Raw genomic sequence first — 56,540 nt, forward strand, 5'->3', positions numbered from 1 at the left:
CAGGAAGTTCGGGGCCGTGATGCTGACCGCCCGGACCCGGGGATCGGCGGCCACCTCGCGCCAGTCCCGGGTCGTGCCGGCGAACCCGAACTGCGCGGCGGCCTCCTCGGCCCGGCCCGGCACCTCCTCGGCGACCGTGATCAGCTCAGGGCGCAGGGCGAGCTGCGGGTAGTGGTGCGGCACGCGCGCGTACGCCTGGGTGTGCACCCGCCCCATCCAGCCGAATCCGACGACGGCGACACCGAGCGTATCCACCATGCGAGCCCTTCCCCGGACCGTTCCGTCCCCGGACCGTTCCGTCATTCGTTCAACATCCGTCCCCGCTTGTCCGGACAAACCTTGAGCGTGTCCGGGTGGGACTGTCAAGGAGCCGCAGGCCGAACCCGACCAACGGGCGGCTGCCCCACATCGCCTTCGCCGCCGACACCCCTGTCGAGCCCGGACCGCGAACGGGATATCTTGATGTCGAGCAATGTTGCAGACGTGGAGCGGAGCACCCGGTGACTGACTCGACCATCATCTATACGCACACTGACGAGGCCCCGGCCCTGGCGACGTATTCCTTCCTGCCGGTGGTCCGGGCGTACGCCGCGCAGGGCGGTGTCGCCGTGGAGACGCGCGACATCTCGCTGGCCGGACGCATCATCGCCGTGTTCCCGGAGTACCTCACCGAGGACCAGCGCATCCCGGACGCCCTCGCCGAGCTCGGTGAGCTGGCGAAGACGCCCGCGGCCAACATCATCAAGCTGCCGAACATCTCGGCGTCGATCCCGCAGCTCAAGGCCGCGATCGCCGAGCTGCAGGGCCAGGGCTACGCGCTGCCGGACTACCCGGACGACCCGCAGAGCGACGAGGAGCGCGAGGTCCGCGCCCGTTACGACAAGATCAAGGGTTCCGCCGTGAACCCGGTCCTGCGCGAGGGCAACTCCGACCGGCGCGCCCCCGCCTCGGTCAAGAACTACGCCAAGACCCACCCGCACCGCATGGGTGCCTGGACCGCCGAGTCCAAGACCAACGTGGCGACCATGGGCGAGAACGACTTCCGCTCCACCGAGAAGTCCGCGGTGATCGCCGCGGACGGTGCGCTGCGCATCGAGCTGCTCGGCGACGACGGCACCACCACGGTGCTGCGCGAGTCCGTACCCGTCCTGAAGGACGAGGTCGTCGACGCCTCCGTGATGCGGGTCGCCGCGCTGCGCGAGTTCCTCACCGCCCAGGTGGCCCGCGCCAAGCAGGAGGGCGTGCTGTTCTCCGTGCACCTGAAGGCCACGATGATGAAGGTCTCCGACCCGATCGTCTTCGGCCACGTGGTGCGCGCCTTCTTCCCGAAGACGTTCGCGCAGTACGGCGAGCAGCTCGCCGCGGCCGGCCTCAGCCCGAACGACGGCCTGGGCGGCATCTACAAGGGCCTCGAGGGCCTGCCCGAGGGCGCCGAGATCAAGGCGTCCTTCGACGCCGAGCTCGCCGAGGGCCCGGAGCTGGCGATGGTCGACTCCGACAAGGGCATCACCAACCTGCACGTCCCCTCGGACGTCATCGTGGACGCCTCCATGCCGGCCATGATCCGCACCTCCGGCCACATGTGGGGACCCGACGGCCAGGAGGCCGACACCCTGGCCGTCCTGCCGGACTCCAGCTACTCCGGCGTCTACCAGGCCGTGATCGAGGACTGCCGCGCCAACGGCGCCTTCGACCCGTCCACGATGGGCTCGGTCCCGAACGTGGGTCTGATGGCGCAGAAGGCCGAGGAGTACGGCAGCCACGACAAGACCTTCGAGATCCCGGTCACCGGCACCGTCCGCCTGGTCGACCAGGCCGGCGAGGTCGTCCTGGAGCAGACCGTCTCCGCCGGCGACATCTTCCGTGCCTGCCAGACCAAGGACGCGCCGATCCGCGACTGGGTGAAGCTCGCCGTCACCCGCGCCCGCGCCACCGGCGCCCCGGCCGTCTTCTGGCTGGACGAGACCCGCGCCCACGACGCCAACCTGATCGCCAAGGTCGAGCAGTACCTCACGGAGCACGACACCGAGGGCCTGGACATCCGCGTCCTGAACCCGGTGGAGGCCACCAAGCTGTCGGTGGAGCGCATCCGCCGCGGCGAGGACACCATCTCGGTCACCGGCAACGTGCTGCGCGACTACCTGACCGACCTGTTCCCGATCCTGGAGCTGGGCACCAGCGCCAAGATGCTGTCGGTCGTCCCGCTGATGGCGGGCGGCGGCCTGTTCGAGACGGGTGCGGGCGGCTCCGCGCCCAAGCACGTGCAGCAGCTGGTCAAGGAGAACTACCTGCGCTGGGACTCCCTCGGTGAGTTCTTCGCGCTGGTTCCGTCCCTGGAGCAGTTCGCGACGACCACGGGCAACACCAGGGCCAAGGTCCTCGCCGACACCCTCGACCGGGCCACGGCGACCTTCCTCAACGAGGACAAGTCCCCGAGCCGTCGTCTCGGCGGCATCGACAACCGCGGCAGCCACTTCTACCTGTCCCTGTACTGGGCGCAGGAGCTGGCCGGGCAGAGCGACGACGCGGACCTGGCGAAGGCCTTCGCCCCGCTCGCCGAGACGCTCGCCGCGAACGAGCAGAAGATCATCGACGAGCTGATCGCCGTCCAGGGCGAGCCGGCCGAGATCGGCGGCTACTACCAGCCCGACCCGGCCAAGGCCGCCGCCGTCATGCGTCCGTCCGCCACCTGGAACGAGGCCCTGGCCTCCCTCAGCTGACGTAATCCAAGCAATCCGATCAATTCGGGCAAACAGCCCACTGGTTCCGCCCCGGCCGGCACGACGCCCGGCCGGGGCGGAGCCGTGTCCGTCGCCGGCCGGGCGGCCCGGCCGGCGGGCCCGCGACCCGTGCACGGCGCGTTCATGAATACCGTGTGAAGAGATCGACCACCTACTGAGACGCCGTCTCATTCCGTGCTCACCTGGTCGTAGGCTGGCGCCGGTGACACGCTGCCACCGCGACCACGCACGTGTCACCACTACGGCGTGTCGCGCGAGAAACCGACACCCACGTCGGCACGTGGTCCTCTCCGACGCCCTGCTCCCCGGGGACAGGGACATCCGGCACGCCCCCGCACCCCACACGCCCACCGGTCGTCCGCGCCCGCACTGCGCACGAGGAGCACATCATGAGCCAGCCCACCGAACCCGGCACCGCCGACACGCCCGAGGGGACGTCCACCGGTCCCGACACGTCGGCCTGGTCGTTCGAGACCAAACAGGTCCATGCCGGTGCCGAACCCGATCCCACGACCGGGGCCCGGGCCACGCCGATCTACCAGACGACCTCGTTCGTGTTCCGGAACACCCAGCACGCCGCCGACGTCTTCTCGCTGGCGGAGCCGGGGAACATCTACACCCGCATCCACAACCCCACCCAGGACGTCCTCGAGCAGCGCGTCGCCGCCCTGGAGGGCGGAGTGGCGGCGGTGGCCCTGTCCTCGGGGCAGGCCGCACAGACGCTGGCCCTCCTGACGCTCGCCGGGGCCGGCGACCACATCGTCTCGGCCACCTCGCTGTACGGCGGAACGTACAACCTGTTCCGGCACACCCTGCCGAAGTTCGGCATCGAGGTGTCCTTCGTCGACGATCCCGACGACGCCGAGGCCTGGCGCGCGGCCATCCGCCCCAACACCAAGGCGCTCTACGCCGAAACGCTGGGCAACCCGCGGAACAACGTGCTCGACGTGCGGGCGGTCGCGGACGTGGCCCACGGCGCGGGCGTGCCGCTGGTCGTGGACAACACGATCGCCACGCCCTACCTGCTGCGTCCGCTCGAGCACGGCGCGGACATCGTGGTGCACTCGGCGACGAAGTTCCTCGGCGGGCACGGCACCACGATCGGCGGCGTGGTCGTGGACGGCGGAACCTTCGACTTCGGCGCACACGCCGAGCGGTTCCCGGACTTCACCGAGCCCGACGCCAGCTACCACGGCCTGCAGTACTGGCCGGCGCTCGGCCCCGGCGCGTTCGCGATCAAGCTGCGTGTCCAGTTGCTGCGCGACCTCGGACCGGCCATCGCCCCGCACTCCGCGTTCCTGCTGCTGCAGGGCGTGGAGACGCTGAGCCTGCGCATGGAGCGGCAGACGGCCAACGCGCTGGCGCTGGCGGAATGGCTGGAGCAGCGCGACGAGGTCGCGGTGGTGCACCACCCGAGCCTGCCGTCCAACCGCTGGTACGAGGCGGCGCAGAAGTACCTCCCCCGCGGTGCCGGCGCGGTGTTCTCCTTCGAGCTGAAGGGCGGTGTCGAGGCGGGCAAGCGGTTCGTGGACGGTGTGGAACTGTTCAGCCACCTCGCCAACATCGGTGATGTGCGCAGCCTGATCATCCACCCCGCGTCCACCACCCACAGCCAGCTGAACGAGGAGCAGCTCGAGGCGACCGGAACCGCGCCGGGTCTGGTGCGACTGTCGGTCGGCATCGAGAACCTCGCCGACCTCAGGGCCGACCTGGAGTCCGGTTTCCGCGCGGCCAAGGGCGTCCTCTGAACGCCTCCACGGCCTCCGGAACATCGGTCCCCCTCCCGCCGTCCACCGGGGCCTGGCAGGAGGGGGACCCGCCCGGGCGGCGTCAATGGCATGCCCTCGGCACGCCGCTGCCGCTGGAGGCGGGCGGTGAACTCCCCGGCGTGGAAATGGCGTTCGAGACCTGGGGGCGGCTCGCGCCGGACGGTTCCAACGCCGTGCTGGTGCTGCACGCGCTCACCGGTGACAGCCACGCGGCCGGACCGGCCGGTCCCGGTCATCCCACGGCCGGCTGGTGGGACGGGCTGATCGGGCCCGGGCTGGCCCTCGACACCGACCGCTGGTTCGTCGTCGCCCCGAACGTGCTGGGCGGCTGCCAGGGCAGCACGGGGCCGGCCTCACCGCGCCCCGGCGGGCGGCGCCGGTGGGGCGGTGCCTTCCCGTACCTGACCCAGCGGGACCAGGTCGCCGCCGAGGCCCGGCTGGCGGACGCGCTCGGTGTGCAGACGTGGGCGCTGGTGGTCGGCGGCTCCATGGGCGGGATGCGTGCGGTGGAATGGGCGGTGACGCATCCCGAGCGCACGGGGGCGCTGCTGCTGCTCGCCACCACGGCGGCCGCGAGCGGCGAGCAGATCGCCTGGTCCACCCTCCAGCTGCACGCCATTCGCAGTGATCCGCACTGGCACGGCGGCGACTACCACGACACCGGCCGGGGCCCGCACGCCGGGCTGGGGATCGCCCGGCGCATCGCCCACGTCACCTACCGCAGCGAGCCGGAGCTGTCGGCCCGGTTCGGCCGGGCGCCCCAGGGGATGGAGGACCCGTGGCGCGGCGGCCGGTACCAGGTCGAGTCGTACCTCGACCACCACGCGGTCAAGCTCGTCCGGAGGTTCGACGCGGGCAGCTACGTGGTGCTGACGGAGGCGATGAACGGCCACGACGTGGGACGCGGCAGGGGCGGCGTCCGTGCGGCCCTGCGCCGGGTGACCGCGCCCGCGCTGGTGGCCGGGGTCGACTCGGACCGGCTCTATCCGCCGTCCCAGCAGGCCGAGCTGGCCGCGCACCTCCCCGGTGCCGACCGGCTCAGAGTGGTGGAGTCGCCCTACGGGCACGACGGTTTCCTCCTCGAGACGGAACAGGTCGGCGCGCTGATCCGCGAGCTGCTGGGCTGACCTCCGCTCCCCGTCGCGACGTGTTGTCAGTGGTGTGTGGCACCTTGATCATGCCGTGCACCGATCATGCCGTGCACCACTGACGACCCTCCTGGAGCAGCCCGATGACCGACACCCCGCAGTCCTACGACCTCCTGCCCGGAGCCGGGGACTCCCCCGTGATCCTCCACGTGCCGCACTCCGCGCGGGAGATACCGGCCGCGGTGCGGCCCGGGATCGTGTTGGGGGACGCGGAGCTGGAGCGGGAGCTGGACCACATCACCGACGCGCACACCGCCGCGATCGCCGGGGCCGCGGCCGAGGCGGCCGGGATCACCCCGTGGCGGTTCGTGAACCGGCTGTCCCGGCTGGTGATCGACCCCGAGCGGTTCCCGGACGAGCGGGAGGAGATGCTGGCCGTGGGGATGGGCGCGGTCTACACCCGGACCACGCACAAGGACGTGCTGCGGCCCGACGACTTCGATCCAGAACCGCTGATCGAGCGGTACTTCCGGCCGTACGCGCGGGCCATGACCGAGGCGGTCGCGGATCGCCTCGCGGCCACCGGGCGGGCCGTGATCATCGACGTGCACTCCTACCCCGCCTCGCCCCTGCCCTACGAGCTGCACGGAGCGGGCCCCCGCCCGGCCGTCTGCCTGGGTACCGACCGCTTCCACACGCCGCCCGCGCTGCTCGACGCGGCCCGCGAGGCGTTCGCGCCTTGCGGGGAGACGGGGCTGAACAGCCCGTTCGCCGGCACGTACGTGCCGCTGGAGTTCCACGAGAAGCGGGCGGAGGTGACGGCGCTGATGGTGGAGATCCGCCGGGACACCTACATGACCGAGCCGGGCGGACCCGCCGGTCCGGGCCTGTCGTCCCTCGCCTCGGCGCTCGGTGCCCTGGTGGACGCGGTGTCGCGCTGACGCGCGGGGCGCTTCCAGCAGGTCGGCGCCCGGGGCGCGCCGACGGGCCGCTGATCGTGCACGACGTCGAGCGGCTCGACCGAAGCCCCTGCCGGATCACCCCGTCCTGCTGCGCCACCGCCCGGTCCGCCACCCTCGGCGCCGAGGATGCTCGCGCTGCACAAGGGGCTCGGCGCCGGCCTGAGTCCGACGAGAAAGGTCCTCACGGGCTTTTGCCCAAGGCCGTGAAGTTACGGCTTGAGTGCGGGTGTCCAGGCGGCTGTGATCTGTGGGTTTGCCGGACGTGGGAAGCGGAGCCCCGGTAGGACTGGCAGTCGACCAAGACAACCGTCCACTCACCGGAGGCTCCGCTGGCCGGACAGTCTGCCATCACGCGTGTCGTCACGGTGGCCGAAGGGCTTTATGCACCGGGTCACTTGGGCGAGTTGACACGGATCGTTCCGTTCGAGCTGGTCGATGCCGTGCTTGCCGAGTGCGGAGGGGTCCAGCAGCGGCTGCGGAAGCTGCCCGCGCGGGTCGTGGTCTACCTGCTGCTGGCCGCGGCCCTGTTCGAGGATTGCGGCTATCGCGAGGTATGGCGCAAGCTCACCGGCGCCCTGGTGGGGCTGCCGCTGGTTGAAGTGACCGCGACCGCGCTGTGGCACGCCCGCTGCCGGCTCGGTGTCCGCCCGGTGCGGGCCCTGTTCGACCTGCTGCGCGGACCCGCCAGCGCGATCCGTACGACCGGAGCACGCTGGAAGGGTCTGCTCGTCACCGCGATCGACGGCACCCACCTGGACGTCGCCGACGACCAGGCGGTCCGCGCCAAGCTGGGCAAGGGGTCCAACCAGTACACCGCCGCCTCGGGATACCCGCAGGTCATGCTGGTGGCACTGGTCGCCTGCGGCACCCGCGCGGTCATCGACGCGGTCTTCGGGCCGCGCAAGCCCGGCGAGGCCGTCCTGGGCCGCCGCCTGGCACGTTCCCTGACAGGCGGCATGATCGTCCTGCTGGACCGGGGATTCTCCTTCGACTCCTTCCTGACGACCGTCGCCGGCACCGGGGCGGACTTTCTCGCCCGTCTTTCCTCGAGGCGCAAACCGCCCGTCCTGGCMACCTGCCCGGACGGCTCGTTTTTGTCCAGGATCGGTGACGTCGAGGTCCGCATCGTCATCTGCGAGATCACCATCGCCACCAGCGCGGGCCGCCGCACCGGCGCCTACCGGCTGGCCACCACGCTCCTTGACCACCGCACCCACCCGGCATTCGACCTGGTCAGGCTGTACCACGAGCGCTGGGAAGTGGAATCGGCCTACTTCGAGATCAAGAAATCGATGCTCGGCCGACGCGTCCTGCGCTCGAGGACCTGGCCCGGCATCGCCCAGGAGATCTACGCGCTCCTGACCGCCTATCAGGTGATCCGGATCGCCATAGCCGACGCGGCCCAGGCATCCGGCACCGATCCCGACCGCTGCAGCTTCTCCGTCGCCCTGAACGCCGCCCGCGACCAGATCGTCCAGGCCCAGGGCGTGATCGCCGACACCGTCATCGACCTCGTCGGCACGATCGGGCACGCGGTCCTGGGCACCCTCATGCCCGCACGGCGAACCCGCCTCGGCCCTCGCGCGGTCAAACGGCCTCTGTCCCGATACGCCTACAAGAGCCTCAAGGTCGACCGCCACACCTACAAGGCCACCGTCAGCATCGACATCTTGACGTCGGCTCCCGGACCGTAAACTTCACGGCCTTGGGCTTTGGCCCGGGAGGCCAGGCCGCGGAACCGGTACTCGTGGGCGGGCAGAGCCTCGGCCGAGCCATAGCCCGCCGTTCGCTCCAGCGACTCCAGGTAGATGCCCAGCGGGGGCTCGGGGTTGAACGGGTGCAAGCCGATGTTCGGACTGATGCGGGGCAGCACGTGGTCACCGGTGAGCAGGACGTCCTCGTCCCGCTCGTACAGGCACAGGTGGCCAGGGGTGTGCCCGGGCGTCCACACAGCGGTCAGCCGCCGCCCCGGCAGCGGGACGGTGTCGCCGTCCTCGATCAGCAGGTCCGGCTCCGGCATGTCCATGAACGGAACCATGCCCTCGGCGTCTCTGACCAGTTCCGCGATTGCATCGGCCGGTATGCCCACCTCCAAGAACCATGAGTGGTCAGTGCTGTTGGCCCCCTCCGCGTGCCACACCCGCGAGGGAAGTGAGTCCCGCTCGGCCGGATGCATGGCCACCCAGGCACCCGAGGCCTCGCGCAACCGCGCGCTCAGGCCGTGGTGGTCGGGATGGACGTGCGTCGCCAGGATCCCGGTGACATCCCCGGGGGCGGCACCCGCTGCTTTCAGTCCTTGCTCCAGCGCCGCCCATCCGGCATCGGTGTCCCAGCCCGGGTCGACAGCCAGCAGGCCGGCATCACCGGTGAACAGGTAGCACAGGGTATAGCGCAGCGGGTTGTCCGGGATCGGTACCGGTACGGACCACAGACCCGGGCGCACCTGCTCCACAGGGGGATCTGTGCGGGCCCGCCACGCATTTCGCTGTGCGATTCCGGTCACCTGCATGCACCCGCTCCTCTGCCTCGTATCCGCGACGTACAGCGGCGGCGCCACGGTCGGGCGCGGATGGGACGAACACAACGGCTGGTCGGCCCTGTGTGATGTGTCGGGCCGGGCCGTATGACGGCTTACAGCCAGCTCCTGACCTTCTCGATCAGCGCGGCCGGATCGGACCCGATCGGGGTGACGTTGAGCATCGTCACCCCGGCCTCACGGTAGGCGGCGACACGTTCGCGTACGAAACCTTCGGGTCCGACCAGGTTGGTCAGGTCGATCAACTCGTCCGGGACGGCCGCTTCGGCTTCTTTCTTCCGGCCGGAAAGGTACAGGTCCTGGATGAGCCGGGCCTCTTTCGCGAAACCGTACCGGCTGACCAAGTCGTTGTAGAAGTTCTTGCCCTTGCTGCCCATTCCGCCTATGCACAGGGCGAGTTGGGGGCGGGCGAGGTCGCGCAGCGCCCCCCGGTCCTCACCGATCGCGAGGGTGCCACCGGCCGCGATCTGCAATTCGCCCAGTTCGGCCGGGCGTCGTTTCCTGCCCTCGGCCATCGCCGCGCCCCAGGTCTCCTTGGCACGTTCGGGAAGGAAGAACAGCGGCAGCCAGCCCTCGATCACCTGCGGGCCGGATGCGCCCAGGCCGAGCAGGGCGCGGCCGCCGGAGACGGCGTCCAGACCCGCAGCGGTCTGCGCGAGCAGTGCAGGTGTGCGCGAATGCACGTCGAGGATGCCGGCGCCGATCTGCAGACGCTCGGTGCGTGCGGCCAGGTAGCCCAGGAGGGTTGGTGAGTCGAAGCCGTACGCCTCGGCGACCCAGACGGCATCGAGCCCCGCCTTCTCCAGGGCGACCGCCTCGGCGATGATCGTCTGCGGGTCACCCGCATACTGCAGAGGCATGCTGAGCCACATGGGGAAGTGTGCTCCTCGGCCAGGGCGCAGGTCACGCCTTGCTGTGCGGATACGTCTGCAGCGGGCCATGGGCTTCCTGCGCGGGGCCTCTTGTGCTCTGCTTCTCGTTGGGTTTGCACAGCTCAGTGTTTGGACGGTGCCAATGTAGTCGTCTACTCGACTATCATCAAAGGGTGTCGGTCGGCCGAAGAGGCCGACGCGGTCAGCGGGGCCGGCCCGTGTCCCCGGCGGCGGTGCGAAGGGTGGACAACACGTCCATGAGCGCCTTCAGGTCGACCGAGGTGCTCCCCGGCAGTCCGAATTCGACTGCGTCCAGTGAGACCGTGGCCTCGTGGAGCAGGGCCCGCCCGGCATCGGTGATCGTCACGCACGTTGCGCGTCGGTCCGTGGGGTGCGGACTGCGGTAGAGAAGCTTCTTCGCCTCGAGGCGGTCCGTGGCCAGGGTGGCGGTTGTGGCATGCACCATGAGGCTGCGGGCGAGGCTGCTGATGAGCCTGGTTCCGGCTTCGCTGAGTTGAAGTGTCATCAGGAGGAGATAATCGGTCATGTTGAGACCGTGCTCCCGAAGTTTCCCCTCGACCAGGTCGACCATGATCCGCTGGTAGCGCAGCAGCGAGGACATCGCGAGGAAGTGCTGCTCATCTCCGCTGAGTCTCTGCTCTCGCCAGTAGTGCTGGGCCCAGTCGACCGGATCGGTGATCGTGTCCGGAGTCGGAGACGCCGTGCGGCGGGTGGCCATTCTGTCTCCCTTCGCACCGTCCGCCGAGGGGGGGCAGGTCCGGACCCCGTGGTGAGGGCAACCGGTTCCGTGGGCTCCTCGGGCTGGATCAAGTGGATGAATCAATTATAGATAGGTGGAGTAATTGGCTCAGTTTAGCGCACCAGGTCCAGGCCGGTTACCGCTTCCGGAAGAGGGCCTCCGATCTTCGTCGTGTCCCATGAGGCCGCTGGTGCCTGGCAGGGACCGCTTCCGAGCAGGGCGAGGAGGGCAGCGATGCACCGCGGATGTGGTGGGGCAGATGCCGGCCGGTGGCGCAGAGGGGCCGTTGTCCCGGGGGTGACATGCGGTAGCCCCCTGCGCCGGCCACGAAGACGCCGATCCGCGTCCGCGCGTCACACCTGGGGTCCTCCAGCGGCATAGATGACCTGGCCGGAGACGAAGGAAGCCTCCTCGCGGACGAAGAAGGAGACGACGGCTGCGATGTCCTGGGGCTGCCCCACCCTGGCGACCGCGGACTGCGCGGCGGCGGCCGCCATGAACTCCTCGAAGGGCACACCGAGTCGTTCGGCGGTGGCCGCGGTCATCTCGGTGGCGATGAAGCCCGGCGCGACCGCATTGACGGTGACACCGAACTTCCCCAGTTCGATCGCAAGCGTCTTGGTGAAGCCCTGCAGGCCGGCCTTCGCAGCGCTGTAGTTGGCCTGACCGCGGTTGCCCAGAGCGGAGATGCTGGAGAGGTTGACGATCCGCCCCCACCGCGCTTCGGTCATGTACTTCTGGGTGGCGCGGCTCATCAGGAACGAGCCGCGCAGATGGACGTTCATCACTGCGTCCCAGTCGTCGGCGGTCATCTTGAACAACAAGTTGTCGCGGGTGACGCCGGCATTGTTCACCAGCACGGTCGGTGCGCCGAGTTCGTCGGCCACGCGTGCCACTGCGGTCTGGACACCCTGCTCGTCGGACACGTCGACGCCGACCGCGAGCGCCTTTCCTCCGGCCGACTCGATCTCCTGCACGATCGGCTTGCAGGCGGCTTCATCCAGGTCGAGAACCGCGACGGCGAAACCGTCATGGCTCAGCCGCTTGGCGACGGCGGCACCGATGCCGCGTGCTCCGCCCGTGACGATGGCGGTGCGGATGTTCTCTGTGTTCACTCCGACTCCTTGGGGATTGTGCGGTGTCTGGCTGATGCTCAGGCGAACCGGGCGAAGTTCTCCGCGGGGGCGGGAAGAGCATGTCCGGTGCACCAAGCGGGATCACACGTTGCGGCGGTACTGGCCGCCGACCTCGAAGAAGGTCTCGGTGATCTGCTGCAGGGAGCAGACCCGGGCCGCGTCCATGAGGACGGCGAAGATGTTGCGGCCGCTGGTGGCGGCATCCTTGAGGGCGGTGAGAGCAGCCTGGGCCTGGTCGCGGTGACGGTCCTGGAAGTTGCGGACTCGGGTGAGCTGAGACCGCTTCTCCTCTGCGGTGGCACGGGCCAGCTCGACGACCGGCTGGCCGCCGCTGTCCTCGACGTGGGGGTTGCGGAAGGTGTTGACGCCGATGATGGGCAGGGTGTCGTCGTGCTTGCGCTGCTCGTAGAGCATGGACTCGTCCTGGATGCGGCCGCGCTGGTAACCGGTCTCCATCGCGCCGAGCACGCCGCCGCGCTCGCTGATCCGCTCGAACTCCAGGAGGACCGCTTCTTCCACCAGGTCGGTGAGCTCGTCGATGACGAACGATCCCTGCAGCGGGTTCTCGTTCATCGCCAGGCCCCACTCCCGGTTGATGATCAGCTGGATCGCCAGGGCCCGGCGCACCGACTCCTCGGTGGGAGTGGTCACCGCCTCGTCGTAGGCGTTGGTGTGCAGGCTGTTGCAGTTGTCGTAGATGGCGATCAGCGCCTGCAGGGTGGTGCGGATGTCGTTGAAGTCCATCTCCTGGGCGTGCAGGGAGCGGCCGGAGGTCTGGACGTGGTACTTGAGCTTCTGGCTGCGCTCGTTCGCCCCGTACCGCTCGCGCATCGCCACGGCCCAGATCCGGCGGGCGACCCGGCCCAGCACGGAGTACTCGGGGTCCATGCCGTTGGAGAAGAAGAACGACAGGTTGGGGGCGAAGTCGTCGATGTCCATGCCCCGGGCGAGGTAGGCCTCGACGTAGGTGAAGCCGTTGGCCAGGGTGAAGGCCAGCTGGCTGATCGGGTTCGCCCCGGCCTCGGCGATGTGGTAGCCGGAGATGGACACCGAGTAGAAGTTGCGCACCCGCTGCTGGATGAACCACTCCTGGATGTCGGCCATCATCCGCAGACTGAACTCGGTGGAGAACAGGCAGGTGTTCTGGCCCTGGTCCTCCTTGAGGATGTCGGCCTGCACGGTGCCGCGCACCTGCTGCAGGGTCCGGGCGCGGACCTCGCCCGTCTCCTCCGGCGTCGGCTCGCGGCCGTGCTCGGCGCGGAAGGCGTCGAGCTGCTGGTCGATGGCGGTGTTGAGGAAGAAGGCCAGGATGGTGGGGGCCGGCCCGTTGATGGTCATGGAGACCGAGGTGGTGGGCGAGGTGAGGTCGAAGCCGGCGTAGAGGGTCTTCATGTCGTCGAGGGTCGCGACGGAGACCCCGGAGGTGCCGACCTTGCCGTAGATGTCGGGCCGCTCGTCGGGGTCGCGGCCGTAGAGGGTGACGGAGTCGAAGGCGGTGGACAGCCGGGTCGCCTCGCTGTCCTTGGACAGGTAGTGGAAGCGGCGATTGGTGCGCTGCGGGTCGCCCTCGCCGGCGAACATCCGCGCCGGGTCCTCGCCCTCCCGCTTGAACGGGAACACCCCGGCGGTGAAGGGGAAGTATCCGGGCAGGTTCTCGGCCCGCAAAAAGCGCAGCAGCTCGCCGTGGTCGGCGTAGCGAGGCAGGGCCACCCGGGGGATACGGTTGCCCGACAGCGACTCGCGCACCAGCGCGGTGCGCAGCTCGCGGTCCCGGACGCTCACCACCAGCTCGTCCCCGGAGTAGGTGCGCACGGTGTCCGGCCAGGCCTCGAGCAGCCGGCGGGAGGCAGGCGTGAGCCGGTCCTGGGCATCGGCCAGAAGACGGTCGACGTCGGCGGTGCCGGCCCCCACGGCCGCCAGCTCCCCCCTGACCGATGCCAGGGCCTGGGCCCGCCGGGCCGCCTCCGCCTGGGCGGTGGTCTCGGCGTGGTAGCCGCGCACGGTCTCGGAGATCTCGGCCAGGTAGCGCACCCGCGCGGGGGGCAGGATCTGGGCGGCGCCGCTGGAGTGCCGCACCGCCACCTCCGGCAGCAGGCCGGGCCGCAGCGGCAGACCGCGCTTCGCGAGCAGCCCGCGCAGATGCTGGTACAGGGCGGTGACGCCGTCGTCGTGGAACGTCGCCGCGCTGGTGCCGAACACCGGCATGTCCTCGGGACGCGAGTCGAACGCCTCCCGGTTGCGCACCAGCTGGCGGCCCACGTCACGCAGCGCGTCCTTGGCACCGCGCCGCTCGAACTTGTTGATGGCCACCACGTCGGCGAAGTCGAGCATGTCGATCTTCTCCAGCTGCGAGGCCGCACCGAACTCCGGCGTCATCACGTACAGCGAGACATCGACGTACGGCACGATGGCAGCGTCCCCCTGCCCGATGCCCGGCGTCTCCACGATCACCAGGTCGTGGCCGGCCGCCTTGCAGGCGGCGATCGCCTCCTGCAGCCCCTCGGGCAGCTCGTGGCCGCCGCGGGTGGCCAGCGAACGGAAGAAGACCCGGTCCCCGTCCAGGGCGTTCATCCGGATCCGGTCGCCCAGCAGCGCCCCGCCCCCGCGCCGCCGGGTGGGGTCCACGGCCAGCACCGCTACCCGCAGCTTGTCCTGCTGGTCCGTGCGCAGCCGGCGCACCAGCTCGTCGGTCAGCGAGGACTTGCCCGACCCGCCGGTCCCGGTGATCCCCAGCACCGGCACCGGGCGCGCCGCGGCGGCCTCGCGCAGCATGGCCACCTGTGCTTCCGGGACCGCGCCGGCTTCCAGACCGGTGAGCAGCCTCGCCAGTGCCGGACGCCGCCCGGCCAGCACGCTGTCCAGCCCGGCCGGAGCCTGCTCCCACAGGTCGGTGTCACACGTCTGGATCATGGAGTTGATCATCCCGGCCAGGCCGAGCCGCTGCCCGTCCTCCGGGGAGAAGATCCGCACCCCCGCCCGGGCGAGCCGGGTGATCTCCTCGGGAACGATGACCCCGCCCCCGCCACCGAAGACCCTCACGTGACCGGCGCCGCGCTCGCGCAGCAGCTGCACCAGGTACTCGAAGTACTCGATGTGACCGCCCTGGTAGGAGGAGACGGCCACGCCCTGCACGTCCTCCTCCAGCGCGGCGTCCACCACCTCGGCCACCGAGCGGTTGTGGCCGAGGTGGATCACCTCGGCCCCCTGCGCCTGCAGGATCCGGCGCATGATGTTGATCGACGCGTCGTGCCCGTCGAACAGGCTTGAGGCGGTCACGAACCGGACCGGGCCGGAAGGGGTACGAACAGCGGGAACGCTGACGGGCGAAGTGGACATGATGCACCCTCAAGGCAATGGAGAAAGCGGGACTCATGGGGGTTGCGGCAGGATCAGGACCCGGCCACGCGGAGCAGCAGGGCGTCCCCCTGCCCGCCGCCGCCACACAGCGCCGCAGCACCTGTCCCGCCACCGCGCCGCCGTAGTTCTCGCACGAGCGTGAGGACGACACGGGTCCCCGACATGCCCACCGGGTGCCCCAGCGCGATCGCACCGCCGTTCACGTTCACCCGCTCGACCGGAACGTCCAGTTCCCGCATCGAGCACAGTGCGACTCCGGCGAACGCCTCATTGATCTCCAGAAGGGCCAGGTCGCCGACCTTGGTCCGCCCGTCGCGGCGCAGGGCATCCCGGACCGCCCGCGCAGGCTGAGTGACCAGCGACGGATCCGGGCCGGCGACGGAGCCGTAAGCGCCGATCTCCGCGAGGATCGGCCACCCCTCACGCTCCGCACGTTCCCGGGACACCACCACGACGGCGGCGGCACCGTCCGAGAGCTGGGACGAACTGCCGGCCGTTATCGTGCCTTCGCCGCCGAAGGCTGGACGCAGACGACCCAAGGTCTCGGGCATGGTGTCGGGGCGGATCCCCTCGTCCTCGGTCACCTCGGCGCGACCGATCCTGACTGCGGTGATCTCCTCGGCGAACAGGCCCGCCGTGCGGGCCGCCGCGGCGCGGCGGTGCGACAGCGCGGAGAACTCGTCCTGCTCGGACCTGGTGATGCCGAAGGGCGCCTGGTAGCGCTCGGTGGCCGCCCCCATCGGCACATTGTCGAAACCGCAGATGAGCGCGTCCCGTTCGAGGGAGTCGGACACCCTGGCGCTGCCGTACTTCCAGCCGCGGCGTGAACTCTCCAGCAAGTGGGGGGCGTTGGTCATCGATTCCATGCCGCCCGCCACGACGACCTCGTGGTGGCCGGCTTTGATCAGCGCGTCGGCGAGGGCGATGGCATGCAGGCCCGACAGGCACAGCTTGTTCACCGTGCTTGCCGGGACCGACATGGGGATTCCGGCGCGGGCCGCCGCCAGCCTCGCGGGATTCGGGCCCACCCCCGCCTGCACCACCGTACCCATGATCACTGCATCGACGTCCGCACCGGGGATGTCCGCATCCTCGAGCGCGGCCTGAATGGCAGCCCCTCCGAGTTCGGGGGCCGAAACCGCAGCCAGGGCGCCGGACAGCTTCCCGATCGGGGTGCGCCGACCGGCCACGATCACAGAGTCAGACACGGAAGGCCCTCCCTGAAGGAGCAGAAAAATACTAACGAGATAAATAATCTAGTATCAGACCAATGCCTCTTGGGGAAGAGGGTCGGCGTGCGAGTCTCCTCGGGTTCGGATCTTCGTCGATGCCCGCCTTCTTCGGCGGGTGGGGAGAACGGGCCGGTCGTGCGGCTCCCCCGGTGTGCGGGAGGGGCTGGCTGGCGGATCTGGGCGGGTTGACGTGGTTTCGGGTTCACTTGTTCGACCGCTGTCTGGTCGGCGTAGCGCTTCCCCTCGAACTCGATGGGTTTGAGGTGGGCGAGCCGTTCCTTGGATGCGGCGGGGTTGCGGAAGTCGTCGATGCGCTCGAAGAGTGCGAGATCCGCCTCGGTCATGATCGCGCGGGCTCTGCATTATTGTCGCTCACTAGACTATCTAGTACTATGGTTAATATGATGCTGATGCTCACGCTCCCCGCAGCCCGGTGACCGACCTGGCGGAGGTGGTCGAGCTGCTCGAGGTCGAGCAGCTCGATGCCGGTCTCTTCCGGGGTTCACAGCCCGAGGCCCGGCCGCCCCGGGTCTTCGGTGGCCAGGTGCTGGCCCAGGGGCTGCGCGCGGCGGGACGTACCGTCCCTGACGGGAGGCTTCCGCACAGCCTGCACGCCTACTTCATCCGCCCCGGGCACTGCCGGACGTTGATTGTCTACGACGTCTCCCGGCTTCGTGACGGCGGCTCGCTGTCTGTGCGTCGCGTCTCCGCGATCCAGGATGGCGAGGTGATCTGCGACATCACGTGTTCCTTCGCCGAGCCCCGCGAGGCAGTCGCTTCGCGCTGGGAAGCGCCTGTGGTGGATGGCCCCGACGAACTGCCGGACGTGGCCGCTCGCCTCACGGCGTACGCTGCAGAGCTCGACGGCTGGTGGGTGCGCGAGCGTCCCTTCGACATGAGGCCGCTGGATCCGCCGCCGCGCGCAGCCCTCGACGAGCTCGACGACCCTGCAGTCATCGACCCGGTGAGCAGACTCTGGCTGCGTGCTGACGGACCTGTGCCCAACGACGCCCTTCTGCACACGTGCCTGCTTACCTACGCCAGTGACATGATCCTGCTCGAGCCGGTGCTGGTGGCGCGTCGGACAACGACGCTGGGCCCGGGGTCGGTCGCCTCCCTCGACCACGCGATGTGGTTCCACCGCACGCCGGACATCGCTGAGTGGCATCTCTACGACAGGCGGGTGGTCGGGGAAGCCGCGCGCCGAGGTCTGGCCTCGGGCCGCTTGTTCACCCGCGCCGGCGATCTGGTCGCCACCGTCAACCAGGAGGGCTACCTGAGCCCTCACGATCCACGCGACTGGGCGGGCCCGCGGCTGCGCGCACCCGACCGGACCGCAACCAGTTGAGGAGACCTGATGTTCAGCAATCGCTTCACTGAGGCCTTCGGCGTCGAGCACCCGATCGTGTGCGGCGGAATGACCGCCGTGGGCAAGGCGGAGCTGATCGGCGCGGTGGCCGAGGCGGGTGCGCTCGGCTTCCTCAGCGCCCTCACCCAGCCGACGCCCGAGGCGCTGGTCAAGGAGATCGCCCGATGCCGGGACCTGACTGACAAGCCGTTCGGTGTCAACCTCACCATTCTGCCGACCATCGAGCCGGTGCCTTACGACGAGTACCGCGACGCCATCATCGACAGCGGCGTCAAGGTCGTGGAGACCGCGGGTGCCAATCCGGCACAGCACCTGCCGGCGTTCAAGGAGGCGGGGGTGAAGGTCATCCACAAGGCCGTCGCCGTCCGGCACGCGCTCAAGGCCCAGGCGTTGGGAGTCGACGCGGTGAGTATCGACGGCTTCGAGTGCGCCGGTCACCCCGGGGAGGACGATGTGCCGGGCCTGGTGCTGATTCCGGCCGCGGCCCGTGAGCTGGAGATCCCAGTCATCGCGTCAGGCGGTCTCGCCAACGGTGCCGGTCTCGTCGCGGCACTGGCGCTGGGCGCCGAAGCGATCAACATGGGCACCCGCTTCTTGGCCACGACAGAGGCGCCGGTGCACCAGGCGGTCAAGGAGCAGATCGTCGCCAACACCGAGCGCGACACCGTCGTCGTTTTCCGCAAGTTCCGGAACTCCGCCCGCGTCGCCCGGAACTCGGTGTCGGAGGAGATCCTTGAGATCTCGGCCCGTGAAGGCACTACGTTCGAGGACGTGGCCCACCTTGCGTCCGGAGCTCGCGGCCGCGAGCAGGTGCTCGTGCAGGGCAATGTCGAGGGCGGCATGTGGTGGGCCGGGCAGACGCAGGGTCTCATCCACGAGGTCGCCAGCTGTCGCGAAGTGGTCGGCACCATCGTGAACGATGCCGAACAGATCATTCGCGAGCGGCTCCTGAGCCAGCTTGTCGACCGGTAGTGAGGATGCAGCGTGGTGACGCTGCCGGCTGGTCCGACTGCACTCGCCGCCCACGACTGGGAGCTGTTCGCAGGCCTGTTCACCGACGACGTGGTGCTCGAAATCGCGGAGTCCTCCAGCGGTGTCGGCACCAAGACCCAGCTCCTCACTGCGCTGCGCAAGCGCCTGAACTCAGCGATCTCGGTGCACCACGGGCACATGCCAGAGATCGAGATCACTTCCGAGACAACCGCGACCGATGTCTGGGCGATGTTCGACTCCGTGACTCCGCCGGCAGGCAGCGAATACCCGGTGCTCACCGGCTTCGGCCACCACCACGAGGAATGCCGCCTCAAAGGCGGCCAATGGCGGATCAGCCGTCTCGAGCCCACCCGGATCAAGAGGGAGACCACCCCCCCGCATGAGCATTCACGATGGTGAGGCGCTGAAGCTCGCCTCCGTTCCGAACTTCCGGGACATTGCCGGCCCCGGCTACCTCACTCCCAGGGGAGCCATGCGCAGGGGGCGTCTGTTTCGTGCCAACGCCTTCCTGGCGACGCCCGAGGACCTCGAGCAGATTGCCCCGCTCGGCATCCAGGCCATTCATGACCTCCGTGGCAAGGGTGAGGTGGACCTCCGTCCGGACACGGTGCCCGAGGGCGCGGTCTGGCGACACACCTGGGTGCCTGGTCTGAGCAGCGACACCATGCGATCCCTGGAGTCCTCGGCGGACCTCAGGGAGGCGATGATCAACCACTACCGCGGGTTCGTGAACAACGCCGACAAGCGGGCGGGATTCGCTTCCCTGTTCGCCGGAATCGCCGAAGTGGAGGGGCCCCAGGTCTTCCACTGCGCGGAAGGCAAGGACCGCACCGGGTGGGCTGCGATGCTGCTGCAAACCTTTGCCGGAGTCTCGCAGCACGAAGTCGTCGCCGACTTCATGCTCACCAACGAGCTGATGCAGCGCACGGGCCCCACGCTCGAGATGGCTCGAAAGTTCTTCGGCGACAAGACCGACGAGTTCTTCCTGCCAGCCATGGTCGCGGACGTGGAGTACCTCGAGGCCGGCCTCGAGCAACTCGAGGCCGACTACGGAGATGTGGAGACCTACCTCCGCATCGGCCTCCGGCTCGACGACGACCAGCTCGATCGCCTCCGCAACCACCTCCTCGGCTGATCGCCATGCCCGCTGAGTCAGCCCGGGAGCACGACGGCTTCAGCCTCGCCCTGGAAGCCGGCGTCGCCGTGATCACCTTCAACCGCCCCGAGAAGCTCAACAGCCTCAGCCGGCAGACGGTTCTCGACCTCTGCGCGGCCCTCGACAGCATCGAGGCCAATGGCCAGGCACAGGCTGTCGTGTTCACCGGGACCGGCCGGGCCTTCTCCGCCGGGGCCGACCTCTCGGGGGGAGTGGACACCTTCCGTGACCGACGCGACGCCGCCCCCGGCGCCAAAGCCGTGGACAGCCGTGACTTCGGAGGGATCCTGGCCCTGCGACTCTTTGCCTCAACGCTGCCACTGGTCGCTGCCGTCAACGGAGACGCGGTCGGCCTCGGCGTGACCATGACTCTTCCGATGGATGTCCGGATCGCTGCGGACACCGCACGCTTCGGCTTTGTCTTCGCCCGCCGCGGCATCGTGCCCGAGGCGTGCTCGACCTGGTTCCTGCCACGTGTGGTCGGGGTCAACCGGGCGCTCGAGTGGACGATGAGTGGTCGGTTGGTGCCGGCCGAGGAAGCACTGGCGGCCGGCCTGCTCCGTGAGGTGGTGCCCCCGGACGATGTTGTATCCACGGCACTGGATCACGCCCGTTCGCTGGTCGAGGCCAGTGCGCCGGTCTCGGTCGCGGCCACGCGCCAGATGATGTGGCACGGGCTCACCCAGTCCCACCCGATGGAGGCGCACAGGGTCGAGTCCGACCTCGTTCGCAGCCTCGGGGCGGGTCCAGATGCGATCGAGGGCATCAGTGCGTTCATCGAGAAGCGGGCGCCACGCTTTCCGACACCCACCGCCGAGGGACTGCGCCCCTTCCGGCGGTGGTGGACGCGGCCGGACTTCTGATCTCCATCGTGCACCACCACCCTCGAGAACGAGGTGTACCGGAGCGCTCGCGAGGTCGTCCGGGGCTCCTGTCACGACGACATCGTGGAGTGGTTGGAAAGTACCGGCCGGAGTGGGGCATCGGGCGTGACGCCCGAGCGGAGGGAGCACACGGACTCATGCTGCTGCGAGTGCCGATCAGCATCGCACCGCCGGGCTCATCACCGTTGTGGCTGTGGTGTCTCGCAGACGGCCGGCCCGTGACGGCCGCGCTGGAGACGACGGCCTTCATCTCACTCCGGTCCCAGAGCTCGACGGTGCCGATGGTCGTGCCCATGGCTGTGGCGCTCGGCGTCGGTTGCGCTGGGACGCGTCGCCCTCCTGGAGATGATGCGCGCCGGTGGCGAGCCCGCCCGGCCACCGCGTCTGTCGCCACGGTGGGGGCTTTGGGCCAGAGCGATCCACGCCCCGGCCCCGGCAACGTGGCTGCCGTTGTCCGGCAAGGTCGAGTAGTGGTTGCGGTGGACTGATGGACCTACATGAACAGGCGGCGCTCGTTGTCGGCGGGACATCGGGCATCGGAAAGGCCACGGCGCGCAGGCTGCTGTCCCAAGGCTGTCAGGTCGTGGTCACCGGCCGGGACCGGGAGAAGGGAAGCCGCGCTGCTCGCGAGATCGGCGCCGTCTTCTGCCGTGCAGAGGTCCTGGACACCGAGTCCTTGCTGGCTGCGATCGGCCTTGCAACCGAGCTTGCGCCTCTGAGGGCGCTGGTCCACTGTGCCGGTGTCGGTCATGCGGATCGGACTACCGGACGTGACGGTTCCTACGAATCGGCGCACCCTCTTGAGGATTTCCGCGGCGTTGTCGACACCAACCTTGTCGGGACCTTCAACGTCGTCCGGTTGGCGGCTTCAGCGATGGGCAGGACGGAACCCGACGGATCAGGGCAGCGGGGCGCGGTCGTCATCGCCTCCTCCCTCGCAGCAACCGTGGGCCAGACGGGCCAGGTCGCGTACGCTGCGTCCAAAGCCGGCCAGCTGGGCATGCTGCGGCCGTTGGCACGGGACCTGGCCACTTTCGGTATCCGGGTCAATGCCATCGCTCCCGGTGGCATCGACACGCCGATCTACGGGGAGGACGGCGTCGATGACGACCTGCGGGAGCGGATCGCTGAATCAGCGATCTTTCCGAAACGGATGGGAGTGCCCGACGAGTTCGCCTCGCTGGCTGTGGAACTGTTGCGCAACGACTACATCAACGCGTCTTGTGTCGAGCTGGCGGGCGGCACTGTTCAGCTGCCCCGTTGATGGCATACACCGATCCAGGGGCCGAGCTCCTCGTCATCACCTCGGCACCACGTCACTCCCGGCGAGGCATTTGTCAGGCGATGGTCCAGGTGTTGCCGGCGCCGATGAGGGCGGTGAGGCGCTGGGCCTGGGCCTCGCGGTCGGGTGTCTCGCCACCACGGACGGTGGTGACCTGCTCGCGGGCCTGATCGTCGTACGTCGGCCACCCGATCTGGCGGAAGACGCCGATCGGTGACCGTCAGGAGCATCGTCCGTAGTGAGGATGTCATGGTCGGCGAAGCGCACTTGAAACGACGACACACCCGGCAGACGCCGGACGTACCGCCCGTGTCCCCGCCTCGATGGCTGAGAGCAGTGCGGATGATCTTCGGGTCCCGATCAGTGTTCTGCCAGGCCGCTGATGCGGATGCCGGAGCGGGCCCTGTAGCGCTTGTTGACGCTGATGAGGACGGCGGTGAGCGGCTCCAGTTGACGGGCGAGCCGCAGGGCGCCGGCATCGATGCCGTCGCGGCCGGTGATCGCTCGTGCCAGTGTGATGGCCGTGGTCTTGGCGTCATCGTCGTCCCCGCACACCAGCACGTCCTCGTGGTCGAGCGCCTCAGCCTCGCTCCAGAGGCTCACGGCCGACAGATGGTGGAAAGCGCCCACCACTCGTGCGCGGGGAACAACGCGCTGGGCCTCCTCGGCGGCGCTGCCGTCCGGGACGTCGAGGCCGTACGGTCCACGCTTGTCGAAGCCGAGGGGGTTCACGCAGCTGATCACCACCTTGCCGGTGAGACTGGCGCCCAACGACTCGACCAGAGCTGCGTGGCCGGCGAACGGCACGGCCAGCAGCACGACGTCGGCCTTCTCAGCCGCTGTGTTGTTGTCCTCGCCGGTGATGGGAACGTGACTGTGAGCCAGGCGCTCGGCGATCTCCGCGGCCGTTGTCCGGGCGCGTTCGGCTTCTCGGGAGCCGATGACGACGTGGTGTCCCGCCTTGGCGAAGCGGTAAGCCAGCCCCTTGCCCTGCGGGCCGGTGCCGCCGATGACGGAGAGTCGGAATGCGGTCATGATGAGCTTCCCTGTCGAGGTCCGTAAAGGTGCGCTCGCCTGTCGGTCCACTGCTCCGGTCTCTTGGCCAGGTGCCACCGCGTAGACGGCCAGGGCCTGTCGCGGGCGGCGTGGGCGGACGGTAACCATGAGGACTGCCCGGGCCCGCTGGCATTGCAGAGGCAAGGGAGAGCGCGGCCGGCGATTGTCAAGCAGGCATGTGACGCATCAAGCGCAGCAGGAGTTCACGCCCACCGGGATTCTCAGGGTGGGAGCGGGTCCAGGCGGCGAGCCGGTCGGCGACGTTCGCGAGTAGCTCCCCGCACCGAACCCGGATGGCGTTGAGCTCAGCGAAGGACTCTGTCCCCCGGGCCGGGACGGGTGGCTGTAGGTCCACGTCGGCGAACTCGCGTGCTCGGACGGGGTCGGCGTCGATCCACGCGCGCGTCTCGGCAAGCAACTCGAGCATGGCGTCGCTCTGGCGGCGAAGGTGCAGGGCCGCGTCGTCCCAGTCGATCTGGGCGAGCACGGCACGCACTTCCCGCAGTCGGCTGCGGGCGTACTCGGAGCCGACCTCCGGTTCGACGACGTCGCGCAGGATCCGGCGGACGCCGGCGATCGTCTCGGCTGGTGTGGGGCGCATGGTCACGTACCTTCCGCTTCGAGTATGGCGGTGAGGACCTGCCGGATCACCGCGTCGGCCGGTGCAGTGGGGCGGTCGCTGGTGCCCTCGCAGAAGTTCCGTACGCCGGTCAGGGCGATGACTGCCAGCCGGAAGGTGGACAGGACCTGCCAGAACCTCAGTGCGGCCGGATCGACCTCGATGCCGGTCAGCTCGGTGTAGCGGTGCAGGAAGTCGGCGGGTTCCCACCGGCCGCCGATGAAGTGCTCGCGACGGTAGAGCGGGGCGGTGTACCAGCCCAGGTCGTCGAGCGGGTCGCCCACGTGGGCGAGCTCCCAGTCCAGCAGCACGTCCAGGACCCCGTCGCGCACCAGGATGTTCGCGGGGCGGAAGTCACCGTGCACGAGCACGGTGTGCTGCGGGGGAGAGGGAAGGTTGTCGTGCAGCCAGGCCGCGGCGAGTCGTAGTTCGGGCTGGGGTTCGAGCTCCTGGGTGTCGAGTTCACGCTCCCAGCGGGTCAGCTCGTGCTCGGCGGGGTTGGCTCCCGGATCGTCGAACTCGGCACGCAGTCCGGTCGTGTCGACGTCGACGCGGTGGAGTTCGGCGAGTACCTCGCACATCCGTCCTGCCAGCGCGAGGCGCCCTTCCTCGCCGAGGCGGAGGGGGTCGGTGGAGCGCAGCACCGCGCGGTGTGCGGCTCCCTCGTACCGGCTGACGATCATGGTGGGGCGCAGGAGGAACTCGCCGGTGTCGTCGAGCCAGTGCACCTCGGGTGAGGGGACGGCGGTGTCGGCGAGCCGCTGGAGCAGCCGGAACTCCCTGTCGCGCCCGGTGTCCACGACGGCCGCGGGAGGGTCGCGGCGCATGAGCAGCCGGTGTGTGAGCCGTTCGCCGTCGACGTTCCAGGCGGCGTCGAACGGCCAGTTCTCCCGGGAGCTGCCGGTGCCCGAACGGCGCAGCCCGGTGACCTGCGGGGCGGCGCCGTCCGGCAGTCGGCGGTGCAGGAAGTCCTGCAGCGCCGCCGCGACCTTTTCGGCCTCCGGTTCCGTTGCGGGCACGCTCACCGGTCACCGTCCCGTGTCGCGGGCCGGGGCGGGATGGCCTCCTGGTAGCGCGGATAGCCCGGCAGCACCATGTACTCCATGACCCCGTAGCCGGTTCGGCCTTCGTGCCGGACCTCCACCAGGTGGTCGCTGCCGGCCTTGGCGTAACGGTAGAACTGGTCCCGGTCGGTCAGGTCCCAGACCTCGTGCTCAAGACTGTCCTCGCCCTTCCAGTGGCCCTGGTACCAGCCGTTCCAGCCCTCGTAGCCGCCGCCGCGCAGGTGGGCCCGCCCCGGCTGGGCGGTGAGGTCGAAGTCGAGCTGCTTGCCGCTGTCCAGGGCCAGGGTGATCCGCCCGCCCTCCAGGGTGGGGGCCGGGGCGCCTTCGACCCAGCGCAGGTCGTGGTCGACGCCGACGATCAGGTCGTCCTCGCCTGTGGTGCCCCGTGGCCGGGAGATGGCGGCCGACAGGTGGAGCGGACGGCCGGGCTCGGCCTCTTTCAGGTAGAAGTGCAGGCCGAAGTCCGGCAGTTGCAGCGGACAGAACATCAGCATGCGCCATTCCGGCCGTTCGCCGGGGGGTGCGCCCTGCGCACGGGGCAGCGGGCGGGTGCCCCAGGAGTGGTCGCGCTCGCTCCACCAGGTCTCGGGGTCGAGGGTGTACTCGCGGCCGGGGGCGGCCAGGGTGCCGCCCGCGCGGCCGAGCTGCACGTAGCGGATGGCGTCGTAGGTGGCCCGGGTCCGGCTGACCTCGAAGTGCCGCCCTTCCAGGATCGGCTCCAGAGTGCTGGTCCAGGTGATGTCGAAGGCCACGCCTGAGGGGTTTTCATCCAGGATGAACCGCAGTTCCTCGAAGGGCTTGACCACCTCGACCCGTAGTGGCCCCACGTGCATGCGGTCGTTGTGCGGAGCCAGCGCCCGGGCGACGCGGAGGTTGTGCTGGCGGTCGCCCGTGGACAGTACCGCGAAGCCTTCCTGGACATCCTGGTTGGGGTACTGGCCAAGCCCCAGTGTGAGCACCGTGTCCTTGCCGACGGTGTCCTGGATGCTGACCCAGTAGCGCTCCCGCCAGCTCGGGTCGCTGGACCCGACCATGGCGTGCGGGTAGGCGACCTGGTGGGTGAAGTATTCGTCGGGGGAACTCAGCTGCACCATCGTCGTCATCCTCGCTCTGCTCGGTGCTCGGCGTCCGCGAACGTCGCGCGGAGCGTTTTCTTGTCGGTCTTCTCCCCGGCCAGGGTCGGAAGCTTCTCGGCCTGGATGCGCCAGCGAGTGGGGATCTCGAAGTAGGCCAGCGTGCCGGTGAGGTGCTTGCGAAGCTCCTCCTCCGTCGGTGCGGTGCCTGGGCGGTGCACCACGACTGCGGCGAGCTCCTCGCCCAGGTCGGGGTGCGGGACGCCGAACACGGCGACCTCCGTCAGGTCCGGGTGCCGGGCCAGGGCCAATTCGACGTGTGCGCAGGCGATGTTCTCGCCGCCGCGTATGACGATGTCCTTGCTGCGACCGTCCAGGAACAGGTACCCGTCGCCGTCGATGTGCCCGAGGTCCCCGGTGTGCAGCCAGCCCTCGGCGTCGACAGTCCCGTCGTCGAGCCCGAGATAGCCGAGCATGACGGTGGGGCTGCGGACCAGGATCTCCCCGCTGCCGGTCTCATCGGGATCGTCGATCCGCAGCTCGGCCACCGGGTACGGCCGGCCGACCGTACCCGGGCGCTGTGCCAGGTCGCGGTTGCCGGCCACGGTGAGGAAACCGCCGGACTCGCTCATGCCCCAGGTGTTGCCGAGGCCGCGGCGTTCCAGTTGGGGCAGCTTGCGGCGCATCGAATCCAGCAGGCTGGCCGGCACGGGCGCCCCGCCGAGCGGCCACGAACGAAGACTGGACAGGTCGTGGGACTCGAAGTCCGGGTGCTCCAGCACCCGGATGGCCATCGTGGGGACGCCGCCGAAGCTCTGCACCCGCTCGGTCTCGATGAGTTTCAATACCTGCCCCGCATCGAACTTGCCCGCGTTGAGAACCAGCTTCCCGCCGATGATCAGGTTGGTGATCAGGTTCGAGACTCCGCCGATGTGGAACAGCGGAGTACACACCAGGGTGACCGGCTGCGGGGGGGCCTCGGCAAGGTCACGGGGCAGGCGGCCGGAGCGAGACAGCAGGTTGTGCTGGTTCGCGATCACTGAGCGGTGCGAGAGCACAACGCCCTTGGGCGCGCCCGAGCTGCCGGAGGTGAAGATGACCAGCGCAGGGGCGTCCTCGTCGGGTTTCGGAAAGCCGGTCAGGACCGCGCCGAGGCTGCCCGCGGGCGTGGCGTCGAAGGTGTGGGCCAGATCGGCGGGGGAGATCGCGTCGGTGATGCCGTGACTCGCGGCGTCGGGCAGGTCGGTGATCACCAGGGCGGGACGGGTCAGTTCCAGCGCGTGGTCGATCTCGCCCGTGCTCCACCACCGGTTGCCCAGCACCGGCACCGCGCCGACCCGCCAGGCGGCCCACAGGGCCAGGACCCAGTCGGGGCTGTTGTAGGCCAGGATCAGTATGTGGTCGCCCGCCCGGACGCCGCGGTCGGCCAGGTCGGCGGCTGCGGGCTCCAAGGCGCCGAGGAACTGCGCGAAGGAGATCCGGCGCTCGCCCTGTACCAGGAAGCAGCGGTCCGCCCAGCGCTCCACCCCGGTAAGCATCGTGGCCAGCGAGGTCGGTCGCGGTTCCAGGACCAGGCCCGGGTGGCCGGCGTAGCCGGTGTTCACGGCTTCGGTGCCCCACAGGTCGGCGAACCGGGCCCCGGCCCGGGGCGCGTTCATCGCCCGCTCCAAACGCCGGCGCGCTTCTCCTTGAACGCCGCGACCGCCTCCCGCAGGTCGGCGGTGGAGGCGCTGATCGCCTCCAGATAGAACGCGGTGTCGAACACCTCGTCGATGCGGGCTGCCAGCACCTTGTTCAGGGCTCGTTTGGTGAGCTGGACCGCCACCGGGGGAAGGGCGGCCACCCGCTCCGCGAGTTCCAGCGCCAGCGGGCGGACGGCGTCGGCGGACTCCGCGAGCTCGGTCACCATGCCCAGCTGGTGGGCGTCCTCGGCGAGCAGCGGCTCGCCCCAGAGAAGTTGCCGCTTCGCCCGGATGAGCGGGAGGCTCGCCGGCCAGGTGACGCAGCCGCCGTCCCCCGCAACCAGCCCGAGGTGCACATGTGGGTCGGAGATCCTCACTCCGGCGGTGGACACGACGGCGTCCGCGGTCAGGGCCAGGCTGGTGGCCACTCCGAACACATGGCCGTGCACGGCGGCGACGAGCGGCTTCGGGAAGTCCGCGAACGTACGGAACAGCCGACGGCCCTCGTCCACCTGGGCCAGCAGGACCTGCAGGTCGGCGTTGGCGCTCAGCATCGCTTCGGTGTCGCCGCCGGCCGAGAAGTGCTTTCCGGTGGAGGACAGCACGACTGCGCGTACCGCGGTATCGGCGCTCAGCTCCTCAAGTGCCCCGCCGAGCTCGCCGAGCAGGACCCCGTCGAACCTGTTCTGCAGGTCCGGGCGGGAGAGCCGGAGCTCGCCCACGGGACCGCTTCTGATCAACTCTACTGACTCGTAGCGCGTCATCGCGTCGCACAAGCCCTTTCTCTCTTCGGCTTGGGCAGGTGGTATCTGGCGTATCAGACCATGCCTACGGCGCTCAGCATAGACGTTGTGTCATAGATAGTCGATGTGTAGAGTTCTTTTCCCGGCCGCGTGACTCGGCGGCCATCCACAGTGGGACGACGAGGTGATCGGATTGACGTTCGCGGCCGGGTTCGCCGCTTCGCGGCCGACGGAAATCGCGGTGCGCGACGCCAGGACGGAGCTGACCTGGGGGCAGGTCGATGACGTGCTTCGACCGGCGGTGAATGCACTACTCGAACTGGAGCTCGGACCGGACCGACGCATCGCCGTGTTCGCCGAGAATTCCGTGACGACGCTGCTTGCCTACACCGCGGCGACCCTGGCCGGAGTCTCTGCGGTGCCGGTGAACTTCCATCTCACCGCGGCAGAGACGGCTTATATCCTGGCCGACTCCGGCGCACGTGCCGTGTTCGTCGACGGGCGGACGGCGGAGACCGGCCTGCAGGCCGCGCACGAGGCCGGCATCGACACCGTGATCGGTTGGGGCGGTGTTCACGGGACCCCCGACGTCGTCGACTGGGCGCAGTGGTTGGCAGCCGCGTCCGATGCTGAGCCGCCCACCGGCGCGCAGCCCCGCCCCACCCTCGTCTACACCTCGGGCACGACGGGCCGTCCCAAGGGGGTGGAGCTGCCCCGCACGTCATTCGTAGGGGGCGCCGACATCGCCGAACACGTGCAGCGGCTGCGCTCCGGCTCGATGCTGAAGTACGGGCGGCACCTGATCGTCGGCCCCATGTACCACAGCGGTCCCCTGGCGGGGACTCGGCTTTTCATCGGCGGGGCGCCGGTGACGGTGCTCGGCCGCTTCGACGCCGAGACGGTCCTCGCGGCGATCGAACGGGACGGAATCGGCTCCTCGATCATGGTGCCCACCCACTTCCAGCGGCTGCTCGCCCTGCCCGACAAGGTGCGGGCACGCTACGACACCTCGTCACTGTGCTATGTGCTCCAAGTCGGCGCCAAGTGCCCGGCCGACGTCAAGCGGGCCATGATCGACTGGTGGGGCCCCTTGGTCTGGGAGTCCTACGGGGCCAGCGAAGTCGGGTCCACCTGCGTGATCAGCGCGCAGGAGTGGCTGGAACACCCCGGCTCCGTGGGGCGCCCGATCCCGCCGTTCGAGGCCTTCGTGCCCGATGCCCGTGGCGAGCACGCTCCTGCCGGGACGGAGGGCCCGCTGTACTTCCGCGACACCACCGGCCACGGCATCGTCTACCACGGCTCGCCCGGGCAGCCCGGCGGCAGTGCCGAGCCGGGCGTCTTCACCCTGGGCGAGATCGGTTACATCGACGACGACGGCTACGTCTACATCACCGACCGGTTCTCGGACATGGTCGTCTCCGGTGGGGTCAACGTCTACCCGGCCGAGTCCGAGCAGGTTCTCGCCACGCATCCGGCCGTCGCCGACGTCGCGTGCATCGGGGTGCCGGACGCGGAGATGGGTGAGCGGCTCGTGGCGCTCGTCGTGCCGGTCGATCCGGCCTGCCCGCCGACGGAGCGTGAGCTGATCGAGTACTGCCGGGCGCGGCTCACGCACTACAAGTGTCCGCGCGGTGCGGAGGTCGTACCGTCGCTGGGCCGCAGCGTCATGGGGAAGATCAACAAGCGGGCACTGCGCAGGCCGTACTGGTCGACGGACCAGCAGACGGCGCGCCCCTCCGTGTGAGGCAGGCCGGGCCGCGGCGCCACTCTCCACACAAGGTCAATCAATAGAATATCTAGTACGCAGCTATATTGCGTCATCGGAAGGGGACGGGCGTGCCCGAGAAACCACAGCAGCAGACCCCCGATCTCGAACAGTTCCGTGCGGAGGCGAAAGCCTTCCTCGACCGGGCCGCGCGCCCGCGTCGAGGCCACGGGGGCGGGGAGGCATGGGGTGAGGGCGACGACCGTGTGAGCCTGTTCCGCGGCGCCACGGTTGAGGAGGCAGACGAGGCACGCGACTGGCGGCGTACGGTCTTCGACGCCGGGTTCGGCTGGATCACCGGGCCGGTGGAGCTCGGCGGGCGTGGCCTGCCCGGGCGCTACGAGCGGGCCTACCTGCAGCTGGAACGAGACTACGAGACCCCGTCCCGATCCCCGCTCGGCGTCAGTTTGGGCATGGTCGGCCCCACTCTGGCGCAGTTCGGCTCGCCGGAGGCCATCGAGCGGTGGCTGCAAGCGATCTACCGCGGTGACTCCGTCGGCTGCCAGCTGTTCAGCGAGCCCGGCGCGGGCTCCGACCTCGCCGCCGTCTCCAGCCGGGCCACCCGGCGCGGCGACGACTGGGTGATCAGCGGACAGAAAGTCTGGACCTCTGGCGCGCACTTCTCCGACGTCGGCCTGCTGCTGGCCCGGACCTCTCCTTCGCCTCGGCACAAGAACCTGACCGCCTTCGTGATCGACATGCGTGCCCACGGCGTCGACGTCCGTCCGCTGCGCCAGATGACCGGCGGCGCCGACTTCAACGAGGTCTTCCTCAACGACGTCATCGTCCCTGACGCCTACCGCCTCGGCGACATCGACGGCGGCTGGAAGGTCGCTGTGGCGACCCTGTTGCATGAGCGCGGTGCGATCGGCGGTGCGGCGGGCGGCGGCAGCGGGCTGTTCCGGATGGAACGCCTGGTCGCGATGCTCCGGCAGCTCGGCCGTGCCGATGACCCGGAGGTGCGGCAGGCCTACGCTCGGCTTCACGCCGGCGTGGTGGCGGCAAAGCAGATGCGTGCCCGTGCCGAGGCCGCCGCGAAGGCCGGGAAGGCCCCGGGGGCGGAGATGTCGCTGTCGAAGCTCGCGCTGACGCAGAACCTGGCCGCGCTCGCGCACCTCGTCAGCGTTGCCCTCGGGCCGAAGCTGCTCACCGACACCGGCGAGTGGGGCACCTTCGCCTGGTCGGAGTTCGTGCTCGGTGTTCCCGGCTTCCGGTTGGGCGGTGGCACCGACGAGATCCAGCGCAACATCATTGCCGAGCGTGTGCTCGGACTGCCGAAGGAGCCGATGGTTGCACAGTCTCCGAACGGCAACGGCTGAGAGGGCCAGGACGGCCCGAGCGCCGACCGCGTGGTGGGATCTGCTTGGGCCTATGGTTCAGGCCCGCACCCGGCTACTTCACCGGACCAGCCACGGATTTCGATGCCCGTCCGGATGCTGGATCGGCCCTGGCGTGTTCCGCGTGCTGCTACCGGGTCTATTCGCTTCACCACCGGGCTTCAGCCCGGTGGTGAAGCGAATCTTTGGCCCGCTCTGACCTCAGCCGTGTGCATGGATCCGCACTGTTCGCCTCAACCGGCGTCAGAGCGGCCGGTTCTGCTGCTCGATGTACTGCTTCACGATGCTGAGCGGCGCGCCGCCGACCGACCCGGCGAAGTACGAGCCGGACCACAGGCGTTGCGCCCGCCAGTAGTGCCGGACGAGGTCGGGGAACTCTCCCCCGGCCTTCGGCCGGGAGGTGCCCCCAGCCGCAGACGGTGCGAGGACACGCTCTTGAGGGAGTTCACCAGCCTGGACACGGCGACCTTCGGCGGGAAGTCCACGAGCAGGTGGACATGGTCGGCCTCGCCGTTGAACTCCACCAGCTCGGCATCGAAGTCCTCGCACACGGCCCGCACGATCTCCCCACAGCATCAGGTGCCGGCCGGTGAAGACGGAGTGCCGGGACTTCGTCACGAAAACCAAGTGGACATGCATGCGGAAGACGCAGCGACGACCAGTGAGCTTGCTCCGCTTTGACAGACACCCTTGGTGTGGTGGTCAGGCCGCAAGGATGGTTTCGTACTCGGCGGGACTGTGGTAGCCGAGGCTGCTGTGCAGCCTTCGTATGCTGTACCAGCTCTCGATCCACTCGAAGATCGCAGTACGGACAGCGGACCGGTTCGGCCACGACCGTTCCTCGATCAACTCTCGTTTCAACGTGGCGAAGAACGATTCGGCAAGGGGCGTTGTCCCAACACTGGCCGGTCCGGCCGACCGATAGCCTGACGCCGAACTCGTGTGCCAGGTCGGCGAATTCACGGCTGGTGTATTGGCAGCCGCGGTCGGAGTGGAAGATCACGGGCCCGTCCGGACGTCGGGTCTTGCAGGCGGCCCGTAGCGCGTCGGCGACCAGCTCGGTCCGCAAGTGGCCCGCAGTGGCCCAGCCGACGACGCGGTGGGAGAGGCGATGTCGATGACGGTGGCCAGGTAGAGCCAGCCCTCCTCGGTCGGTATGTAGGTGATGCCGCCGCACCAGCGCACGTCGCGGGCTGTCGGGTCGGGCTGGAAGTTCCGTACCACCAGGTCGGGCCGTATAGCGGCCCGTGGGTCAGGGATCGTGGTGCGTCGGCGCCGTCTGCGGTGTCGGCCTTCGAGGCCGGCCTGGCGCATCAGCCGTGCGACCCGGCGACGGCCGCACTGCTCGCCGTCCTTGTGGAGCGCGGCGTGGACGCGGGGGGCTCCGTAGCTGCCGCGCGAGCGCGTGTGGACCTCGGTGATCTTCTCGGTCAGCTCCGCGTCGCGCGCTGCGCGAGGGCTGGGCACGGCAGTGCGGCGGGCGTAGAAGGCGGTGCTGGAGACCTTCAGCAGCTCACACGCCCGTTTGACGTTGTGGCCGCCCTGCTTCTCCGCCTCGATGAACGGGTGCACCGTCACCGGGTCTCCTTCGCGAAGAAAGCCGTGGCCCGCTTGAGGATGTCGACGTCCTCGCGCAGACGGCGGTTCTCCCTGCGTAGCCGCGCGAGTTCCTCGCGCTCGTCGCTGGTCGGGCCGTCCCGCTCGCCGGCATCGACCTCGGCCTGCTTCACCCAGTCCCGCACCGCGGTCTCGGTCAGGTCGAAGTCCTTGGCGACCTGACCTATCGAGCGGTCACCTCGCCGGCACAGCTCGACGATCTCGGCCTTGAACTCCGACGTGAACGAACGGCGAGCGCGACGAGACTTCTTCCCCGTGCTCTCCATGATGGACATCATCCCTCCGGGGGCGCAGCCCCCTGATCTCGGATGTCCGTCAAAGCGGATCAAGCCCACCGGTGATCTGTCGGCAGGTTCTCGTCACCTGTCCTCGGGAGCATGTTCGTCGCCGCCGAATCCTGCCGCTCGCATGATCGCATAGGCGGCGAGTGACACCACGATCCACGCTGCCGTCGCAGCTCCGAGCGCGAGCCACGCGGAATGGTGAGGAAGGAGGACCGTGGCGACGACGGCGAACGCCCAAAGCCCCAGGGTGCCCAGGGCAGCGCCACGCGCGTCGTCGCGGGCGGGTCTGAGACCCTCCTCCTCGGCCACGAGAGTCAAGCTGGCCAGCAGGATGGCGGGGAAGGCGAGGAAGACGCCGCCGACAAACGGCCCGAACAGTGCTGATACGACGGCCGCCAGGAGTGACACGCCCGCGCCGAAACCGAACCGGAGCAGCAGATCCTTGCGCGGCGTGTGCGTGGCTGCCCGCAGTTCCACCCGCACGCGGTCGGTGTCTTCGGCCTCTTCTCCGTTCCCGTCTGCAGAGTTCGCCGATCGCTTCATGGTGCCACCGCGAAGGCGATGGCGGCCGCTGCCGCGAACCACACGACGAGGGCCGCCGCGGACCCGCGCACGGCTCCGAGTCTGCCGAGAGCCGGGACATCGACGAGACAGTAGGCGGTGAACGCCAGCGCTCCAGCGACCATGCCCCGTGCCGCGGTCGCCGCGTCGAGGTTGCCTTTGAACACCACCGTCAGGATCAGCCCTGCCAGCGCCACCGAGGGGGCCGCGGCAAAAACCCCGGCCAACCGTTTGGGTTGGACGGCTTCCGCCACCAGGGCGAAACCCACCACGAACAGACCACCAATGAACGCCTTCAGGACGATCTCAAGCAGGGTCTTCATCCCGCAACCTCAGCGTCGAGGCGACGTTCGCGCAACAACCCACGCTGGCAGCCTGTTGAACGCACGCTGCCCGGATGCATGCGTCGTACCGGCATGCGGGCAGTCATTCACCCTCGCAACACGTCTCCCGGCCTTCGGCCTCGCGTACCAGCCGGCGCAGCAAGCCGTTGAGCCGGTCGAAGATGCCCGCTGAGCGCCTGGGTCGGTGGGACTGGACGACGCCGCGTTTGCGACGGAATTGATCATCAGCGAGCTGGTCACCCACGCCATCCGCTACGGAAGGGTTCTCGTCCAGATGCGCGATGACGGGTCACGTCACCAGTTCAAGCGCCCCAGTGCTGGTCTGCACGGCCGCGTCGGCACTACCAGCGCTCTCCGTGGTGTCAGTGGCCAAGCTCTCCTGCTGGAGCGCGATGGCTGCGGTCGTCGGGGCGGGGTTCGAAGGAGGGACAGGTCCCGTCTTCCCGGTCTTTATGCGTGGAAAGGACACGCCCTTCTCGCGGAGCAGGATGCGCAAGCCCTCGTGGCTGATGTCGTCGACCACCCCCTCGGTGACCAGGAAGTCGGCCGGCTTGGCCAAGCTCCAGGTCGAGAACGGCAGGCCGTGCTCGGCCGGCCTGGACTTGGCGATCTTCTTGATCTCGCGGTGCTCGGGCAGCGTGAACGTCCTTGGGCGTCCGCCCTTGTACTTGGGGTAGAGAGCCTCGAAGCCGTCGGCGTTGAAGTTGTGGATCACGTCCCGGACCCGATCGTCGCTGGTGGACGTCACCTTGGCGATCTTCGCCACGGGCATGCCCTGCGCGGACAGCAGCACCGTCTGGGCCCGCCGCCAGGTCATCACCGAGCCGGTGCCCCTGCGGATGATCCGCAGCAGCCGCAGGCCCTCATCGACATCGATCTCACGAACCCGCACACGCCCGGCCACCGATCAGCAGCCTGGCTGCCCGGTCCGGCCGCCGGCACGACGCCGCAGCCACGCCGCCTCCGCAGGCGTAAGGTACGGGTCGGCCAGCTTGGCTTCGGCCACTTCCCGGATACGTCCCGCAGGATCGGTCCGACAGCCCTTGCGTACGCTGTGCACCAGCAGACTCCGTCCCAGGCGGACGGCCAGTCCGGGGACCTCCGCGCTGCCGACAGTCACCATGGTCATCGCCACATCTGCAGCGGGATCACCAGCGCCCGCATTGCGCCAGTCGATCACCACAGGGCCCCGCCGGGTCAGAAGCACATTGCCCGGATGCAGATCCAGATGCAGCACCCGGTCGTCACCTGCCGTCGCGAACCGCTGGGGCAGCCACTTCGGCGCCGGTAGCGCATGCAACCGGTCGTGCAGGCGGCCCAACGTCCGGCCGAGGGAGCCGACCTGCCACGGGCGCCGGGCCAGCACATCCAGCATCGTCGGCCCGGTCAGCCGCTCCAGGACCATGTCGGTATCGGTGATCTCGTACACCTTCGGCACGGGATACCCACAGGCCGCCAAATGTGTCATCAACCGCGCTTCCAGCTCCGTTGGTCCCCCTGCCGATAACGCCGCAACACCCTGGACTCGTCCAGGGCATACACGTCAGCGTCCCGCCCCCACGCGATCAACTCCATGCAGAGCAGTCTGTCCTGACGGAGTACCAGCCGCCAACAGGGCGAACGTTGCCTGATGCGGCACCAGGGCCTGTCTGGTGTTGTGATCAGTGGTTGGGTTGGAGGCTGCGGAGCCAGAGGAGTGCGGCGCGGAGTGCGAGTCCGGCCTGGTAGTTGGCGGGGTCTTTGTCGTAGCGGGCAGCGAGGCCCCGCCATGCTTTGATCTTGTTGATGCCGCGTTCGACGGTGTTCCGCTCGCGGTAGAGGTCGGGATCCCAGGTGACCGGTCGGCCGCCTGCCCGGCCCTTGTTCTTCCGTTTCACGGTCTGGTCCCGCGGCTCGGAGATCACGGCTTTGATTCCGCGCCTGCGCAGGTAGGCACGGTTTTTCGGGATGAGTAGGCCTTGTCCCCGGCGACCGCGCCGGGCCGGGTGCGGGGCCTGCCGACCGGCTGGCGGATCCGGATCCGTTCCAGGACAGGAACGAATTGAGGGCTGTCGCCGGCCTGCCCGGCCGTGACCAGGATGGCCAGTGGGCGGCAGGCGGCATCGACGGCGAGGTGGATCTTCGTGGTGAGACCGCCGCGGGAACGTCCCAGGTCAGCGGCGGCCAGGCGAGCCCTGCGGCGGTGCCTTAACCGCCGGCGTTCTTCGCCCGCCGGGTCGGTTTGTCGGTCTTATCCTTTGCGTCGGCCCTTTTTCGGCGGCCGCTTTCTCCAGTGCCTCCAGGACTTCGGCGTCGACGGGTAGTCCGGCTGCATCGTGATGCGCGCGGGCCGTGGTCGAGTCCACGCTGACCAGCGACAAGTCCGTCTTGCCCTGCCTCGCGGCCTCGGCGATCACACCCTCGAGGAGGGTCGTGAACACGCCGGCCTTCCGCCAGTACCGGAACCGGTCATACACCGTCTGCCACGGCCCGAACCGGCCGGGCATCTCCCGCCACTGGGCACCCGACCGGAACTTCCACACCACACCCTCGAACTGGGCCCGAAGATTCTCCGGATACGGACCGAACTCCCCGATCGGCAGGAACGGAGCAATGAACTCCCAATCAGCATCAGTCAGTTGCGCACGCGTCACACTCACAGTTCTGCCGGGCCCCGAACCCGCACGGGTCCGCAACCCGATAGATGGGGGGTCTCGCCGCTCGTGACATGTCGATCTTGCGTGACCTGGGTGTTCTTGGCTGTCTCACGGCCTTGTCACCCATGATCAGTCTCAAATCCGTGGCATTTCCTCGCGAGGGTGAGGTCGAGATCAGGCGGCTTGCCCGTGTCGGCCGAGTACACCACGCTGAGCCCCGAGCACGAGGACTACCGGCGAGCCCAGATCGCGCACCGATGAGTTTCCCGCGCCGCGCTGGTCCATACACCGGACACCCACGGACGGAAGGATGGGCCATGCGGAAACTGACCTACGGTATGAACTTGACCCTGGACGGCTACATCGCCGCGGCCGGCGACGACATCGGCTGGAGCGGACCGCCGAGCCACGAGTTGTTCCAGTGGTGGCTCGACCACGAGCAGGCGAGTGGCCTGTCGCTGTATGGGCGCAAGCTATGGGAGACGATGAGCTCCTACTGGCCGACCGGCGACCAGCAGCCCGACGCCACCCCGGCGGAGATCGAGTTCGCGCGGAACTGGCGGGACACGCCGAAGGTGGTGTTCTCCTCGACGATCGACAAGGTCGACTGGAACACCCGCCTGGTCACCGGCGACGCGATCGCCGAGATCACCCGGCTCAAGGCCGAGGACGGCGGCCCAATGAACATCGGCGGCGCAACGCTCGCCGGGGCGGCCATGCGCGCCGGGCTGATCGACGAGTACGCGATCGCCACCCATCCGGTCCTGGTGGGCGGCGGCACGCCGTTCTTCACCGCGCTGGACAGCTGGGTGAACCTGAACCTGGTGGAGACGCGGACGTTTCCCGGCGGCGTGGTCCTGACCAGGTACGAGACGAGGCGCTGAGCAACAGCCCCCACGCGCTAGGGACTGTCTCAAAGTGATCGCAGCTCCAGACAGGCCCTGGGTGCTCCCGGGAAGTACCTGATGTGTCGTCAGGTGAGTCGGCAACTGATCCGCATCAGTCCTCGCATATTGCGAGACGGCTGCCCGAGCAGAGGCTTGGTGGGTGGCGTCACAACGGCCTGGTTCTCGCGGAAGTGCAGGCAGGGAGCCTTCTCGTCAGAGTGAAGCGATGTTCCTCACGATCTCCGAGTCAGGCGCGTGCCAGTTGTAGGGTGATACCGCCCTTGACCTGCAGAAAGCTGGCAGGGAGCCGTCTTTCAGGAGTCCAAAGTGCTGCGTGCTCTGTTCAAGTCCAAGAGCTAGCGTTTGGATGTTTCCGCAGGTCAGAGCCCTGATTGCCGTGTCCGGGTCAGCAAATGGTCAGCATGAGGCCGGACGGTGTCCGGGCTTGCTGACCTGTATCCGGGGCGGGGGCCCGCTGCGCCGCCCGGCGCGCTGCTCGGAAGGCTTGATGCGTGGCTCGACAACTCGCCCGTGGGATGGGGTCCTTCTTCAAGGAGTGCGGTTGTTCCAGGCCGGCCCGTTGCCCGCACCCGTACACGATTCGGTTCCGGGATGCTCTCGGCAAGCAGCGTGAAGAGGCCGGCTACGGCACGCAGGACGACGCGATCGAGGGCCTGACGCAGATCTACGGGGAGAAGAAGAAGACGGCGCCATTCGTTGCCGAGATCCGCCGGGAACTCGGTCGGCAGACGGTCGCGGAATACGCGAAGCAGTGGCGGCCCGGCAGCGCAGGATGACGGAGTACTCCACGGGCTGGCACGTGGACAGCTCCATCAACGTGCACATCCTCCCCGTCTCGGATCAAGGAAGCGGGAGGGGCGATCGGTATCGCGGCGCGATGTCATGCCTTGTGTTAATCTCATGCGTTTGCGTGGTCGTCGCGGCGGGCGATTCTGCCTGTTCGGTTCCGCTTGTGCGTGGACTGTTCAATCCTGCCGGGCCTTCCTCGGTACGTTCCTCTGCGGAAGGCTGTTCATGAAGCACCCCGATGACTCCGGCATCGCTCACGGCGGCCCCGCCCAGCCCGAGGCCACGACCCCGGCGCTGCCCCCGGCCGTCTTCTTCGCCGGTCTGGAACTGCCGGTGGAGGTGCTGCGGACACTGAGCGGACTCGGGGTGCGCGAACCCTTTCCGATCCAGGCCGCCACACTGCCCGATGCCCTGGAGGGGCGCGACGTCCTGGGGCGCGGGCGCACCGGATCGGGCAAGACGCTCGCCTTCGGCCTGCCGCTGCTGACACGTACGGCCGGGCGACGCGCCGAGCCGAAGCAGCCCCTCGCTCTTGTCCTTGTGCCCACCCGCGAGCTGGCCCAACAGGTCACCCAGGCGCTGGCGCCGTACGCCGAGGCACTGCGGCTGCGGATGGCCACGGTCGTCGGCGGCATGTCGATCGGCCGGCAGGTCGCCGCGCTGCGCCAGGGAGCCGAGGTGGTCGTCGCCACCCCCGGACGCCTGCACGACCTGATCGAGCGCAACGCCTGCCGCCTGGGACGGGTAAGGATCACCGTGCTGGACGAGGCCGACCAGATGTGCGACTTGGGATTCCTGCCGCAGGTTGCCGACGTGCTCGACCAGGTGCACCCCGACGGTCAGCGGATGCTCTTCTCGGCCACTCTCGATCGCGACGTCGATCAGCTGGTCCGCCGCTACCTCCACGACCCCGTCGTCCACTCGGTCGACCCGTCCGCGGGCACGGTCGCGACGATGGAGCACCACGTTCTGGTCGTCCACGGCCCTGACCGCTACGCCGTCACCACGGAGATCGCCGCCCGCGACGGCCGCGTACTGCTGTTCCTCGACACCAAGCACGCCGTCGACCAGCTCACCCGGCATCTGCGGGCCAGCGGGGTGCACGCCGGGGCCCTGCACAGCGGCAAGTCCCAGCCACAGCGCACACGGACCCTGGCGCAGTTCAAGAACGGCCAGATCACCGTTCTGGTGGCGACCAATGTCGCGGCCCGCGGCCTGCACGTCGACGACCTCGATCTCGTGGTCAACGTCGACCCGCCCACCGACCCCAAGGACTATGTGCACAGGGCGGGCCGCACCGCCCGCGCCGGTGAGTCCGGCAGCGTGGTCACGCTCGTGCTGGCGGGCCAGCGCCGCGAGACGAGCCGCATGATGGCCGAGGCCGGCATCGAGGCGACCGTCATCAAGGTGCGCTCGGGTGAGGCGGAGCTGAGCCGGATCACCGGCGCCAAGGCTCCCCCCGGCACCCCGCTCGACGGCGGGCCCGCCGTCCCCCGGCCCAAGAACACCAACGCTCCCTTCCGCGGCCTCGGCACCAGCAAGGACACCTCCCGCGGCGCCGGCGGCAAGTCCCGAAAGGCCGGCGAGGCCCGCAAGCTCGCCGAGGCCCGCAAGGCCGCCCTCGTGCGTCGCAACGGCTGAGAGGCGTTGCCCTGGCGCGAATCTCCTGGCCACGGGATCGACAACCCGCGGCCAGGCCCGAAGCCCGTCCTGCGCCCCCCGCCTACGAAGCGAACGTCCTCGGCCGCGAGAGGGATACCCGCCGAAACGGAGCAGGATGATGGTGCTGGCGCCCCGCACTGCTCCCGGCATGACAAGCTGTGCTGGCCTACTCCCGAACCCAGGAGGTCACCATGACCGCAGAGCCCGTACCTACGGAAGGTTCGGAGCCGGCTGCCCCCGAGACCTCTCCTCTGGCGCCGGACAGCGACGGCAACTACGACCTCAAGCGCAAGTTCCGCGAGGCTCTGGCGCGCAAGCGCGGTGCGCAGGCGGCCGCCGCCGATGGTGCCGCCAACCCCGGTGCGTCGAAGGTGCGTGCGGCGCACGGCCCGGCTGCGAGCCAGCGGTCGTTCAGGCGTAAGAGCGGCGGCTGAGTCGATCAGTCCCGCGATCCGGCCGCTCAACCAGCACTCTGAGCGCCACCCACTCGCGCGCCCCGTGCCGTGGCCCGCAACGTGTGCGTGCCCGTGTGCGCGTTGCGGGTGAGGCGCAGCCGGCGGTCTCGCCTGTGGGAAGGGCACAGCTGCGGTTGGCGCGGGTCGGTGGCGCCGCCGCACTGGAATTCCGGCCAGGACGTCCGACCGCCGACGTTGCACGGTGGCCAGGGCGTACACGGTGGCCAGGACGTAGCTGACGGTGCTGGTGCCGAAAACCCCGTCCATGGCCTGCGACGTGCAGGTTCTCGTGAACCGCCGTTGGCCGCAGGACGGGTGTGTCAGGCTGACCAATCGTACTGCTGCGACTGCCCTGCCTCGCCGTGTCGAGCGTGTTCGCCTTCATCCGGCTGCTGCCGATGAGCGATGTCGACAAGGACATCGAGATACTGACGCTGCGCCACCAACTGGCAGTCCTGCAGCGGCAGATCGACAGGCCCCGGGTCACCCCGGCGGACCGTGCTCTCCTTGCCGCACTCCTCCACCGGTTGCCTCGCGCCCGGCTGCGGCAGCTCCACCTGATCGTCTTCCCTGCGACGATCCTCCGGCGGCACCGCGACCTCATGCGCCGTCGCCACGCCGATGTCTCCCGACGTAAGCGTCCCGGCAGACCGCCCACCCGTCGCTCTATCCAGGCTCTCGTCCTGCGCCTGGCCCGGGAGAACGGCGGGTGGGGCTACAGACGGATCCACGGCGAGCTCGCCGTGCCGGGCATCAAGGTCGCGCCCTCGACCCTGTGGGAGATTCTGCGCACGCATGGGATCCAGCCCGCACCCGAGCGCGACCGCCAGACCTGGGCTGCCTTCCTGCGCGGCCAGGCCCACGCGATCCTGGCCTGAGACTTCTTCACCGCCACCACCCTGAGCGGCGCGACTGTGTACGTCTTCGCCGTCATCGAGCACGCCGACCGCCGCATCCGCATCCTTGGTGCGACGGCCCATCCCACCGCGGCCCGGGTCACCCGGGCCGTCCGGAATCTCGTGATGGATCTTCAGGACGCAGGGGCCACCGTCACGCGCCTGATCCGGGACCGCGACAGCAAGTACACCCGAGCATTCGACACCGTCTTCGAGGCCGCGGGCTTCGAGATGGTCACCACCGGTCTCCGCGTTCCCCGCATGAACTCGATCATGGAACGCCGGGTGCAAACCTGTCGGCACGAGCTCCTCGACCGCACCTTGATCTGGAACCTGTCCCACTTGCTGCACGCACTCGGCGAGTTCGAGTCGTTCTACAACGAGCACAGGCCGCACCACGCCCTGCACAGCGCCGCTTCGGCCGGCCCCCGAGCCCCTCACCGACCCCACCCGGCTCGACCACCTCGACATCCGCCGACGAGACCGACTCGACGGCATCCTCCACGAGTACTCACATGTCGCTTGACCTGCGAGGACGTAATAATCGGCACTCGCAGCGGCGGCCCGGTCAGCTCGCGCGGTCGACGGACGACCTGAGCACCGGGACGGTACGGATCGCCCGCAGATGCTGCCCGAGCGCACGGACCACCGTAGCGGCCAGGATGGCCTGGCCGCGGCTGTTCGGAACGAGGCCGTCGGTGCCCCACACCTCCTCCCTTGGGGCCGGATGCCGGGCGGCCAGGTCCACGTGCAGCGCCCCGTGCCGCAGGGCGAGGGTCGCGCAGATGTCCGACTGCACCCGCTGACGAGTCCGCAACACCTTCTCGCCGAGCAGCCGCGCGCCCGGCAACCGGGTCAGGTCGAAGGGCGTCACCAGCATCACGTCGTAGCCGTGTTCGCGTAGCGGCGCGACGATCCGGACCACCTCCGTCCCGAGCGCGTTCTGGTCGAACGCCGGATGCAGCACGTCGTGGCCGGCCAGCTGGACCACCGCGAGATCGCCGCCGAACGCGAGCGCCCGCGGCAACTGCCGGGAGCGGACCGCGGCGGCGCTCTGTTGCCGGCCGCCGAGCAGACTGAGGCAGGCGAGCCGGGGATCCACCACTCGGAGGGCGTCCGCGACCCGGTCGTACCAGGGAGTGCGGTCGTAGCCCCGCACCCGTTCCACGCGCCGGGGCGCCCTGCCGTCTCCGAGCACCACGAGTCGGCGCCAGCGCAGCCCGTCCAGCAGCCGGGCCGCCTCACCCTCCCTCAGGCAACCGGGGTCGTTCGCCTCACTGCCGGCGGCTACGGATGGTTCTGGCACAAGCTCTCTCCTGTTCACGGGACTACGGGTCCGCATCCGCCCGACGCGGCAGCGGCCCTCTTTTCCGGGATGTACCGCGATCTCAGGCCCGTCTCAGCGAAATGTCAGGGCGGACCGGCAGGATCATCAGCACGGCGGGACGGTCCGAGACCCCCTCCCACCGTGAGGAGAGGTACCCGAAGCGGCCCAACGGGGTTCCGAGGCAACTCGGATCGGGTGAAAGCCTTCGCAGGTTCGAATCCTGCCCTCTCCGCACCACACGCCCCCGGGACTCCGGTGAGCCGGAAGTCCCGGGGCGTGCGCGGGAGAGGCGACCTTCCGGCGGTCAGGCCCTTCTGCGCCAGACCAGGACCGCCGCCACCGCGAGCGCCGCGAACGCCCCGATGTCGATGCGTGCGACGCGCATCGTCGAGTCGTTGAGCCCGGGGGTGGAGTACGCGAGCAGCAGGAACGTCCCCATGCTGACCGCGCCGGCGCTGAGGGCGGGCACCCGGAGCGACCTGAGGAAGGCCGCGCAGAGCAGGCCGATTCCGACGAGTCCCAGCAGCACCGCGCGGTGCCGCAGCAGCACCGTCAGGTCAGCGGAGCCGGAGCCGGCGACCGACACCCCGTATGCCGTCGTGATCTGCGACGGTGCGAGCGCGACGAAACCCGGCAACAGGTTCACCGCACCGACGACGAAGAAGAGCGCGGTGATGAGTCGGTCGATCCACATGTCTTGATTCCGTTCGCGGAGGATTCGGTCGAGGACGTGGTGCGAGGGCTCGTGGCCGGGGTCTGTGGCGGACGCGCGGCGAAGGATCACGGCGAGGGCGCGCGGCGGGGACCACGGCGGTCTCACGGTGGGGAAAGGGGGCGGCCGGGGCGTGCCGCGGCGGCCGTCGGGCCACGGCTCGCCGCTGTCGTGCCTCCGCCCTCACGGCGTACGACGGGCCTCCCGGTCCAGTCTGTCCAGGTAGGCCCGCAGAAGACCCCTGACCGGGCGCGCGGCGAGCGGTGCGCGGGGCGCCCGATCGCGATGCCAGGGGTAGGCGCGGGGACCGCGGGCCGTCGTGGAGGGCTCCGCGATCGACTCCGCCACGTACGAACCGTGGGCCACCGACATGGCCAGACCGTGACCGCAGCAGCCGCCGATGTACCAGAGATCCGGGTGCCCCCCCACGTTCCCGACCACGGGAAGGTCGTCCAGGGTCATGCCGATCTGCCCCGACCAGCGGTGGCTGACCGGTACCTCGGCGAGGCGGGGGTGCAGCAACCGCAGCCGCTCCTCCAGCCAGTTCCAGGTGGCGGTGCGCAGCGCGGCGGCCCGGTCGGGGCTCAGCCCCGGCAGGTGGACGGCCCGGCCGCCGCCCAGCACCAGGCGCCCGTCCTCGGTGAGACGGAAGTACGGCGCCAGGGACATGCTGTTCACGACGGCGGTTGCGGTGGCGCCGCCCAGCGCCTCGCGCGCCTCCGCGTCGAGCGGGCCGGTGGCGACGGCGTGCACCTGGAGGGGCAGGACCGTGCCCACGGGAAGCCCGAGCCGTCCGGCCGCCGCGTTGACGGCCAGGACGGTCTTGCGCGCCCGGAGCGTACCGCTGGGGAAGAGCAGCTCGCTGACGGCGGCGCCGCTGCCGGGACGCAGACCGCGCAGCGGGCTGTCGTCGTGGAAACGGACACCCTTCGCAGCGCAGGCGGCCACCAGCGTGCCGCTCAGCGCGGTGGGGTCGAGGGTGGCGGCGGAGCGGTAGAGCAAACCGGCGTGGTACGGCACGTCGACGCGCTCGCGGATGGCGGCGGCCGACAGGACGGGGACGTCCAGGCCCAAGGCCCGGTAGGTCTCCGCCTGCCGGGCGAGGGAGGCCAGACCGGCCGCGCTGCGGGTCGCCACGATCTGTTCCCCGGTCCGCAGTCCGCACGATGTGCCCAACTCACCGGCGAGCGTGATCACCCGCTCCACGGCGGTGACGGAGGCCAGATGCATGCGCCGCGCCGTGGACGGGCCGAAACGGCGGGCGGCCCGGTCGATGGACGGGCCGACCCGGGGTCCGAGGAGCCCGGTGCCCCGGCCGCTGGCGCCGGCTGCGGGATGCCGGGCGTCCACGACCACGACGTCCAGCGAGGGATCGCGTTCCACCAGGTGGTACGCGGTGGACAGGCCGGCCAGACCGGCCCCGACCACCGCGACGTCGGCGGTGAGCTCACCGGAGATCCGCGCGGCGGGCGCGACGGTGGTGAACCTGCCGGGCGCACCGTCCGCGGAGGGCGCCCAGCAGGGCACCCCGCCGGCCGGGGACGTCTCCCCGTCCCCGAGCTCCTCCCTGACCGGGGCCCTCATCGCACCGCCCCGTCCGCCAGGGCGTGGAATCCGCGGTCGTGCCAGATCAGCGGCCGCCCGTCGGCCAGGTGCAGGGCGGCGACCCGCCCGACGACCAGGCAGTGGTCGCCGTAGGGGCGCACCTCCTCCGTCACACAGATCGACCAGGCGAAGGTGTCCGCGAGCACGGGGACGCCGAGCACCTCCTCGTACGATTCCCCTGCGAAGCGCTCGGCGGGGGTGGCGCTGGAGAACAGCCGCGCCCGGCCGCGCTGTTCCTCGTTCAGCAGGTGCACCGCGAAGGCGGAACCCGGCTTGACCGCGGCGAGCGTGCGCGAGGAGTGGGACAGGCAGACGAGCAGCAGCGGCGGGTCGGCCGAGAGGGAGGTGACGGTCGACACGGTCGTTCCCACCGGCCCGTCGTCCGAGGGCGCCGTGACCACGGCGGTGCCGGAGGCGAGGCGGGCGTAGAAGTCCAGGCAGAGGCCGGTGCCGGGAGCGGGCATCTGGTCCACTTCCGGCCCGCCGGTACGCGCGTCGGCTATGACGTGCGGCATGAGGGGGCTCCTTCCTGTCCGGGTTCCTGTTCTCTGTTCGGGTGGACCGGCGACATGCTCCGCACTGCGGACCGGTCCTCTGTGCCGCGGACCGGCTCTCCCGTCCTGGGGCCGGTTCTCCGTTCCGCGGCCCGGCGAAGACCCGGCCCCCGGGGGCATGGCGTGATCCGCCCCCGGGCCCCGGCCCCAGAACCTTTGCGGATACGCCCTAACGGCCGGACTCCAGGGAATCGCACAAGGCGACGAGGGTGGAGCGCATGGTCGCCCGGTTGCGTGCCCTGCGCCGTACGACGCCGGTCACCAGCGGGGTGACGGCGGTGAGCAGCATGCCGAACGGGCCGGCCCGGCGGTCCCGCCACTCCTCCCGCACCTCGCACCCCTCGGGCAGCGGCGAGAAGTGGTACGTCCACCCCGCCACCTGGATACCGAGGAAACTGACGTGGAACGAGAAGACCCGGCCGGGATCGGCCTCGACCACCCGGCACAGGGTGGGCCACGGCAGCCAGCGCGCGCGGTTGCGGCCGATGAACCGCATCCCCGTCCTGGCCGGGCCACCCCGTCCGATGATCCAGGCACCACGGCACTCCGGGCTCCACTCGCCCATCCGCGCCACATCGCTGATCGCCGCGTAAGCGGTCTCCGGCGGTACGCGGATGACGATGCTCTCGGATATCCGTGAGGGGGTGCCAGGTTCCTCCTGCACCGGGGCGGTCCGGTCGGTCACTGGGGGGCCGTCCTTTTCGTGCTGTCCGTGGGTTCGGGGTGTACGGATCCGGTTGATCCGGCCGTGGTGCCGTGGTCGGCGGCGCCTTGGACCGGAGTGTGCGCGCCCTGGGGCGTGAGCGGGCGGGCCGCCGGGTTCCCGCGGCCCGGCAACCACCAGTTCACCCTGCTCATCAGGCGCATCGACGCAGGGACGATCAGGAGCCGGACGACGGTCGCGTCGAGCGCGATGGCCAGCGCCATGCCGAGGCCCAGTTGCTGGATGGGGAGGATGCCGGTGAACGCGAAGGCTGCGAAGACCGCGACCATGAGGATGGCCGCGCCGGAAATCAGCGGCATCGTGGCGGACATGCCGCGCGCCACGCTGCCGATGTCGTCCCCGGTGACGACGTAGTCCTCGCGGACCCGGCTGAGCAGGAAGACCTCGTAGTCCGTGCTGAGGCTGAACAACAGGGTGACCAGCAGGACGGGGACGAAGTTGGTGAGGTGTCCGTCCACGTCGAAGCCGAACAGGGCGTTGCCCAGACCGTCCTGGAAGACCAGCACCAGCACACCGTAGGTGGCGCCCACGGAGAGCAGGTTCATCGCGATGGCCTTGAGGGGCAGGAACACGGAGCGGAAGGTGATGAGCAACAGCAGGTAGATGACGCCGAGCATGGTCGCGATGACCGGCACGAGACCGTCCTCGATCACCTTGTTCGCGTCGACGCCCTCCGCGGTCTCCCCGCCGACGTCGACCGTCCACCCCCGGTCGCCGGCCGTGAAGCCGGCGGCCTCGGCGCGTACCGAGGAGAGCAGCTTCCGCGCCGCGTCGGAGGAGGCGGTGTCGTCGCCGACGACCTCGACGAGCGTGGTCCTGCCATCCCGGGAGACGAAGAAGTCGACGGTGGCGCGCGCGTCCCCGGGCAGCCGGTCCCGCCCCGCCAGGGCCGCGAAGGGGCGCTCCCGGTCGGCCTGGCGGAGCGTCCCGATCGCCGAGTCGGTCCGTACCACCCCGGGCAGGCCGGCGATCGTGTCGTGGAAGCGGAGCAGTCGGGCGACGTCCGTCCCGGAGCGCTGCTGGAGCGGTGTGTCCGACGAGACGACCACCTGGAGCGGCGCAGCGCCGCCCACCCCGAACTCGTCCCTGACCGCGTCGTACCCCTGGCGTACGGCCGCGTCCGCGGGCACGACCCGGGCGTCGGGCGTGAAGGTCTCCAGCCGCAGCGCGGGCAGGGCGAGAGCGGTCAGTGCCGCGACGCCGACCACCAGGAACAGCACGGGACGGCGCATGACCGCGCGGGTCACGGCGACCCAGCTCCCTTCGGCCCGTCCCTCGTCGCTCCGCCCCCGGCCGGTGCCGGTCCGACCGGAGTCCCGCTTCCGGCGGCCGATCCGGCCCCACTCGATCCCGGGGCCCAGCACGTGCAGCAGGACGGGCAGCAGCAGCACGCTGGTCAGGACGGAGAAGGCGACCACGACCACGACACCGAGAGCCATCGACTGGATGACGCTCAGGTCCACCAGGAACAGCGTGGACATGGCGGCCATGATGGTGAGTCCGGAGGCCACCACGGTCTCGCCCGAGGTGCGCAGCGTACGGGTGAGAGCGCGCTCGACGTTCGCCCGGGAGGCCGGCCCCTCCCCGGCGCGCAGCTCACTCTTGAAGCGCATGATCATGAAGAGCGAGTAGTCGACGCCCACACCGAGACCGAGCATGGTGGCGGCGTTCTGCACGAACACCGACAGTTCGGTCCGCCCGGCGACGACGGCGAGCACCGCCAGCGCGAAGACCACCGAGGTGACACCGACCAGCAGGGCGGCGAGCGCGGCGGCCACGCTGCGGAAGAGCAGCAGCAGGACCAGCAGGATCAGCGGCAGGGTGACCAACTCGGCGAAGATCAGACCGCGCTCGCTGAGATGGTTCACCTCGCCCCAGAGCGCGGCCTGGCTCACCAGGGAGACCTGGAGGCCCTTCGGCTCGAACCGGTCGCTCAGCTCCTCCTGGATGCCGGGCAGCACCCGGCGGGCGGTGCCGTCGTCCAGTTCGGAGCCGACGCGGATCGTCGCGGTCCGGCCGTCCTCGCCGAGGAAGGCGGCGCGCGGCCCCTCGCTGGTGAGCGTGGTGTAGCCGTATCCGCCCGTGGCCCTGAGGCCGTCGTCACGGAGCACGGCCTCGGCCGCTTCCCGTACCCGGGTGTCGAAGGCGGGGTCCCCGGCCCGGTGCCGGGTGTCCTTGACCACCAGGGTCAGTGAGGTCGCGCCGCGCCCGGTGAAGCCCTCGGTGAGCCGCTCGGCGGCGACGGCGGAGCCCGAGCCGGAGACGTACCAGCCGCCGCCGCTGAGCAGGCCCGGCAGTGGAGCCGCCTGCCAGCCGGCCACCCCGAGCAGCAGCAGCCACAGCACGGCGAGCGGCCACCGGTGACGGCCGGTCAGCCGGGACAGCCACGTCGGTAACCGGGGCTCGCCCCCGCGCGTGGGCCGTCCCGGGCGGACCGGCCCGTCGGGCGGCCCGCCCGGGGCGGCGCGACCCTCACTCATGCGCGGATCCCGATTCCGTGTTCGCGGTCGTCGGTCAGGATCTCCATCAGCGCGCGGTTGCTCGTGGTGAGTCGCTGGATCTTGCGCGTCGCCTTGTTGAGGATCTGCAGCTCGCACTTGCCGATCTTGGTGTTCAGGCAGTGCTTGATACCACCCGGGGGGTTGTAGTAGTTGAGCCCGACGAAGTCCTCGGGGGCCGCGGTGAAGCGGCCCCGGACGGCGGTGGACTCGTCGGAGCTGGCGAAGTTCCAGTAGAAGTAGCCGAAGTCGGCCTTGGCCTTGAGCGCCTGGCGGGGCGCGGACAGGGTGTACTCACGGTCGTCGTGACGGAGCACCAGGAACGTGATCTTCGGCGTCTTGACCGGGCCCACCAGCCTCGTCGTGCCGGTGACGATCTCCAGGAAGCTGTCCGGGTGGTCGTCGAACCCGGCCACCTGGCCGAAGGCGTAGTGATCGGTGTGGCGGCTGCCCCAGTTGTGGTTCTGGCTGCCGGTCCAGCCGTCGACGTCGATCGTCTCGCCGTCGACCGTGAGCTTGCCGCTGTAGGTGGCCAGCGGGGTTCCGACCAGGCTCTTGGCCTTGGGGAACCCGCCGGTGTACATGGACGGCGGAAGCAGGAGCAGCGGCGGTTCCGAGCCCTCGTACGTCAGGTCCCAGCCGATGCGGCCGTTGCTGCCGACGGCCTCACCCTTCAGGCTGCTCGGCTCCAGGACCCGGTCGCCGACCCGGGCGCCGAAGGAGTCGGGGCTGAAGTGGCACTCGGAGATCGGGTACTCCTCCTTGGCCACCACATGACGGCCGGTGGTCCCGTCGAAGTAGATGGCCCACAGCTCACCGATGGCGGCGTCGGGCATCCCGGCCGGGCTGAAGATCGTGTACCGGATCCAGAAGGCCCGGGGCTCCGTCGGGTGGTTGCCCCGCTGGTAGAAGCTCTCGTAGTGGCCGGCTTCCTGGCCCGGACGGTACTGCGTCCAGTTCAGGCGATCCGCGTCCGCTGTGCTGGGGTCGTAGTTCATCGGGTCCGTCTTCCCCTCCGATACCGGTACTGGTTCTGCCGTGTTACGTCTGCGTCTTGCGGAGCGTCGACGCGCCCGTACGCGCGTGCGCGGTCATGGACATCCCGTAGCGGGGCCTCAACGTGATCGACGCCTGGTTGACCACCCGGTGCGAGGGCACGTGCCGGAACTCGTACCGCCGTACCAGGGCGGCGAGCAGCAGGTGTGCCTCCATCAGGGCGAAGTGCTTGCCGATGCAGAGGTGGGGGCCCGCGCCGAAGGGCATGTGCGCGAAGCGGTGCCGTCCCTTCCTGCCCTCGGGGGAGAAGCGGTCCGGATCGAAGCGCTCCGGATCGTCCCAGTGCCGTTCGTGGCGGTGGATGTTGAAGAGGTTGACCAGCACTCGGGAGCCGGTCGGCACGGTGTGCCCGCCGAGCACGGTGTCCTTGCGCACCAGCCGTGGCACGATCGGCGCCGACGGGTAGAGCCGCAGCGCCTCCTCGAAGACCTGGAGGGCGTACGGCATGGCCGCCAGGTCCGCCGTGGTGGGCATCCGGTCGCCGAGGACCTCGTCCACCTCCTCCTGCACCCGGCGCATGGCGAAGCGGTTGCCGGAGAGCAGGTAGAAAGCCCAGGTGAGGGTGATCGCGGTGGTCTCGTGCCCGGCGCCGAAGGTCGTGATGACCTCGTCCCGTACCTCACGGTCGCTCATGCCCTCGCCGGTGTCGGCGTCCCGTACGTCCAGCAGCATGTCGAGCAGGTCGGGCACACCGCGGCCGCGGGAGACACCGTCGGCAGCCGCCTTGCGGCGCTCCGCGATGATCCCGTACGTCATCTCGTCGATGTCCTTCATCACCGCCTGGAAGCGGCGGTTGCGCGGCGTGGGCCACCGGGTCGGGGGGCTGAAGGGGTTCTGCAGCCGGTCGAAGGCGTAGTTGATGGCGACGTCGACGGCCTCCGGACTGATGCCGTCCCTGGTCTGCTCGACATCGGTGCTGAACATGCACCGGCTGACGATGTCGAGGGTGACCCGCATCATCTCCTCGTGGACGTCCACCACGTCGCCGCTCCGGTACGTGGCGGCCATGTGGGCGAGCTGGTTCGCCGTCGACTCGGACATCGAGTCGAACATGGCTGCGATCGCCTGCTTGGTGTAGATCGGCTGCATCATGCGCCTGTTGCGCATCCAGCTCTCGTGGTCGTCGCTGGTGAGCAGGCCCTCGCCGAGGATCAACCGGAGCGGGTTGTCCGGACCGAGCTTGCCGTAGGTCGCGCTGTCCGTCAGCACCTCACCGGCGAGTTCGGGGCTGGAGACGCCGTGCACGACGACGGGGCCGAGCCGGTAGCGGACCAGGTCCCCGTGGTCGCGCCAGCCCTGGTGCATGGCGTCCAGGATGTCCTTGCGGAAGTCCAGCACGCTGCCCAGCACGGGCAGGGCACGTGCCTCCGGCGCGGCGGGGGCGGCTTCGGGGCGGACCGGGGTGGCGGTGTCGCGGGTGGTGGTCATGGGAGGCCGCGTCCCCTTCACTTCCGCGCCAGGGCGCAGACCCAGCCGAACGAGCGGGTCGGCTCCGCGACGTAACGGCCTTCCCGGAAGCCGGCCTTGCCCAGCATCTCCACCAGATCGCCCCCCGAGAGGATGCGCAGGCCCTCGCGCTCGGAGCGCTCGGTGAACCGCCGCCCGAGGTAACGCTGCTTCAGTGTGGGCTTCTCGGCGGCCTCCCGGCTCATCTCCAGCGTGATCGACACCTGGCCGCCCGGCTTGAGCACCCGGTACGCCTCGCTGAGCCCGCGCATCGGGTCGGGCCAGAAGTAGAACGTCTCGATCGCGCTCACCTGGTCGAAGGACCCGTCCTCGTACGGCAGGTCGCCCGCGTCGCCCTGCTTGAACTCCACCCGCCCCGCAGCCACGCCCACGACATTGCGCCGCACCGACTGACGGACCATCTCCGTGGAGTAGTCCACTCCGGCGACGAATCCCTGACTCGCCCGCTCCGAGAGCAGCTTGACGGCCATCCCGCCGCCGCAGCCGATGTCCAGGACGCGCTGGGAACGCCGTACCTCCATGTGCTCGATCGCCCACACGGTGAGCGTACGGTGCTGCTTGGCCATCACGTGGCCGATCAGCCGACCGGCATACCCGTTCGGCCGTTTGAAGTTGTTCTCCACCAACTCCAGTGGCGCCCTGAGCAACTTTTCGATCATCCGGACTTCCCTTCACGGTTCGCAACGTCTGGGTGATGCCGCGGAACGGGCCGGCGACCCCGGGGGCGGTCCCGGCAGCTTCCGGGAAGGGGTGTACGGGCCGACGCGCGCGGTGCGGCGCGTCCGTCGCCCGGTCTTGCCCGACTGCCCAGGGCCGGGCCCGGCACGGCATCGGATGGTCGGCGGAGAGCGCAGGATTCGAACCTGCGCGGGCTTTCACCCGGTTCGGGTCGCCCCGGAACCCTGTTGGGTCACTTCGGGTACCTCTCCCTGCCTCGGGGCGGAGCGAGCACCGTTCCCGCTGCGTCCCCGATGCTGCCGCAGCGTTCTGAGATCACGCTGAGATCTTCCTGAGACCGCCCGCCGTCCGGCGCCGGGGTGCCGGACGGCGGCCTGCGGTCGGCCGCGGACCGGTCAGGTCGCGGTGAGGAGCAGTACGGCATTCTGACCGCCGAATCCGAAGGAGTTGCTGACGGCCACCTCGGCGCGTACGTCGCGCCCGGCCTTGAACACCACGTCCAGCTCCAGCTCCGGATCCGGGCTCTCCAGGTTGGCGGTCGGCGGGATGCGGCCCTCTTCGAGGGTGAGCGCCGTCGCCACCGCCTCGATGGCGCCGGCCGCGGCCAGGGAATGGCCCACCACGCCCTTGACGGAGGTGACGGCGGGCCGCTTCCCGAGCACTCGGCGGATCGTCCGGGCCTCGGCGGCGTCGTTCAGCAACGTCGCGGTGCCGTGCGCGTTGACGTGGTCCACCTCGTCGGCGCCGACCCCGGCGTCGCGCAGTGCGGCGCGCAGGGCGAGTTCGGCGCCCCGGCCGTCCGGATCGGGGGCGGTCGCGTGGTGCGCGTCGGCGGAGGCGCCGTAACCGCTGACCATGGCCCGGATGTCGGCGCCGCGCGCCCTGGCGTCCTCGGCCCGCTCCAGGACGAGTACGGCCGCGCCCTCGGCCGGTACGAAGCCGTTCCGGTCGGCGTCGAAGGGCCGGGAGGTGGTGGACAGGTCGTCGCGGCGGCCGGCCAGGGCCCGCATCTGGCTGAACCCCGTGATCAGCGAGGGAACCAGCGGTGCCTCGGTGCCTCCGGTGATCACCACGTCGCAGACCCCGCTGCGCAGCAACTCGCGCGCCATGCCCACCGCGGTGGTCCCCGAGGCACAGGCCGTCGCCGTCACCAGACTGGGCCCCAGGGCGCCGAACATCATGGAGATGTATCCGGCGCCCATGTTGGGCGACAGCATGGGGATGAGCAGCGGGGAGACCTTGCGCGGGCCCCGCTCCAGCAGCACGTGGTGCTGTTTCTCCCAGGTGGCGGCGCCGCCGATGCCGTTGCCGAGGACCACCCCGACCCGGGTGGCGTCCCAGGAGTCCCGGTCGAGGCCGGAGCTGGTGACGGCCTCGTGCGCGGCGACCAGCGCGAGCTGACTGCTGCGGTCCAAGCGCCACATCTGCTTGCGGTCGATGAACCCGCTGGGGTCGAAGTCGGTCACGGCGCAGGCGAAGCCGGCGGGTATGCCGGCGAGCGCGGGCACCCCGGTGGCCGCCGTACCGGCTCCGGCGCGCATCCGCTCCCAGCTCTTCTCGACCCCGACCCCGGCGGCCGTGACCATGCCGACCCCGGTGATCGCGGCGTCGAACCGGGTCCGGGCCGGGGCGGTCGTCGGTGGACGGCTCATCGGACGGTGACCATCTTCTGCGAGATGATCTCGGCCGCCTGTCCGACGGTCGACTCCGGCTCCATCTCGTTGTCCTCGATCGAGACCTCGAACTCCTCCTGGGCGGCTACGGAGAGTTCCACGAGGGCGAGCGAGTCGAGTTCGAGGGCGCTGAGGGTGCTGGTCGGCGAGATGCTGTCGGCGTCCAGGCCGAAGGTACTGGTGAGCAGCTCGACCAGGCGCGTGTAGACGTCTTCCATGGGATTCCTTCCAGAGGCGTTCGCCGGTGTGCCGGCGGGCGGTGTGCCGGTGCGGTGCGAGGGGGTCAGCTTCCCTGGGGCTGCCGGAGGGCGGCCGCCGTCCCGCCGGCCGGTTCGGGGCTCGCGGCGGGCGGGGCGTCGAACCGGTCGGCGAAGCGGGCGTACTCGGGATGGACCACCGGTTCGAAGTCCAGCGCGAAGGGCTTGAGGAAGTTACCGAACAGCGCCCGGTCGCCGAAGAGGTGGATGGGGACGACCAGCAGCGCCCACTCGGGACCCCACAGCCAGATCCACGCGAGCACCACGAGCGTCTGGGTGGCCAGGCTGTGCATCACGTTGTACGCGACGTAGTAGCCGCGGTGGATCCGCTTCGTCCTGCTGCGGTGGTAGGCGATGGCCCCCGGGATGTAGCCGATGAGGTCGATGTACACGAACAACCCGATCGCCGGGAGCCACCTCACCTCGTCGATGTGGGCGAAGAAGAACACCACGGCGATCACCAGACCGAGCCCGTACTCCAGCCGGATCAGCCGGTAGGTGGTCCGCGTCTCGAAGAGGTTCTTCCCGTCCATCAGCGCGTTCCGGACGCGGCCGTGACGGGCCCGGCCGTGACCTCGGCGACGGCACGGGCGACCGCCTCGTCGCCGACCACGGCGGCATTGCCCGCGAAGAGGCTGATGACCACCCGGGCGATGGTCTCCTTGAAGACCCGCTCCGCGACCGGGTCGAGGATGCCCGCGAGGCTGGGGATGCCGAAGTCGAACTCGGCGCTGAAGTCGACCAGGCAGCCCGTGCCGTCCGCGGTGAGCCGCCACACGCCGGCGAACTCGGCGAAGTCACCGTCGGTCTGCTCGAAGGTGATGGTCAGGGTTTCGCGGTCGAACCGGTCGGTCTCGCTCCAACTCAGAATGCCGTTGCGGAAGTAGACGTCCCAGTCGCTGACCTCCTCGCCGTGGGACTCCCGGCGGGAGGTCACGGAGCGGATGACGTCGGTCAGTTCGGGGTACCGGCTGAAGGCGCCGACCCGCTCGAACGCCGCCGCGGCGTCGATGTCGTGTACGCGGATGATCACTCGTACGCTACGCATGGATGGTGCCGCCTTCCGCAGTGGGTGCGTACCGGGCGCTCTGCGCGCGGCACGCGCGGTCGACCGCCTCGTAGAAGAAGTCCAGGTCGCTCCTGGTCAGCACCGCGGGAGGGGTGAAGCGCAGGACCAGGTGCGAGTTGAGCGAGTGGTTGGCGATGACGCCGTTCATGATCAGCTCGATGAGCAGGTCGCCCGCCGGCCCGGGGTCGGTGAACTCGATCCCCAGCAGCAGCCCCCGGCCCCGGACCTCGCGCACGGCGGCGCCGTAGTGCGAGCGGACGATACGGTCCAGCTCCGGCAGGATCTCGGCGCCCAGGTCGCGGGAGCGGGCCACGAGGTCGTCCTCGTGCATCGCCGCGAGCGACCCGCGTACGGCGGCCATCGCCAGCGGCGCGCCCGAGAACGTGGAGGTGTGCAGGTACGGGTCCCGGTCGAAGGCGCCGAACGCCTCGCGGGTGGCGACGACGGCCGACACCGGGACGACGCCCCCGCTCAGCCCCTTGCCGACCAGTAGCACGTCGGGGGAGACACCCTCGCGGTCCGCGCCCCACCAGGTGCCGAGCCGACCGAGACCGGTCTGGATCTCGTCCAGGACGAGGAGGGCCCCGTACCGGTCGCACAGGTCTCGTACCGCGCGCAGATAGCCCGCCGGGGGGATCACCACGCCGGCCTCGCCCTGCACCGGCTCGATGAAGACGCACGCTTCGCCGGGGGCCGCCGCCAGGAGCGGTTCGAGGGCTGCGGCGTCACCGTACGGGACGTGGGCGGTCTCGGGGAGCAGCGGCCGGAACGGCTCCTGGAAGACGTTCTTGCCGGTGAGGCTGAGCGCGCCCATGGTCTTGCCGTGGTAGCCGTTCTCCGTGGCGATCAGCCGGTGGCGGCCCCGGGTGCGGGCCAGTTTGACGGCCGTCTCGACCGCCTCGGCGCCCGAGCCGGCGAAGTGGACCCGCTCGAGCCCGCTCGGCGCGACCGACACCAGGGCGTCGGCGGCCAGCGCGACCTGCGGTTCGAGGAAGAGCCGGGTGGCCACGGGGTGCGTGGCCAGCTGCTCGGCGACGTGCCGGACGACCGTGGGGTGGCGGGCGCCGGTCAGGAAGACGCCGTAGCCCCCGCAGTTCAGGAAGTTCCTGTCGTCCGAGGTGGTGACCCAGGCGCCCTGCGAGGCCACCTCGATGTGCCCGCCGAACAGCTCGCCGAGAGTGGCGCGGCCCTTGCTCAGCCGGGACCGGTACAGCTTGCCCAGCTCCTCCCGCCCGAGGGCGGGCGTGGTGGTGGCGGAGGCCGGGGGCATGGCTGACGGAAGAAAGGGTGTC

Annotated in this window: 50 protein-coding genes, 2 tRNA genes and 6 pseudogenes (2 of these 58 cut by a window edge); 19 read left to right on the forward strand and 39 right to left on the reverse strand. The window is 69.8% G+C overall.

Annotation, left to right across the window (positions count from 1 at the left end; all coding sequences use genetic code 11):
* Positions 1-258 carry the 5' end (the start) of a Gfo/Idh/MocA family protein gene (locus DIZ27_RS00290; protein ID WP_109376222.1) on the reverse strand. It extends 903 nt beyond the left edge of the window, so the window shows 258 of its 1,161 coding nt (coding positions 1-258); it begins with the start codon at positions 256-258; its stop codon lies beyond the left edge, outside the window.
* Between the two features lie 242 nt (positions 259-500).
* Here DIZ27_RS00290 and DIZ27_RS00295 point away from each other — a divergent pair, with 242 nt between their 5' ends.
* The 5 genes from DIZ27_RS00295 to DIZ27_RS00315 all read left to right on the forward strand — a co-directional run bounded on the left by DIZ27_RS00295 (position 501) and on the right by DIZ27_RS00315 (position 8,254).
* Positions 501-2,720, forward strand: coding sequence for an NADP-dependent isocitrate dehydrogenase (locus DIZ27_RS00295; RefSeq protein ID WP_109376223.1), 2,220 nt, complete (start codon positions 501-503; stop codon positions 2,718-2,720).
* 410 nt (positions 2,721-3,130) lie between these two features.
* Positions 3,131-4,489, forward strand: a complete 1,359-nt coding sequence (locus DIZ27_RS00300) for a bifunctional o-acetylhomoserine/o-acetylserine sulfhydrylase (RefSeq protein ID WP_109376224.1) — start codon at positions 3,131-3,133, stop codon at positions 4,487-4,489.
* Positions 4,486-5,637 carry a homoserine O-acetyltransferase gene (locus DIZ27_RS00305; protein WP_109376225.1) on the forward strand — a complete coding sequence of 384 codons (1,152 nt, stop codon included), beginning with the start codon at positions 4,486-4,488 and terminating at the stop codon, positions 5,635-5,637. The genes DIZ27_RS00300 and DIZ27_RS00305 overlap by 4 nt, the downstream gene beginning before the upstream one ends.
* Before the next feature lie 104 nt (positions 5,638-5,741).
* On the forward strand, positions 5,742-6,539 hold the full coding sequence (locus DIZ27_RS00310) for an N-formylglutamate amidohydrolase (protein WP_109376226.1): 798 nt from the start codon (positions 5,742-5,744) through the stop codon (positions 6,537-6,539).
* Positions 6,540-6,955: 416 nt separating this feature from the next.
* Complete coding sequence (locus DIZ27_RS00315) at positions 6,956-8,254, forward strand: IS4 family transposase (RefSeq protein WP_258308160.1); 1,299 nt, start codon at positions 6,956-6,958, stop codon at positions 8,252-8,254.
* On the opposite strand, the gene DIZ27_RS00320 is transcribed toward DIZ27_RS00315, so the two are convergent.
* The 7 genes from DIZ27_RS00320 to DIZ27_RS45040 form a co-directional block, all read right to left on the reverse strand.
* Entirely contained in the window at positions 8,203-9,069 is an 867-nt protein-coding gene (locus DIZ27_RS00320) for an MBL fold metallo-hydrolase (RefSeq protein ID WP_109376228.1), read from the reverse strand. The genes DIZ27_RS00315 and DIZ27_RS00320 overlap by 52 nt on opposite strands.
* A 122-nt stretch (positions 9,070-9,191) precedes the next feature.
* Positions 9,192-9,968, reverse strand: coding sequence for an LLM class flavin-dependent oxidoreductase (locus DIZ27_RS00325; protein WP_109376229.1), 777 nt, complete (start codon positions 9,966-9,968; stop codon positions 9,192-9,194).
* A 202-nt stretch (positions 9,969-10,170) separates the two neighbouring features.
* A complete protein-coding gene (locus DIZ27_RS00330) occupies positions 10,171-10,707 on the reverse strand; it encodes a MarR family winged helix-turn-helix transcriptional regulator (protein WP_109376230.1) in 537 nt (178 codons plus the stop codon).
* A gap of 374 nt (positions 10,708-11,081) precedes the next feature.
* A complete protein-coding gene (fabG, locus tag DIZ27_RS00335) occupies positions 11,082-11,843 on the reverse strand; it encodes a 3-oxoacyl-ACP reductase FabG (RefSeq protein ID WP_109376231.1) in 762 nt (253 codons plus the stop codon).
* A 102-nt stretch (positions 11,844-11,945) separates the two neighbouring features.
* The gene (gene icmF / locus DIZ27_RS00340; RefSeq protein WP_109376232.1) at positions 11,946-15,200 is read right to left on the reverse strand and encodes a fused isobutyryl-CoA mutase/GTPase IcmF; all 3,255 of its coding nucleotides are present in this window, start codon (positions 15,198-15,200) and stop codon (positions 11,946-11,948) included.
* Between the two features lie 53 nt (positions 15,201-15,253).
* Positions 15,254-16,429 carry an acetyl-CoA C-acyltransferase gene (locus DIZ27_RS00345; protein WP_109376233.1) on the reverse strand — a complete coding sequence of 392 codons (1,176 nt, stop codon included), beginning with the start codon at positions 16,427-16,429 and terminating at the stop codon, positions 15,254-15,256.
* Positions 16,414-16,797, reverse strand: a complete 384-nt coding sequence (locus tag DIZ27_RS45040; protein ID WP_146228890.1) for a hypothetical protein — start codon at positions 16,795-16,797, stop codon at positions 16,414-16,416. Before DIZ27_RS45040 ends, DIZ27_RS00345 begins: the two co-directional genes overlap by 16 nt.
* An 89-nt stretch (positions 16,798-16,886) precedes the next feature.
* On the opposite strand from DIZ27_RS45040, the gene DIZ27_RS00355 reads away from it, so the two are divergent.
* The 6 genes from DIZ27_RS00355 (at position 16,887) to DIZ27_RS00380 (ending at position 22,119) form a co-directional block, all read left to right on the forward strand.
* A complete protein-coding gene (locus tag DIZ27_RS00355) occupies positions 16,887-17,801 on the forward strand; it encodes an acyl-CoA thioesterase II (RefSeq protein WP_219933574.1) in 915 nt (304 codons plus the stop codon).
* Between the two features lie 9 nt (positions 17,802-17,810).
* Entirely contained in the window at positions 17,811-18,794 is a 984-nt protein-coding gene (locus DIZ27_RS00360; protein WP_109376235.1) for a nitronate monooxygenase family protein, read from the forward strand.
* Positions 18,795-18,806: 12 nt separating this feature from the next.
* A complete protein-coding gene (locus DIZ27_RS00365; RefSeq protein WP_109376236.1) occupies positions 18,807-19,214 on the forward strand; it encodes a nuclear transport factor 2 family protein in 408 nt (135 codons plus the stop codon).
* Positions 19,195-19,950 carry a tyrosine-protein phosphatase gene (locus tag DIZ27_RS00370; protein WP_109376237.1) on the forward strand — a complete coding sequence of 252 codons (756 nt, stop codon included), beginning with the start codon at positions 19,195-19,197 and terminating at the stop codon, positions 19,948-19,950. The genes DIZ27_RS00365 and DIZ27_RS00370 overlap by 20 nt, the downstream gene beginning before the upstream one ends.
* A 5-nt stretch (positions 19,951-19,955) precedes the next feature.
* Positions 19,956-20,834, forward strand: a complete 879-nt coding sequence (locus DIZ27_RS00375; RefSeq protein ID WP_109376238.1) for an enoyl-CoA hydratase-related protein — start codon at positions 19,956-19,958, stop codon at positions 20,832-20,834.
* 508 nt (positions 20,835-21,342) lie between these two features.
* Entirely contained in the window at positions 21,343-22,119 is a 777-nt protein-coding gene (locus DIZ27_RS00380; protein WP_109376239.1) for an SDR family NAD(P)-dependent oxidoreductase, read from the forward strand.
* A gap of 378 nt (positions 22,120-22,497) precedes the next feature.
* Here the strand turns inward: DIZ27_RS00380 and npdG are convergent, their stop codons facing one another.
* The 6 genes from npdG to DIZ27_RS00410 form a co-directional block, all read right to left on the reverse strand.
* Positions 22,498-23,172, reverse strand: a complete 675-nt coding sequence (npdG, locus tag DIZ27_RS00385) for an NADPH-dependent F420 reductase (protein WP_109376240.1) — start codon at positions 23,170-23,172, stop codon at positions 22,498-22,500.
* Positions 23,173-23,359: 187 nt separating this feature from the next.
* Entirely contained in the window at positions 23,360-23,794 is a 435-nt protein-coding gene (locus tag DIZ27_RS00390) for a hypothetical protein (protein ID WP_109376241.1), read from the reverse strand.
* A gap of 2 nt (positions 23,795-23,796) precedes the next feature.
* Positions 23,797-24,831, reverse strand: coding sequence for a phosphotransferase family protein (locus DIZ27_RS00395; protein ID WP_109376638.1), 1,035 nt, complete (start codon positions 24,829-24,831; stop codon positions 23,797-23,799).
* 2 nt (positions 24,832-24,833) lie between these two features.
* Entirely contained in the window at positions 24,834-25,970 is a 1,137-nt protein-coding gene (locus DIZ27_RS00400; protein WP_109376242.1) for a hypothetical protein, read from the reverse strand.
* Between the two features lie 5 nt (positions 25,971-25,975).
* Positions 25,976-27,607, reverse strand: a complete 1,632-nt coding sequence (locus DIZ27_RS00405) for a class I adenylate-forming enzyme family protein (protein WP_109376243.1) — start codon at positions 27,605-27,607, stop codon at positions 25,976-25,978.
* On the reverse strand, positions 27,604-28,353 hold the full coding sequence (locus DIZ27_RS00410) for an enoyl-CoA hydratase/isomerase family protein (protein WP_219933575.1): 750 nt from the start codon (positions 28,351-28,353) through the stop codon (positions 27,604-27,606). The genes DIZ27_RS00405 and DIZ27_RS00410 overlap by 4 nt, the downstream gene beginning before the upstream one ends.
* Positions 28,354-28,558: 205 nt before the next feature.
* Here DIZ27_RS00410 and DIZ27_RS00415 point away from each other — a divergent pair, with 205 nt between their 5' ends.
* Both DIZ27_RS00415 and DIZ27_RS00420 read left to right on the forward strand, forming a co-directional pair.
* Complete coding sequence (locus DIZ27_RS00415) at positions 28,559-30,118, forward strand: AMP-binding protein (RefSeq protein ID WP_258308161.1); 1,560 nt, start codon at positions 28,559-28,561, stop codon at positions 30,116-30,118.
* Positions 30,119-30,210: 92 nt separating this feature from the next.
* Positions 30,211-31,458, forward strand: a complete 1,248-nt coding sequence (locus DIZ27_RS00420; RefSeq protein WP_109376246.1) for an acyl-CoA dehydrogenase family protein — start codon at positions 30,211-30,213, stop codon at positions 31,456-31,458.
* A 261-nt stretch (positions 31,459-31,719) separates the two neighbouring features.
* Here DIZ27_RS00420 and tnpA read toward each other — a convergent pair.
* The 10 genes and pseudogenes from tnpA to DIZ27_RS00470 form a co-directional block, all read right to left on the reverse strand.
* Positions 31,720-32,115 (reverse strand): annotated as a pseudogene (gene tnpA, locus DIZ27_RS00425) (IS200/IS605 family transposase).
* Between the two features lie 63 nt (positions 32,116-32,178).
* Positions 32,179-32,439 carry an IS3 family transposase gene (locus tag DIZ27_RS00430; RefSeq protein ID WP_109376247.1) on the reverse strand — a complete coding sequence of 87 codons (261 nt, stop codon included), beginning with the start codon at positions 32,437-32,439 and terminating at the stop codon, positions 32,179-32,181.
* Positions 32,435-32,653: pseudogene (locus tag DIZ27_RS48640) on the reverse strand (DDE-type integrase/transposase/recombinase); the annotation flags it as partial. The pseudogene DIZ27_RS48640 and the gene DIZ27_RS00430, both read right to left, overlap by 5 nt.
* Before the next feature lie 107 nt (positions 32,654-32,760).
* A pseudogene (locus tag DIZ27_RS48645) lies at positions 32,761-33,054 on the reverse strand (IS3 family transposase); the annotation flags it as partial.
* Positions 33,051-33,359: a transposase gene (locus DIZ27_RS00445; protein WP_146228891.1), complete on the reverse strand. Its 309-nt coding sequence runs from the start codon at positions 33,357-33,359 to the stop codon at positions 33,051-33,053. The pseudogene DIZ27_RS48645 and the gene DIZ27_RS00445, both read right to left, overlap by 4 nt.
* 93 nt (positions 33,360-33,452) lie before the next feature.
* A complete protein-coding gene (locus DIZ27_RS00450) occupies positions 33,453-33,920 on the reverse strand; it encodes a DUF3147 family protein (RefSeq protein WP_109376250.1) in 468 nt (155 codons plus the stop codon).
* The gene (locus DIZ27_RS00455; RefSeq protein WP_109376251.1) at positions 33,917-34,261 is read right to left on the reverse strand and encodes a DUF3147 family protein; all 345 of its coding nucleotides are present in this window, start codon (positions 34,259-34,261) and stop codon (positions 33,917-33,919) included. Before DIZ27_RS00455 ends, DIZ27_RS00450 begins: the two co-directional genes overlap by 4 nt.
* Positions 34,262-34,706: 445 nt before the next feature.
* Positions 34,707-35,186: pseudogene (locus DIZ27_RS00460) on the reverse strand (transposase); the annotation flags it as partial.
* 3 nt (positions 35,187-35,189) lie between these two features.
* The gene (locus DIZ27_RS00465) at positions 35,190-35,711 is read right to left on the reverse strand and encodes an aminoglycoside phosphotransferase family protein (protein WP_258308163.1); all 522 of its coding nucleotides are present in this window, start codon (positions 35,709-35,711) and stop codon (positions 35,190-35,192) included.
* 232 nt (positions 35,712-35,943) lie between these two features.
* Positions 35,944-36,915 (reverse strand): annotated as a pseudogene (locus tag DIZ27_RS00470) (IS5 family transposase).
* A 320-nt stretch (positions 36,916-37,235) separates the two neighbouring features.
* On the opposite strand from DIZ27_RS00470, the gene DIZ27_RS00475 reads away from it, so the two are divergent.
* The 5 genes and pseudogenes from DIZ27_RS00475 to DIZ27_RS00495 all read left to right on the forward strand — a co-directional run bounded on the left by DIZ27_RS00475 (position 37,236) and on the right by DIZ27_RS00495 (position 42,154).
* Positions 37,236-37,802: a dihydrofolate reductase family protein gene (locus DIZ27_RS00475; protein WP_109376252.1), complete on the forward strand. Its 567-nt coding sequence runs from the start codon at positions 37,236-37,238 to the stop codon at positions 37,800-37,802.
* Positions 37,803-38,317: 515 nt separating this feature from the next.
* A complete protein-coding gene (locus DIZ27_RS00480) occupies positions 38,318-38,602 on the forward strand; it encodes a hypothetical protein (protein WP_258308164.1) in 285 nt (94 codons plus the stop codon).
* 238 nt (positions 38,603-38,840) lie between these two features.
* Positions 38,841-40,256, forward strand: coding sequence for a DEAD/DEAH box helicase (locus DIZ27_RS00485; protein ID WP_109376639.1), 1,416 nt, complete (start codon positions 38,841-38,843; stop codon positions 40,254-40,256).
* A gap of 212 nt (positions 40,257-40,468) precedes the next feature.
* Positions 40,469-40,711 carry a DUF5302 domain-containing protein gene (locus DIZ27_RS00490; RefSeq protein WP_109376640.1) on the forward strand — a complete coding sequence of 81 codons (243 nt, stop codon included), beginning with the start codon at positions 40,469-40,471 and terminating at the stop codon, positions 40,709-40,711.
* A 419-nt stretch (positions 40,712-41,130) separates the two neighbouring features.
* Positions 41,131-42,154: pseudogene (locus tag DIZ27_RS00495) on the forward strand (integrase core domain-containing protein).
* Between the two features lie 42 nt (positions 42,155-42,196).
* Here DIZ27_RS00495 and DIZ27_RS00500 read toward each other — a convergent pair.
* A complete protein-coding gene (locus DIZ27_RS00500; RefSeq protein ID WP_109376253.1) occupies positions 42,197-42,934 on the reverse strand; it encodes a GDSL-type esterase/lipase family protein in 738 nt (245 codons plus the stop codon).
* 166 nt (positions 42,935-43,100) lie between these two features.
* Between DIZ27_RS00500 and DIZ27_RS45495 the strand changes: the two genes are divergently transcribed.
* Positions 43,101-43,187: transfer RNA gene (locus DIZ27_RS45495), tRNA-OTHER, on the forward strand.
* A gap of 72 nt (positions 43,188-43,259) precedes the next feature.
* On the opposite strand, the gene DIZ27_RS00505 is transcribed toward DIZ27_RS45495, so the two are convergent.
* The 14 genes from DIZ27_RS00505 to DIZ27_RS00565 all read right to left on the reverse strand — a co-directional run.
* Positions 43,260-43,649 carry a phosphopantetheine adenylyltransferase gene (locus tag DIZ27_RS00505; RefSeq protein ID WP_109376254.1) on the reverse strand — a complete coding sequence of 130 codons (390 nt, stop codon included), beginning with the start codon at positions 43,647-43,649 and terminating at the stop codon, positions 43,260-43,262.
* A 201-nt stretch (positions 43,650-43,850) separates the two neighbouring features.
* Positions 43,851-45,251 (reverse strand): FAD-binding oxidoreductase, encoded by a 1,401-nt coding sequence (locus DIZ27_RS00510; protein ID WP_109376255.1) that lies wholly within the window; start codon positions 45,249-45,251, stop codon positions 43,851-43,853.
* A complete protein-coding gene (locus tag DIZ27_RS00515) occupies positions 45,248-45,787 on the reverse strand; it encodes a flavin reductase family protein (protein WP_109376256.1) in 540 nt (179 codons plus the stop codon). The genes DIZ27_RS00510 and DIZ27_RS00515 overlap by 4 nt, the downstream gene beginning before the upstream one ends.
* Positions 45,788-45,995: 208 nt before the next feature.
* On the reverse strand, positions 45,996-46,511 hold the full coding sequence (locus tag DIZ27_RS00520; protein WP_258308165.1) for an SRPBCC family protein: 516 nt from the start codon (positions 46,509-46,511) through the stop codon (positions 45,996-45,998).
* Entirely contained in the window at positions 46,508-49,030 is a 2,523-nt protein-coding gene (locus DIZ27_RS00525) for an MMPL family transporter (RefSeq protein WP_109376257.1), read from the reverse strand. The genes DIZ27_RS00520 and DIZ27_RS00525 overlap by 4 nt, the downstream gene beginning before the upstream one ends.
* On the reverse strand, positions 49,027-50,046 hold the full coding sequence (locus tag DIZ27_RS00530; RefSeq protein WP_109376258.1) for a hypothetical protein: 1,020 nt from the start codon (positions 50,044-50,046) through the stop codon (positions 49,027-49,029). Before DIZ27_RS00530 ends, DIZ27_RS00525 begins: the two co-directional genes overlap by 4 nt.
* A 43-nt stretch (positions 50,047-50,089) precedes the next feature.
* Complete coding sequence (locus tag DIZ27_RS00535) at positions 50,090-51,532, reverse strand: cytochrome P450 (RefSeq protein WP_109376259.1); 1,443 nt, start codon at positions 51,530-51,532, stop codon at positions 50,090-50,092.
* A 17-nt stretch (positions 51,533-51,549) separates the two neighbouring features.
* Positions 51,550-52,230, reverse strand: a complete 681-nt coding sequence (locus DIZ27_RS00540; RefSeq protein ID WP_109376260.1) for a class I SAM-dependent methyltransferase — start codon at positions 52,228-52,230, stop codon at positions 51,550-51,552.
* Positions 52,231-52,413: 183 nt separating this feature from the next.
* Positions 52,414-52,500: transfer RNA gene (locus tag DIZ27_RS45500), tRNA-Arg, on the reverse strand.
* A gap of 144 nt (positions 52,501-52,644) precedes the next feature.
* On the reverse strand, positions 52,645-53,901 hold the full coding sequence (locus tag DIZ27_RS00545) for a beta-ketoacyl synthase (RefSeq protein ID WP_181383318.1): 1,257 nt from the start codon (positions 53,899-53,901) through the stop codon (positions 52,645-52,647).
* Positions 53,898-54,140 (reverse strand): acyl carrier protein, encoded by a 243-nt coding sequence (locus DIZ27_RS00550; RefSeq protein ID WP_109376261.1) that lies wholly within the window; start codon positions 54,138-54,140, stop codon positions 53,898-53,900. The genes DIZ27_RS00545 and DIZ27_RS00550 overlap by 4 nt, the downstream gene beginning before the upstream one ends.
* Positions 54,141-54,205: 65 nt before the next feature.
* On the reverse strand, positions 54,206-54,712 hold the full coding sequence (locus DIZ27_RS00555; protein ID WP_181383319.1) for a hypothetical protein: 507 nt from the start codon (positions 54,710-54,712) through the stop codon (positions 54,206-54,208).
* Positions 54,712-55,227, reverse strand: coding sequence for a type II toxin-antitoxin system RatA family toxin (locus tag DIZ27_RS00560; RefSeq protein ID WP_109376262.1), 516 nt, complete (start codon positions 55,225-55,227; stop codon positions 54,712-54,714). Before DIZ27_RS00560 ends, DIZ27_RS00555 begins: the two co-directional genes overlap by 1 nt.
* A protein-coding gene (locus DIZ27_RS00565; RefSeq protein WP_109376263.1) for an aspartate aminotransferase family protein crosses the window boundary here: on the reverse strand, positions 55,220-56,540 show its 3' portion. Its footprint extends 8 nt past the window's final position; the window shows 1,321 of its 1,329 coding nt (coding positions 9-1,329); its start codon lies off the right edge, out of view; its stop codon occupies positions 55,220-55,222. Before DIZ27_RS00565 ends, DIZ27_RS00560 begins: the two co-directional genes overlap by 8 nt.

Origin of the sequence: Streptomyces sp. NWU339 (assembly GCF_003143855.1) — a bacterium.
In the GTDB taxonomy this organism is placed as follows: Bacteria; Actinomycetota; Actinomycetes; order Streptomycetales; family Streptomycetaceae; genus Streptomyces.

What these genes read in the sequence shown, in the direction of transcription:
- npdG (WP_109376240.1), bottom strand. Translation starts at nt 23,172, where the DNA reads ATGACCGCATTCCGACTCTCCGTCATCGGCGGCACCGGCCCGCAGGGC.
- DIZ27_RS00375 (WP_109376238.1), top strand. Translation starts at nt 19,956, where the DNA reads ATGCCCGCTGAGTCAGCCCGGGAGCACGACGGCTTCAGCCTCGCCCTG.
- DIZ27_RS00485 (WP_109376639.1), top strand. Translation starts at nt 38,841, where the DNA reads ATGAAGCACCCCGATGACTCCGGCATCGCTCACGGCGGCCCCGCCCAG.
- DIZ27_RS00545 (WP_181383318.1), bottom strand. Translation starts at nt 53,901, where the DNA reads ATGAGCCGTCCACCGACGACCGCCCCGGCCCGGACCCGGTTCGACGCC.
- DIZ27_RS00550 (WP_109376261.1), bottom strand. Translation starts at nt 54,140, where the DNA reads ATGGAAGACGTCTACACGCGCCTGGTCGAGCTGCTCACCAGTACCTTC.
- DIZ27_RS00400 (WP_109376242.1), bottom strand. Translation starts at nt 25,970, where the DNA reads ATGGTGCAGCTGAGTTCCCCCGACGAATACTTCACCCACCAGGTCGCC.
- DIZ27_RS00390 (WP_109376241.1), bottom strand. Translation starts at nt 23,794, where the DNA reads ATGCGCCCCACACCAGCCGAGACGATCGCCGGCGTCCGCCGGATCCTG.
- DIZ27_RS00325 (WP_109376229.1), bottom strand. Translation starts at nt 9,968, where the DNA reads ATGTGGCTCAGCATGCCTCTGCAGTATGCGGGTGACCCGCAGACGATC.
- DIZ27_RS00525 (WP_109376257.1), bottom strand. Translation starts at nt 49,030, where the DNA reads ATGAGTGAGGGTCGCGCCGCCCCGGGCGGGCCGCCCGACGGGCCGGTC.
- DIZ27_RS00505 (WP_109376254.1), bottom strand. Translation starts at nt 43,649, where the DNA reads ATGTGGATCGACCGACTCATCACCGCGCTCTTCTTCGTCGTCGGTGCG.
- DIZ27_RS00320 (WP_109376228.1), bottom strand. Translation starts at nt 9,069, where the DNA reads ATGCAGGTGACCGGAATCGCACAGCGAAATGCGTGGCGGGCCCGCACA.
- DIZ27_RS00555 (WP_181383319.1), bottom strand. Translation starts at nt 54,712, where the DNA reads ATGGACGGGAAGAACCTCTTCGAGACGCGGACCACCTACCGGCTGATC.
- DIZ27_RS00530 (WP_109376258.1), bottom strand. Translation starts at nt 50,046, where the DNA reads ATGAACTACGACCCCAGCACAGCGGACGCGGATCGCCTGAACTGGACG.
- icmF (WP_109376232.1), bottom strand. Translation starts at nt 15,200, where the DNA reads ATGTCCACTTCGCCCGTCAGCGTTCCCGCTGTTCGTACCCCTTCCGGC.
- DIZ27_RS00510 (WP_109376255.1), bottom strand. Translation starts at nt 45,251, where the DNA reads ATGAGGGCCCCGGTCAGGGAGGAGCTCGGGGACGGGGAGACGTCCCCG.
- DIZ27_RS00310 (WP_109376226.1), top strand. Translation starts at nt 5,742, where the DNA reads ATGACCGACACCCCGCAGTCCTACGACCTCCTGCCCGGAGCCGGGGAC.
- DIZ27_RS00455 (WP_109376251.1), bottom strand. Translation starts at nt 34,261, where the DNA reads ATGAAGACCCTGCTTGAGATCGTCCTGAAGGCGTTCATTGGTGGTCTG.
- DIZ27_RS00490 (WP_109376640.1), top strand. Translation starts at nt 40,469, where the DNA reads ATGACCGCAGAGCCCGTACCTACGGAAGGTTCGGAGCCGGCTGCCCCC.
- DIZ27_RS00540 (WP_109376260.1), bottom strand. Translation starts at nt 52,230, where the DNA reads ATGATCGAAAAGTTGCTCAGGGCGCCACTGGAGTTGGTGGAGAACAAC.
- DIZ27_RS00475 (WP_109376252.1), top strand. Translation starts at nt 37,236, where the DNA reads ATGCGGAAACTGACCTACGGTATGAACTTGACCCTGGACGGCTACATC.
- DIZ27_RS00445 (WP_146228891.1), bottom strand. Translation starts at nt 33,359, where the DNA reads ATGGAGAGCACGGGGAAGAAGTCTCGTCGCGCTCGCCGTTCGTTCACG.
- DIZ27_RS00535 (WP_109376259.1), bottom strand. Translation starts at nt 51,532, where the DNA reads ATGACCACCACCCGCGACACCGCCACCCCGGTCCGCCCCGAAGCCGCC.
- DIZ27_RS00360 (WP_109376235.1), top strand. Translation starts at nt 17,811, where the DNA reads ATGTTCAGCAATCGCTTCACTGAGGCCTTCGGCGTCGAGCACCCGATC.
- DIZ27_RS00300 (WP_109376224.1), top strand. Translation starts at nt 3,131, where the DNA reads ATGAGCCAGCCCACCGAACCCGGCACCGCCGACACGCCCGAGGGGACG.
- DIZ27_RS00450 (WP_109376250.1), bottom strand. Translation starts at nt 33,920, where the DNA reads ATGAAGCGATCGGCGAACTCTGCAGACGGGAACGGAGAAGAGGCCGAA.
- DIZ27_RS00560 (WP_109376262.1), bottom strand. Translation starts at nt 55,227, where the DNA reads ATGCGTAGCGTACGAGTGATCATCCGCGTACACGACATCGACGCCGCG.
- DIZ27_RS00515 (WP_109376256.1), bottom strand. Translation starts at nt 45,787, where the DNA reads ATGCCGCACGTCATAGCCGACGCGCGTACCGGCGGGCCGGAAGTGGAC.
- DIZ27_RS00370 (WP_109376237.1), top strand. Translation starts at nt 19,195, where the DNA reads ATGAGCATTCACGATGGTGAGGCGCTGAAGCTCGCCTCCGTTCCGAAC.
- DIZ27_RS00330 (WP_109376230.1), bottom strand. Translation starts at nt 10,707, where the DNA reads ATGGCCACCCGCCGCACGGCGTCTCCGACTCCGGACACGATCACCGAT.
- DIZ27_RS00405 (WP_109376243.1), bottom strand. Translation starts at nt 27,607, where the DNA reads ATGAACGCGCCCCGGGCCGGGGCCCGGTTCGCCGACCTGTGGGGCACC.
- DIZ27_RS45040 (WP_146228890.1), bottom strand. Translation starts at nt 16,797, where the DNA reads ATGACCGAGGCGGATCTCGCACTCTTCGAGCGCATCGACGACTTCCGC.
- DIZ27_RS00380 (WP_109376239.1), top strand. Translation starts at nt 21,343, where the DNA reads ATGGACCTACATGAACAGGCGGCGCTCGTTGTCGGCGGGACATCGGGC.